54 protein-coding genes and 2 pseudogenes (1 of these 56 running past the window's edge) are annotated in these 56,435 nt (G+C 68.9%); 23 read left to right on the forward strand and 33 right to left on the reverse strand.

Going from position 1 to position 56,435, the window contains the following annotated elements:
- Positions 1-312 precede the first annotated feature (312 nt).
- Both ASG88_RS18340 and ASG88_RS18345 read left to right on the forward strand, forming a co-directional pair.
- On the forward strand, positions 313-1,641 hold the full coding sequence (locus ASG88_RS18340; RefSeq protein ID WP_056888901.1) for a DUF4365 domain-containing protein: 1,329 nt from the start codon (positions 313-315) through the stop codon (positions 1,639-1,641).
- A complete protein-coding gene (locus ASG88_RS18345) occupies positions 1,638-3,068 on the forward strand; it encodes an argonaute/piwi family protein (RefSeq protein ID WP_056888902.1) in 1,431 nt (476 codons plus the stop codon). Before ASG88_RS18340 ends, ASG88_RS18345 begins: the two co-directional genes overlap by 4 nt.
- 844 nt (positions 3,069-3,912) lie before the next feature.
- Here the strand turns inward: ASG88_RS18345 and ASG88_RS18350 are convergent.
- Complete coding sequence (locus tag ASG88_RS18350) at positions 3,913-4,539, reverse strand: TetR/AcrR family transcriptional regulator (RefSeq protein ID WP_234411075.1); 627 nt, start codon at positions 4,537-4,539, stop codon at positions 3,913-3,915.
- 123 nt (positions 4,540-4,662) lie between these two features.
- Between ASG88_RS18350 and ASG88_RS18355 the strand changes: the two genes are divergently transcribed.
- The gene (locus ASG88_RS18355) at positions 4,663-5,739 is read left to right on the forward strand and encodes a BtrH N-terminal domain-containing protein (protein ID WP_056888904.1); all 1,077 of its coding nucleotides are present in this window, start codon (positions 4,663-4,665) and stop codon (positions 5,737-5,739) included.
- Entirely contained in the window at positions 5,739-6,410 is a 672-nt protein-coding gene (locus tag ASG88_RS18360) for a transglutaminase-like domain-containing protein (RefSeq protein ID WP_056888905.1), read from the forward strand. Before ASG88_RS18355 ends, ASG88_RS18360 begins: the two co-directional genes overlap by 1 nt.
- A gap of 12 nt (positions 6,411-6,422) precedes the next feature.
- Here the strand turns inward: ASG88_RS18360 and ASG88_RS18365 are convergent, their stop codons facing one another.
- Positions 6,423-7,127 (reverse strand): lysophospholipid acyltransferase family protein, encoded by a 705-nt coding sequence (locus ASG88_RS18365; RefSeq protein ID WP_234411074.1) that lies wholly within the window; start codon positions 7,125-7,127, stop codon positions 6,423-6,425.
- Between the two features lie 100 nt (positions 7,128-7,227).
- Here ASG88_RS18365 and ASG88_RS18370 point away from each other — a divergent pair, with 100 nt between their 5' ends.
- Positions 7,228-7,797, forward strand: coding sequence for a PaaI family thioesterase (locus ASG88_RS18370; protein ID WP_082600807.1), 570 nt, complete (start codon positions 7,228-7,230; stop codon positions 7,795-7,797).
- A gap of 1 nt (position 7,798) precedes the next feature.
- Here the strand turns inward: ASG88_RS18370 and ASG88_RS18375 are convergent, their stop codons facing one another.
- Positions 7,799-8,476, reverse strand: a complete 678-nt coding sequence (locus ASG88_RS18375) for a TetR/AcrR family transcriptional regulator (protein WP_056888906.1) — start codon at positions 8,474-8,476, stop codon at positions 7,799-7,801.
- A gap of 131 nt (positions 8,477-8,607) precedes the next feature.
- Between ASG88_RS18375 and ASG88_RS18380 the strand changes: the two genes are divergently transcribed.
- A complete protein-coding gene (locus ASG88_RS18380; protein WP_056888907.1) occupies positions 8,608-9,753 on the forward strand; it encodes an acyl-CoA dehydrogenase family protein in 1,146 nt (381 codons plus the stop codon).
- 657 nt (positions 9,754-10,410) lie between these two features.
- A complete protein-coding gene (locus ASG88_RS18385; RefSeq protein WP_056888908.1) occupies positions 10,411-12,105 on the forward strand; it encodes a GMC oxidoreductase in 1,695 nt (564 codons plus the stop codon).
- A gap of 84 nt (positions 12,106-12,189) precedes the next feature.
- On the opposite strand, the gene ASG88_RS18390 is transcribed toward ASG88_RS18385, so the two are convergent.
- The 7 genes and pseudogenes from ASG88_RS18390 to ASG88_RS18420 form a co-directional block, all read right to left on the reverse strand.
- Positions 12,190-13,008: an SDR family oxidoreductase gene (locus ASG88_RS18390; protein ID WP_234411073.1), complete on the reverse strand. Its 819-nt coding sequence runs from the start codon at positions 13,006-13,008 to the stop codon at positions 12,190-12,192.
- Positions 13,009-13,031: 23 nt separating this feature from the next.
- Entirely contained in the window at positions 13,032-14,540 is a 1,509-nt protein-coding gene (locus ASG88_RS18395; protein ID WP_056888910.1) for an aldehyde dehydrogenase family protein, read from the reverse strand.
- Positions 14,537-15,310, reverse strand: a pseudogene (locus tag ASG88_RS18400) (ABC transporter ATP-binding protein); the annotation flags it as partial. The gene ASG88_RS18395 and the pseudogene ASG88_RS18400, both read right to left, overlap by 4 nt.
- 611 nt (positions 15,311-15,921) lie before the next feature.
- The gene (locus ASG88_RS18405) at positions 15,922-17,550 is read right to left on the reverse strand and encodes a long-chain fatty acid--CoA ligase (protein WP_056888911.1); all 1,629 of its coding nucleotides are present in this window, start codon (positions 17,548-17,550) and stop codon (positions 15,922-15,924) included.
- 83 nt (positions 17,551-17,633) lie between these two features.
- Entirely contained in the window at positions 17,634-18,836 is a 1,203-nt protein-coding gene (locus ASG88_RS18410) for an NAD(P)/FAD-dependent oxidoreductase (protein ID WP_056888912.1), read from the reverse strand.
- Positions 18,833-20,233 (reverse strand): cytochrome P450, encoded by a 1,401-nt coding sequence (locus tag ASG88_RS18415; RefSeq protein WP_056888913.1) that lies wholly within the window; start codon positions 20,231-20,233, stop codon positions 18,833-18,835. Before ASG88_RS18415 ends, ASG88_RS18410 begins: the two co-directional genes overlap by 4 nt.
- 22 nt (positions 20,234-20,255) lie before the next feature.
- Entirely contained in the window at positions 20,256-20,576 is a 321-nt protein-coding gene (locus ASG88_RS18420; RefSeq protein WP_056888914.1) for a 2Fe-2S iron-sulfur cluster-binding protein, read from the reverse strand.
- A 104-nt stretch (positions 20,577-20,680) separates the two neighbouring features.
- Here ASG88_RS18420 and ASG88_RS18425 point away from each other — a divergent pair, with 104 nt between their 5' ends.
- Both ASG88_RS18425 and ASG88_RS23935 read left to right on the forward strand, forming a co-directional pair.
- Entirely contained in the window at positions 20,681-21,700 is a 1,020-nt protein-coding gene (locus ASG88_RS18425) for a helix-turn-helix domain-containing protein (RefSeq protein WP_056888915.1), read from the forward strand.
- 136 nt (positions 21,701-21,836) lie between these two features.
- Positions 21,837-22,158: pseudogene (locus tag ASG88_RS23935) on the forward strand (transposase); the annotation flags it as partial.
- Positions 22,159-22,500: 342 nt separating this feature from the next.
- On the opposite strand, the gene ASG88_RS18435 reads toward ASG88_RS23935, so the two are convergent.
- From ASG88_RS18435 to ASG88_RS18475, 9 genes are read right to left on the reverse strand one after another with little or no spacing between them, the layout of a single operon-like run.
- Positions 22,501-23,400, reverse strand: coding sequence for a phosphatase PAP2 family protein (locus ASG88_RS18435; RefSeq protein ID WP_056888917.1), 900 nt, complete (start codon positions 23,398-23,400; stop codon positions 22,501-22,503).
- A complete protein-coding gene (locus ASG88_RS23185) occupies positions 23,397-23,882 on the reverse strand; it encodes a hypothetical protein (RefSeq protein ID WP_056888918.1) in 486 nt (161 codons plus the stop codon). Before ASG88_RS23185 ends, ASG88_RS18435 begins: the two co-directional genes overlap by 4 nt.
- Positions 23,882-25,018 (reverse strand): glycosyltransferase, encoded by a 1,137-nt coding sequence (locus ASG88_RS18445; RefSeq protein ID WP_082600716.1) that lies wholly within the window; start codon positions 25,016-25,018, stop codon positions 23,882-23,884. The genes ASG88_RS23185 and ASG88_RS18445 overlap by 1 nt, the downstream gene beginning before the upstream one ends.
- Positions 25,015-26,403, reverse strand: coding sequence for a cytochrome P450 (locus ASG88_RS18450; protein ID WP_056888920.1), 1,389 nt, complete (start codon positions 26,401-26,403; stop codon positions 25,015-25,017). The genes ASG88_RS18445 and ASG88_RS18450 overlap by 4 nt, the downstream gene beginning before the upstream one ends.
- Positions 26,400-26,735 (reverse strand): hypothetical protein, encoded by a 336-nt coding sequence (locus tag ASG88_RS18455; RefSeq protein ID WP_056888921.1) that lies wholly within the window; start codon positions 26,733-26,735, stop codon positions 26,400-26,402. Before ASG88_RS18455 ends, ASG88_RS18450 begins: the two co-directional genes overlap by 4 nt.
- Positions 26,735-27,082, reverse strand: a complete 348-nt coding sequence (locus ASG88_RS18460; RefSeq protein WP_056888922.1) for a lycopene cyclase domain-containing protein — start codon at positions 27,080-27,082, stop codon at positions 26,735-26,737. The genes ASG88_RS18455 and ASG88_RS18460 overlap by 1 nt, the downstream gene beginning before the upstream one ends.
- Positions 27,082-28,701 carry a phytoene desaturase family protein gene (gene crtI, locus ASG88_RS23620; RefSeq protein ID WP_200956497.1) on the reverse strand — a complete coding sequence of 540 codons (1,620 nt, stop codon included), beginning with the start codon at positions 28,699-28,701 and terminating at the stop codon, positions 27,082-27,084. Before crtI ends, ASG88_RS18460 begins: the two co-directional genes overlap by 1 nt.
- The gene (locus tag ASG88_RS23625) at positions 28,698-29,585 is read right to left on the reverse strand and encodes a phytoene/squalene synthase family protein (protein WP_056888923.1); all 888 of its coding nucleotides are present in this window, start codon (positions 29,583-29,585) and stop codon (positions 28,698-28,700) included. The genes crtI and ASG88_RS23625 overlap by 4 nt, the downstream gene beginning before the upstream one ends.
- Positions 29,582-30,622: a polyprenyl synthetase family protein gene (locus tag ASG88_RS18475; RefSeq protein ID WP_056888924.1), complete on the reverse strand. Its 1,041-nt coding sequence runs from the start codon at positions 30,620-30,622 to the stop codon at positions 29,582-29,584. The genes ASG88_RS23625 and ASG88_RS18475 overlap by 4 nt, the downstream gene beginning before the upstream one ends.
- Positions 30,623-30,704: 82 nt before the next feature.
- Between ASG88_RS18475 and ASG88_RS18480 the strand changes: the two genes are divergently transcribed.
- Positions 30,705-31,571 carry a DICT sensory domain-containing protein gene (locus ASG88_RS18480; RefSeq protein WP_056888925.1) on the forward strand — a complete coding sequence of 289 codons (867 nt, stop codon included), beginning with the start codon at positions 30,705-30,707 and terminating at the stop codon, positions 31,569-31,571.
- 206 nt (positions 31,572-31,777) lie between these two features.
- Here the strand turns inward: ASG88_RS18480 and ASG88_RS18485 are convergent, their stop codons facing one another.
- The 3 genes from ASG88_RS18485 to ASG88_RS18495 all read right to left on the reverse strand — a co-directional run bounded on the left by ASG88_RS18485 (position 31,778) and on the right by ASG88_RS18495 (position 35,933).
- Positions 31,778-33,379 (reverse strand): MFS transporter, encoded by a 1,602-nt coding sequence (locus tag ASG88_RS18485; protein ID WP_235534920.1) that lies wholly within the window; start codon positions 33,377-33,379, stop codon positions 31,778-31,780.
- On the reverse strand, positions 33,372-34,055 hold the full coding sequence (locus ASG88_RS22750; protein ID WP_235534921.1) for a TetR/AcrR family transcriptional regulator: 684 nt from the start codon (positions 34,053-34,055) through the stop codon (positions 33,372-33,374). The genes ASG88_RS18485 and ASG88_RS22750 overlap by 8 nt, the downstream gene beginning before the upstream one ends.
- 1,395 nt (positions 34,056-35,450) lie before the next feature.
- Positions 35,451-35,933, reverse strand: a complete 483-nt coding sequence (locus ASG88_RS18495) for a MarR family winged helix-turn-helix transcriptional regulator (RefSeq protein WP_056888927.1) — start codon at positions 35,931-35,933, stop codon at positions 35,451-35,453.
- Between the two features lie 184 nt (positions 35,934-36,117).
- Between ASG88_RS18495 and ASG88_RS18500 the strand changes: the two genes are divergently transcribed.
- Positions 36,118-36,720, forward strand: a complete 603-nt coding sequence (locus ASG88_RS18500) for a TetR/AcrR family transcriptional regulator (protein WP_200956498.1) — start codon at positions 36,118-36,120, stop codon at positions 36,718-36,720.
- A gap of 33 nt (positions 36,721-36,753) precedes the next feature.
- The gene (locus tag ASG88_RS18505; protein WP_056888929.1) at positions 36,754-39,093 is read left to right on the forward strand and encodes an MMPL family transporter; all 2,340 of its coding nucleotides are present in this window, start codon (positions 36,754-36,756) and stop codon (positions 39,091-39,093) included.
- 134 nt (positions 39,094-39,227) lie between these two features.
- Here ASG88_RS18505 and ASG88_RS18510 read toward each other — a convergent pair whose 3' ends face one another.
- Complete coding sequence (locus tag ASG88_RS18510; RefSeq protein ID WP_082600721.1) at positions 39,228-39,731, reverse strand: GbsR/MarR family transcriptional regulator; 504 nt, start codon at positions 39,729-39,731, stop codon at positions 39,228-39,230.
- Between the two features lie 1,287 nt (positions 39,732-41,018).
- On the opposite strand from ASG88_RS18510, the gene ASG88_RS18520 reads away from it, so the two are divergent.
- From ASG88_RS18520 to ASG88_RS18530, 3 genes are all read left to right on the forward strand, one after another.
- A complete protein-coding gene (locus tag ASG88_RS18520; RefSeq protein WP_056889263.1) occupies positions 41,019-41,618 on the forward strand; it encodes a TetR family transcriptional regulator in 600 nt (199 codons plus the stop codon).
- Between the two features lie 207 nt (positions 41,619-41,825).
- Positions 41,826-42,284, forward strand: a complete 459-nt coding sequence (locus tag ASG88_RS18525; protein WP_162259868.1) for a MarR family winged helix-turn-helix transcriptional regulator — start codon at positions 41,826-41,828, stop codon at positions 42,282-42,284.
- Positions 42,281-43,972 (forward strand): MDR family MFS transporter, encoded by a 1,692-nt coding sequence (locus ASG88_RS18530; RefSeq protein WP_056888932.1) that lies wholly within the window; start codon positions 42,281-42,283, stop codon positions 43,970-43,972. The genes ASG88_RS18525 and ASG88_RS18530 overlap by 4 nt, the downstream gene beginning before the upstream one ends.
- On the opposite strand, the gene ASG88_RS18535 is transcribed toward ASG88_RS18530, so the two are convergent.
- The gene (locus ASG88_RS18535; RefSeq protein WP_056888933.1) at positions 43,969-44,460 is read right to left on the reverse strand and encodes a peroxiredoxin; all 492 of its coding nucleotides are present in this window, start codon (positions 44,458-44,460) and stop codon (positions 43,969-43,971) included. The genes ASG88_RS18530 and ASG88_RS18535 overlap by 4 nt on opposite strands.
- Positions 44,461-44,513: 53 nt before the next feature.
- Positions 44,514-44,999 (reverse strand): DoxX family protein, encoded by a 486-nt coding sequence (locus ASG88_RS18540; RefSeq protein ID WP_235534922.1) that lies wholly within the window; start codon positions 44,997-44,999, stop codon positions 44,514-44,516.
- Positions 45,000-45,151: 152 nt separating this feature from the next.
- On the opposite strand from ASG88_RS18540, the gene ASG88_RS18545 reads away from it, so the two are divergent.
- The 4 genes from ASG88_RS18545 (at position 45,152) to ASG88_RS18560 (ending at position 47,651) form a co-directional block, all read left to right on the forward strand.
- Positions 45,152-45,523, forward strand: a complete 372-nt coding sequence (locus ASG88_RS18545) for a winged helix-turn-helix transcriptional regulator (protein ID WP_200956499.1) — start codon at positions 45,152-45,154, stop codon at positions 45,521-45,523.
- Positions 45,524-45,840: 317 nt separating this feature from the next.
- On the forward strand, positions 45,841-46,410 hold the full coding sequence (locus ASG88_RS18550) for a TetR/AcrR family transcriptional regulator (RefSeq protein WP_056888934.1): 570 nt from the start codon (positions 45,841-45,843) through the stop codon (positions 46,408-46,410).
- Positions 46,403-46,888, forward strand: coding sequence for a PaaI family thioesterase (locus ASG88_RS18555; protein ID WP_056888935.1), 486 nt, complete (start codon positions 46,403-46,405; stop codon positions 46,886-46,888). The genes ASG88_RS18550 and ASG88_RS18555 overlap by 8 nt, the downstream gene beginning before the upstream one ends.
- Positions 46,889-47,012: 124 nt before the next feature.
- Positions 47,013-47,651, forward strand: a complete 639-nt coding sequence (locus ASG88_RS18560) for a maleylpyruvate isomerase family mycothiol-dependent enzyme (RefSeq protein ID WP_082600727.1) — start codon at positions 47,013-47,015, stop codon at positions 47,649-47,651.
- Between the two features lie 401 nt (positions 47,652-48,052).
- Here the strand turns inward: ASG88_RS18560 and ASG88_RS18565 are convergent, their stop codons facing one another.
- Entirely contained in the window at positions 48,053-48,457 is a 405-nt protein-coding gene (locus ASG88_RS18565) for a winged helix-turn-helix transcriptional regulator (RefSeq protein ID WP_056888937.1), read from the reverse strand.
- Positions 48,458-48,535: 78 nt separating this feature from the next.
- On the opposite strand from ASG88_RS18565, the gene ASG88_RS18570 reads away from it, so the two are divergent.
- From ASG88_RS18570 to ASG88_RS18580, 3 genes are all read left to right on the forward strand, one after another.
- Complete coding sequence (locus ASG88_RS18570) at positions 48,536-48,952, forward strand: DoxX family protein (RefSeq protein ID WP_056888938.1); 417 nt, start codon at positions 48,536-48,538, stop codon at positions 48,950-48,952.
- Positions 48,949-49,440 (forward strand): luciferase family protein, encoded by a 492-nt coding sequence (locus ASG88_RS18575; RefSeq protein WP_056888939.1) that lies wholly within the window; start codon positions 48,949-48,951, stop codon positions 49,438-49,440. Before ASG88_RS18570 ends, ASG88_RS18575 begins: the two co-directional genes overlap by 4 nt.
- 113 nt (positions 49,441-49,553) lie before the next feature.
- Positions 49,554-50,012: a VOC family protein gene (locus tag ASG88_RS18580; RefSeq protein ID WP_056888940.1), complete on the forward strand. Its 459-nt coding sequence runs from the start codon at positions 49,554-49,556 to the stop codon at positions 50,010-50,012.
- A gap of 634 nt (positions 50,013-50,646) precedes the next feature.
- Here ASG88_RS18580 and ASG88_RS18585 read toward each other — a convergent pair.
- Positions 50,647-51,369 (reverse strand): GAF and ANTAR domain-containing protein, encoded by a 723-nt coding sequence (locus ASG88_RS18585; RefSeq protein WP_157559821.1) that lies wholly within the window; start codon positions 51,367-51,369, stop codon positions 50,647-50,649.
- 152 nt (positions 51,370-51,521) lie between these two features.
- On the opposite strand from ASG88_RS18585, the gene ASG88_RS18590 reads away from it, so the two are divergent.
- Positions 51,522-51,944 (forward strand): four-helix bundle copper-binding protein, encoded by a 423-nt coding sequence (locus ASG88_RS18590; protein WP_056888942.1) that lies wholly within the window; start codon positions 51,522-51,524, stop codon positions 51,942-51,944.
- 137 nt (positions 51,945-52,081) lie between these two features.
- On the opposite strand, the gene ASG88_RS18595 is transcribed toward ASG88_RS18590, so the two are convergent.
- The 6 genes from ASG88_RS18595 to ASG88_RS18625 all read right to left on the reverse strand — a co-directional run.
- Positions 52,082-52,999, reverse strand: coding sequence for an NAD(P)H-hydrate dehydratase (locus ASG88_RS18595; protein ID WP_056888943.1), 918 nt, complete (start codon positions 52,997-52,999; stop codon positions 52,082-52,084).
- A complete protein-coding gene (locus ASG88_RS18600; protein WP_056888944.1) occupies positions 52,992-53,756 on the reverse strand; it encodes a histidine phosphatase family protein in 765 nt (254 codons plus the stop codon). The genes ASG88_RS18595 and ASG88_RS18600 overlap by 8 nt, the downstream gene beginning before the upstream one ends.
- The gene (locus ASG88_RS18605) at positions 53,753-54,238 is read right to left on the reverse strand and encodes a DUF4383 domain-containing protein (protein ID WP_082600731.1); all 486 of its coding nucleotides are present in this window, start codon (positions 54,236-54,238) and stop codon (positions 53,753-53,755) included. Before ASG88_RS18605 ends, ASG88_RS18600 begins: the two co-directional genes overlap by 4 nt.
- Positions 54,239-55,016: 778 nt before the next feature.
- Complete coding sequence (locus tag ASG88_RS18615; RefSeq protein WP_082600733.1) at positions 55,017-55,613, reverse strand: DUF3618 domain-containing protein; 597 nt, start codon at positions 55,611-55,613, stop codon at positions 55,017-55,019.
- On the reverse strand, positions 55,589-55,942 hold the full coding sequence (locus ASG88_RS18620; protein ID WP_200956500.1) for a phage holin family protein: 354 nt from the start codon (positions 55,940-55,942) through the stop codon (positions 55,589-55,591). The genes ASG88_RS18615 and ASG88_RS18620 overlap by 25 nt, the downstream gene beginning before the upstream one ends.
- Positions 55,943-56,034: 92 nt before the next feature.
- Positions 56,035-56,435, reverse strand: partial view of a hypothetical protein gene (locus ASG88_RS18625; protein WP_056888948.1) — the 3' portion only. 322 nt of this gene lie beyond the right edge of the window; the window shows 401 of its 723 coding nt (coding positions 323-723); its start codon lies beyond the right edge, outside the window — the gene reads right to left on this strand; it ends in the stop codon at positions 56,035-56,037.

Here is a 56,435-nt window from a genome sequence, read left to right on the forward strand (position 1 = left end):
TCAGCCCAGTCCTCCACTGTCATCACCCTCCACAGGGTCATGCAGGGGGTCCGTTTTCAACCGTCGATTAGGGGTCAGTTTTCACGCGTCGTCGACACTGGGCAGAGGGCGCTGGGACACGCCGCTGACTCGAGGTGGAGCGTGACAACGACGATGCCTACCGGTCCTCTCGAAAGGCGTGGGCCTCATCAAATCCGGACGCCCGCAGGTAGCACCGCCTCTGAACCGCGCCTGCCTCGTACTGTCGGTGGCGACTCGTACCCTCAAAGAGCCGAGGCTCTCCAGATTCCTCGGCAGAAGCGAGGTGACCGGGTGGGAAGCGGTAAGCAGGTCAGCCGCAGCGCGCACATCGGCGATGCTGGTATTGCCCTTATCCACCAGCGGGTCAGCGCCATGGATCACGTCTGGCACGAGCGCACAGTCGACGCCGGGATCGATGGCACGATCGAGCTGCGCGACCCTGCGACGGGCGAAGTCAGCAACTGCCACCTCCAGGTGCAAAGCAAGGCCAGCGACAACGACTTCCCCGGTGAAACCGCCGACCGGTTCCACTACGACTGCGACGAGCGCGACCTGGACTACTGGATGAAGTCTTCAATGCCCGTCCTGCTGGTCTGCTCACACCCCAAGCGGGGCGAAGCCTGGTGGGCGCACATCCAGTCCTACTTCGCGGATCCCGCCCGTCGCGCCAGCGGACGTGTGGACTTCAACAAGATCACCATGTCCCTTGAAGGGGACGTCTCCGACCGGCTGTTCGCGGTTGCGGATCCTCACGGGCGCGCGCACACGCCCGTCGCTGATCTGCGTGATGAAACCCTGGAGTCGAACCTGCTGCCTGTGACGATGCCCGACGTGTTCTGGGCATACGACGCCGCGGTCACACTCCCCCGGAAGGTCTACGACCTACAGCGCGAGAGCAGCCTCGACATCCGAGACGACTTCACCCTCTTCGGCGGCCGGCTGCTGACGTGGAGCCCCGTCGAGGACACCGCGCTGGCGGGCGCGGTGAACGGTGACCCGACGATCGAGGCCACCGGCGAACTGCTCGACGGCAGCCCGGACAGCGAGCGAATACTGGTGCGCTTACTCAACAACGCCTTCCGGCAAGACCTCCGCGATGACTGCGCCTTCCACGGCAAGCGCCACATGCTCTACTTCCGCGCCACCGACGACCTGTCGCCACGGAGCTGGAACACCAGCGGCACCCATTGGCGCTCCGTCTTCAAGCCGCACGCCAAGAAGACCAACCCATCGCAGGTCAACTACTACAAGCACGCCGGCCTCAAGTGGCAGTTCCTCAACCTCGACGACGAGTGGTTCTGCGCCCTGACGCCCGACTACTACTACTCGATCGACGGCTACCGCGAGTCACGGTTCACAGCCCAGTACCTGAGCGGCATCAAGCGGCTCGAACGTAACCCCGCTGTGCTCGGCGAGACCCGCATGTGGGCCGCCATCCTCGCCGGTCGCGAGGGCGGCCATGACAGCTTGTTCAGCCAGAACGAGCGCATCCTCGACTTCGGCAAACTCGTCACCTTCGATACCGACCGCGGCATCGACGAGGCGAAGTGGAAGCGAGCGGCAGAGGCGTCGGACCCGACCGATCCTCTGGCTGACGGGGAGCTGGCGGAGACGGCATGAAACTCACGTTCATCGAAGAACCGGACCTGGAATTCGGCAACGGCAGCCGCCACATCGACCCACGTAGCGGCATCAACAACTACGGTCCGGCCGACCTGAGCCATACCGGAGTCCGGACGATCCAGATCGGCATCGTCGGCACCAAGGAGGCCATCGATGGGGTCAAGGCATGGCTCGACCGCTGCCGCGAACCAATTGCACCCAAAGAAAGCCCGCTATCGCACCTCTACTTGCCGTTTCCTGGGTTCCATACCAGCGTCGGCTTCCGCTCGACGATCATCTGGAACGGGCGGCTGGAGCGCACACTCGACAAACGAGCCCTGGAGAACATCGCAACGCTGAGTCCGCTGCAGGCTGTGCAGAAGGGCGTCGAACTGTACGAGGCCGAGCTGAGAACGCTCGATGAGGAACCCAACTGCGACGTGATCATCGTCTGCCGTCCCGACGATCTGCCGGAACGCGAGGAGCCGAAGACCAACCCTGACCGACCGTGGGAGCAACCAAGAGCTGCGTCTATCGGCTTCGACTTCCACGAACTGCTGAAGGCACGCTCGCTGAGCGGTAGTCGTCCCATCCAAATTATCCGACGCGAGACCTGGGACCCGACCTACAAGCCGAAGGGCCGCGACAGGCGACGCCAGCAGGACGAGGCAACCAAGGCCTGGAACCTGCACACGGCGCTGTACTACAAGGCCGGCGGCGTGCCATGGCGGATGACCCGCCATGTCCGGGACCTCACGACCTGCTACGTCGGCGTCGCCTTCTACCGGAGCACCGACAACGAAACACTGCAGACGAGCGTGGCGCAGGTTTTCAACGAGCGCGGCGACGGCGTGATCGTCCGTGGCGCCCAGGCCACTCAGTCGAAGGACGACCGACAGCCACACCTCACCGGCGACGACGCCAAGGACCTCCTTGAGCAGTCGCTGGCCCGTTACCGCATCGAGCACAAGACGGCACCCGCACGCGTCATGCTGCACAAGACCTCTTCGTTCACGCCTGAAGAGTTGGAGGGCTTCCGGGCTGCCGCCGAGGCGGAGCGCCTGGCCATGCTCGAACTCGTCTGGATCCCACGCGAGGACTCCCCCCGGCTGTTTCGGCAAGGCGAGCAGACGACCCTACGAGGCACGCTCCTGTCGCTCACTGACACCCGGCACCTGCTCTACACCCGTGGGAGCGTTCCGTTCTACCGGACTTACCCAGGGATGTACGTGCCGTCGGCACTCCCCTTCCGCCTTGTCGACGTGCAGTCGAGCGCGGCCGAGATCGCGACTGAGCTGCTCGCGCTCTCCAAGATGAACTGGAACGCCACCCAACTCGACGGACGGGTGCCCATCACGCTGCGCACAGCTGACTCGATCGGCCGGATCCTGAAGCACCTCGGCCCGAATGAACGCCCGGCGCCGCGATACGCCTACTACATGTGACTTGGCTCGGTGGGTGTAGCTGGGTTTGAGCTCGTCGCTTCTTCGGATCGCATCGGCCAGCACAAGACGGCCAAGCATCGAGAGGTGCCCGCTCCGAGCCGCCGGCGAAGTGCGCGCCGCCCTCCGCGAGTTCACGCACAGCCTCAACACCCCAGACAGCGTTAACGTCCTCGCAGCTCGGCCCCGCCTCGCCGAGGCACCCGCGACGTCCCCAACGCGCCCAACGGCACCGAGGCGGTAGATTGAGGCCGAGGACGTCTTCGTAGTTGAACGCCCCTGAAGGGCCGACAATCGCTCGGCTGTTACAAACGGGATACAAATCGCCTGAACGAATCGGAGTTTGCGCAGGTCAGCATGGGTCACTTACTCAGTACTACGACCTGTAGTCACTTCTAGAGCTCGAGCTCACGCCGTTCGAGCAAGAGGGCTCCGGCTATGCCGGGGCCCTCGTTGCATCTCGGTATCGCGACGCGGGCACTTCCGCCCGTCGCAGGCAGCGATCCGTTGCAAATCGCTTGATAACCGGGCTACTCCGCGCATCGTCCGCCATCCGGGTAGCGCGCTTCCCGAGGCTTGTCGTGGTGCGCCTGGGCGCTGCCATGGCTCTCAATCACGACAGATCCCGGGGCACCCCAGAACCTCCACCAGGCCCGGGGCGATTCACTTGCAGAGCTGATCCCCGAGGGACTGCTGGCGGGCCGCCGCACCACCGGAGAACAGCCTCAGCCGCGCACTAGGCGAAACCGCGGCAGCAGCGAGTCCCCGGGCCACCCTGGACGCGACCGTGCCATTCACCAGCTACTGGTCCTCGGGGTCGCCGGCGATCTCGCAACCTGAGCAACCGTCACGTCGCGATTCCCTGCTCCGGCGTGATGGGAAGCCCGAGGCACCTGAGTCCCACCTCAGTGATCTTCCGGGCGGTGTCCGCCCGGGACCTGGTCGGTAGGGCGAGGTGGCTCACGGTGAGCCGCACCAGGGCTTCGGCGGCGTCGGACACCTCATCCGCCCGCAAACCGGCCACGTGGGAGGTGAGCCACCGGGCCAGGGAGCCGGAGGCGAGCTCCAACAGCTGCGCAGACGTGGTGAGGAGGGGGAGGATGCCCGTCGCGGGTGGTGGGGAATCGCGGTTGGAGATCAGGACCGCTCTGAGCAGGGGACTGTTCTCGGCTTCCTCCAGCACGAAGCCCACCGACGCCGCGAGGCCGCTTGAAGCGTCGGAGCCGTGATGCGCGAGCACGTTCTCGATGCCCTCGATGAAGCGCGCCGCCTCCCTCAGGACGACGGCTTCCCCCAAACCGGGCTTGTCGCCGAACTCCTTGTACAGCAGTGCGCGCGAGACGCCGACCGCCTCGGCGATCTCGCCCATGCGCACCCGCTCCCAGCCCCGCTCAGCGATCAGGTCGTGGGCAGTCTCGAGCACCGCTGCACGAACGTGCTCGCGGTAGCGCTCTCGCATGGAGGGGGACGACACGGTGGACAGAGTATCGACAATGTCCGACTGCGGACACGCGTCAGATGGGCCGCGTCATGACATTCTCAGCGCGGTGCCTTAGGTTTGAACAAAAATCACTAGTTGTCTTCAGGAAGAAGCCGCATGGTCAACTCGAGCGACACTGAAGTGGTCAAGTACCCGCACCGACGCGGCGGGCACTGCGGCTCCGGGGCCATGCGGGACCTCCTGGAGTGGGCCGGACTCGGTTGGGAGGGCCCCCCTGACGAGGGCCTCGTCTTTGCCCTGAGCGGCGCCTTGGATCTCTCCTACGTCAGGGACGCGGCACTCATGCCGCCGGTATACCTCGTGGGGCGGGGAGGCGACCTGGAGACGGACCTCCCGACGCGGCTGGGCGCCGAGGTCTCCGTGCATGCGACGGATGACCCGCAGGAGGGCTGGGCGTGGGTGCGCGACGCCGTACGAGACGGCCGTCCCGCCTTGGTGTGGGCCGACATCGCGGAGCTTCCCTACCTCCGCGTACGCCTGCAGATGAGCCGCCACGACATCGTCGTCATCGGTTACGACGACGAGCAGCAGGTCGCGCACGTCGTCGACAACGACCGGGACGAGGTGCAGCTCGTGCCCTACTCGGCGCTGGCCCGAGCCCGGTCCTCCCAGGGGTTCCCGGTCCCGACGCGTCACACCTACTTCGACATCGCCTGGCCCGACCGGCTGCCCGACCTGTCCGAGATCGCGCAGGCGGCGTTCGCCCAGGCGGCGGCTGCGATGACCACCTCCACCGGCAGCTCTATCGTCACCGGGAGGGACTCGGCGGTCGGGGCCACCGGGCTGGCCGCCGTCGACCTCTTCGCCGAGGACCTCGCTGACTGGCCGGGAGTCTTCCCGGACGATGTCCTGGACCTGGTCCTCCAAGGACTCAGCGCCTTCGTCGAGAAGGCCGGCACCGGCGGCGGGCTGTTCCGCCGACTGCTGTCCAGCGGCGCCGCCGACATCGCGCGCCTGACCGGGGACGCGCGGGCGAGCGAGGTTGCCGCCGCCGCGCACCTGTGCGCGGAGACATGGTCCCTGGTCGCGTCGCTGGCCCGTCAGGACGGCCCAGCACGAGGACGGGTGGAGCAGGCAGCTCGCTCGGCCGCCGTACTCCCCTCGCTCGAGCGGGACCTCGTCACCGCCCTCGAGATCGCGGGGGCGCGCCAGGACCTCCGGACCGGCGCCTGATGAGGGGCGAGCTCGACCCACGGGAGGCCCTCGACCCGAGCCGGTTCGTCGACAGCAACCACCCCGACGTCCGCGACTTCACCGAGTCTGTCGTGCGGGGTGTCCGCGATCCGCGAGAGCGGATCGCGCTGCTGTTCGCGGTGGTCCGCGACCGGCTCCGATACGACCCCTACAGCGTCACCGCCGAGCCCCGGGACTACCACGCCAGCGCGATCCTCGACGGTGGCCCTACGTGGTGCGTGCCCAAGGCGGTGCTGCTCACCGCGAGCCTGCGCGCTGCGGGAATCCCGGCCGTACTCGGGTTCTCGGATGTGCGCAATCACCTCAACAGCGCGTCTCTGCTGGAGCTGATGGGGACCGATCTGTTCGTGTTTCACGGGTGGAGCGCGGTGTACGTCGACCAGCTGTGGCGCAAGGGGTCGCCGGCCTTCAACTCCGAGCTGTGCCGTCGCTTTGGCGTACCTCCGTTGGAGTTCGACGGGTCGCGGGATGCGTTGCTCCACGCAGCCGACGGCGCCGGCCGACGTCATATGGAGTATGTCCGCGAAAGAGGCATGTTCGTGGACCTGCCGTTCGACGAGCTCATGGCGACGCTGTTGCACACTTACGGTTCCGCCATGGTTCGCGGCTCCGACACCCCGCGCCCCCAGGATCCCCGCTTCCGGGCGTGAACGCCCAGTTCATTACGGCGGTGTGTCTGCTCCGCGCAGCTCGCACACCATCGAGGTGAGGGTGTCCTCGAGCCGTCGACGACCCACCTCGATGGCACGGGCCGGCTCCAGGTCCCGCAGGTCGTCCAGCGGGATCGGCGGTCCGACGAGCACGCTCACACGTCGTCGCCACCCCCAGCGCAACTGCCCACTGTAGGCGGGCAGGATCTCCTGTGCCCCCCACTGGGCCACCGGCACGAGCGGTACCGATGCCTCCAGAGCGATCCGCACCGCCCCCGACTTCATCGTCATCGGCAGACCGTCCTCCCGCTTGGTGATGGAACCCTCGGGGTACACCAGGAGGAGCCGCCCGTCGCGCGCCGCGCTCACAGCGTTGTCGTACCCCGCGCGTCCCGCGACGCGGTCGACCTCGACGTGGCCGGCAGCACGGAACCACCTGCCCACGACCGGCCCGCTGAAGAGGCTGTCCTTGGCCAGGAACCGCGGCACCCGCCCCTCGGCCAGCACCATCTCCGCGACCAGCAACGGGTCGAGGTGCGAGACGTGGTTGGCGGCCAGCACCGCTCCGCCCACCCGGGGGATGCCCGCGACCCCGCGCCAGTCCGGGCGACGCAGCACCACCAGGACTGGCTTGCAGACCGCCACCGCCAGCCACCAGGCGAGGCCACGTCGGTCGTTATGGATCGGGCGGCGCTGGACGGTCGAGGTCGTTCGCATCTCAGCCATTGTAGACATCAATGGCCGTTTCGTCTCTCGTGAGGACAAACATGCAAGGATGTTTCGATGCACTGTGGTCCTGGAGCCCGAGGAGCCCCCGATGAGTGATGCGCTGGTAGGCGACCACGACACCGAGCCCCCTACCCCGGGCCGCGAGATGCGTCTCGACGGGGGCACGGCGTCGACGCTGGATGCATGGATCCGGTCCATGTCGCGGCCCGCGCCGACGGCGGTGGGCCGCCTGCCCTCGCACTCCCCCACCTGCGCGGGATGCGGCAAAGAGAACCCCGCCGGCCTCGCCCTGGAGGTCGACGCCACCGAGCACGGCGTGAGCGCCGTGCACCGCTTCGACCATCGCCAGGAGGGGGCACCGGGGATCACCCACGGCGGTCTGGTCGCCGCCGCCTTCGACGACCTGTTTGGGTTCCTCCTCTACCGCGTCGGCGAGCTCGCCGTGACGAGGTCGCTGACCGTGGAGTACCTCCGTCCGGTGCTGCTGGGGGTGGATTACGAGTTCACCGCGCATGTCCGGGACCGGGCGGGACGGCGGCTCCACGTGAACGCTGCAGCCGCGGACGCAGGCGGCCGGCAGGTCGCGACAGCGCACGCGACGTTCGTCATCGTTGACGTCGAGCACTTTGAACAGGGCAGTCCCGCGAAGCGCTCGTGACTCACTCGCCAATGAAGGGCTCCAGCTCGACCGCCGGGTCGAGGTGGATGCCGTGGGCGGCCAGGGCGTCCTGAAGAACCAGGGTGACGTGGCGCGAGAGACGCCGCACCATCAGGTCCAGGGTTTCGTCGCGCTGGTCGAGCCACCAGATGACTGTGGCGTCGACCATGCCCATCACGCCAACCAGGATGCCCTCAGGGAACGACTCGTCCCCCGATTTGGTGTACCCCCGTGCCGCTGCGGCGATCTCGTCCAGCAGACGCGAACGACCCATCCGAGCGCGGTGCAGGGTCCGACTCTGCCCTCGAGCCGCCAGGAAGCGGTAGAGATGGGGGTGGGCGTCGGCCCAGGTCGCGCAGGCGTGCACCAGCCCCTCGACGACCTGTGCGGGCGTTCCCCGCCGAGCGAGGTGCGGGCGGACCCGCTGGATGAGGTCCTGCGCGGCGAGGCGGACCACTTCGTTATCGAGGTCCTCGCGGCTGGCGAAGTAGCGGTAGACGTGCGGCCTCGGGATCCCAGCCCGCTCGGCGATCAGTGCCGTGCCGGCGTCCGCGCCCCTCTCGTCGACGACCTGCAGAGCAGCGTTGGCCACGTGGCGCCGCCGGCGGTCGCGGACCTCATCATCGCGGGAAGACCGGCGCCGCACCGTGGAATCCACCCATCGCCCTTCCTCGACCACAGCCGCAGCCTATGCCCGGGGGCGCCGACGACCGGCGCTGACCGAGCGGCGCACAAAGGAACACCTTGTACCCAGCACCCGCATCATGGTCGAATGAGTACACCCTGTACCCGCTCCGCTGGAGGCTCCCCATGACCACTCGCCGCTCCCCTTGGATGGACGACGACCTCGACGACGTCCGTGACCTTGCGCGCACGTTCTGCGAGAAGGAGGTCAAGCCGCACATCGAGACCTTCATCGCCGACAAGCACGTCGACAGGCAACTGTGGAACCGCGCTGGTGACGTCGGTCTGCTCTGCCTGTCGATCCCCGAGGAGTACGGCGGCGGCGGTGGCACTTTCGCCCACGAGGCCATCTTGATCGAGGAGCAGGCACGGGTCGGCGACAGCTCTTGGGGGGCGTCTCTGCACAACGGGATCGTCGCCCACTACCTGGTCGGCTACGGCACGGAGGAGCAGAAGCAGCAGTGGCTGCCCAAGATGGCGTCCGGCGAGGTCGTCGGCGCGATTGCGATGACCGAGCCCGGGACCGGCTCGGACCTGCAGAACATCAGGACCAAGGCGGTGCGCGAGGGTGATGAGTACGTCGTCAGCGGCTCAAAGACTTTCATCACCAACGGCTCGCAGGCCGACCTGGTGCTCACCGTGGTCAAGACCGATCCGGACGACAGCGCCGCCGGCATCTCACTGATGCTCGTCCCCGCCAACGCGGAGGGCTTCTCCCGCGGGCGGGTGCTCGACAAGATCGGGATGAAGGGACAGGACACCTCGGAGCTCTTCTTCGACAACGTCCGCGTCCCGGTCACCAACCTGCTGGGCCTCACCGAGGGCCAGGGCTTCGTGCAGCTCATGCAGCAGCTTCCCCAGGAGCGGCTGCTCGTCGCGGTCTCCAACGTCGCTGCGATGGAGTTCTGCCTGGCCGAGACACTGGCCTACGTGCGCGACCGAAGCGCCTTCGGACGGCCGATCTGGGGGTTCCAGAACACCAAGTTCAAGATGGCAGAGGTCGCCACAGAGGCTCGCGTGGCACGGTCCTTCGTGGACGAGTGCATCCAGCTCCACGTCGGCGAGGGTCTGGATATCCCAACCGCCGCCATGGCGAAGCTGTGGTGCTCCGAACGAGCGCAGCGCGTCGCCGACACCTGCCTCCAGCTGCACGGAGGCTACGGGTACATGAACGAGTACCCCATCGCCCGGATCTGGGCCGACATGCGCGTCTCGCAGATCTACGCCGGCACCTCCGAGATCATGAAGGAGATCATCAGCCGGTCCCTGTGAGGACTGACCCCGCTCCGGCGGCACCGCCGGAGCGGGAGCCGGCGGGCCGGGTGTTGTGCGCCGAGCCCCGCCGGGAGCCTCCGCGTTGGGCGAGAGCACAAGACGCCCACTCCACCGACGTGACAGCCTCGACAGTCATCGTCTGAAAGGAGTGACATGAGCCAGCGAGTCGACTTCGTCTACCGCGTGTTCCTCCTCGCCGAGAGCCCGAGAACCAAGATGCACCGCATCGAACGGCTCGATGACGTCGGTTTCGCCATGTTCATCAAGATGCACCACGCCCTGATCGACAGTCACGCCGAGATGACGCTGCACAGTTGGTCAGCTCGCGGCCGTCAGTTACTCCTCGCTGCTCCTGGCTTCGATGGTGACCCCCGTGGGTCTCGCATCCGTCGGCGCTCTGCTGCCCGATCCCTTCAGTTTCAACCTGGTCGTCAGCGGCGTCTCCAGCCCGACGGAGGACTCCTTCTTCCGCGGCAGCCGTCTCGGGGGGATGAACCCGGCATCGCCGCAGCTCGACGCCGCCCACCCTCAACCTCACCCTGCTCTCGTACGCCGGAAGCAGCTGACTGCCTGCACGCAGATCCGTCAGATCGGCGGAACTGCCGGTCCGCTGCGCCGCTCGCGTCGAACCCCTCACCGAAGGATCCACATCCCATGACCTCGACCCACTACGACGTGCTGATCATCGGCTCCGGCTTCGGCGGCTCGGTAACCGCCATGCGTTTGGCGGAGAAGGGATACCGCGTCGGGGTGCTCGAAGCGGGCAAGCGCTACGACACCGACGACCTGCCCGCCTCGTCCTGGGACACCCGTCGGTTCGTCTGGGCGCCACGGCTCGGCTGCTTCGGCATTCAGCGTATCCACCTGCTGCGCGACGTCGTCATCTTGGCGGGCGCCGGGGTCGGCGGAGGGTCGCTCAACTACGCGAACACCCTTTACCAACCCCCTGCCCCGTTCTTCAACGATCCACAGTGGGCGCATATCACCGACTGGCACGCCGAGCTGGACCCGCACTACCGGACGGCACGGCAGATGCTGGGTGTCACGCAGAACCCCCACGTGACGCCTTCGGACGAGGTGCTGCGCGAGGTCGCGCGCGACATGGGTGTGGAGCACACCTTCACGCTCACCCCCGTAGGCGTCTTCTTCGGAGAGCCCGGCAAAGAGGTGCCCGACCCGTTCTTCGGCGGGGCGGGGCCGCGCCGCACCGGCTGCACCCAGTGCGGGTCGTGCATGACCGGGTGCCGGGTCGGGGCGAAGAACACCCTGGACAAGAACTACCTGTACTTCGCGGAGAAGCTCGGGGCTGAAGTACGCCCCCTGACCACCGTGGTCGACGTGCGCCCGCGCAGGGGAAGCGGGTACGTCGTCGACGCCGTCCGCACCGGCAGGTCCGTACGCCGGCGCCGCAACCGGCAGTCATTCACGGCCAACCAGGTCGTCTTCGCAGCGGGCACCTACAACACCCAAAAGCTGCTCCACCGACTCAAGGCCACTGGCTCCCTGCCGTACATCTCCGACCGGCTAGGCACGCTGACCCGCACCAACTCCGAATCAATCCTCGGGGCGAAGTCCCGCGATCGATCCAGCGACTTCACGCGTGGCGTGGCCATCACATCCTCGATCCACCCCGACGAGTTCACCCACATCGAGCCGGTGCGCTACGGGAAGGGCAGCAATGCCATGTCCCTGCTCCAGACCGCCCTCACCGATGGGGACGGCCGCGGCCCCCGGTGGTGGCGATGGCTACGGACGATCGCGACCCAGCCCTCGCACCTGACCTGGTTCAGTCCGCGACGGTGGTCGGAGCGGACGGTGATCCTGCTGGTGATGCAGACGCTGGACAACTCCATCACGGTGCGGTCGAAGAGGAACCTCCTCGGTCGCCACACGATCACCTCGGGACCCGGCCACGGAGCACCCAACCCCACCTGGATCCCCGTCGGCAACGAGGCCACCCGTCGCGTCGCCGAAAAGATCAACGGCGTGGCCGGCGGATCCACGGGGGAGATCGCCAACATCCCGATGACCGCTCACTTCATCGGCGGGTGCGCCATCGGGGACTCCCCGGAAACGGGGGTCATCGACCCCTACCACCGCCTCTACGGCCACGACGGGATCTTCGTCGTCGACGGCTCCAGCATCTCGGCGAACCTGGGCGTCAACCCCTCGCTGACGATCACCGCACAGGCCGAGCGGGCCGCCTCCTTGTGGCCCAACAAGGGCCAGCCGGACGAACGTCCCCCGCTGGGCGCCGACTACCAGCAGATCTCCGCCATCGAGCCGGAGCGGCCGGCCTTCACCCACCCGGAAGCGTCCGTCGCCGAGGGCGGCCAGCACCAGAGGTAAGCCCCAGACTGGAGACGACCGCGAGCGGCGTGGCGCTCGCGGTCGTCCCGGATGGCTCCGTGGCGCGAGATTACGCCGGTGGCATCAGCTGCGACCGACCCGCTCCAAGTAGGCCTGACGCGCCGCGGTGTCCACGCGGTCGAGGAAGACCGTGTCGGTCCCGAGCATCGCCCCGAGCTGGGTCGCGATCCGCTCGGGAACGAACTTCATCGCCGCCACCATCGTCCCGGCGATACGCGTGACTCGCACGAAAGGCCGCGGGCGCTCGATGAGATCCGCCGTGGCGCGCGCGATCTCCTGCGGCTCCGCGTTGCGCATGCCCTTGGCTCCGCTCGTCCCCGAGACCAGCTCGGTGTTGGTGAAGGTCGGACGCACCGTGGACAGGGCGACACCCGACCTGCGGTACTCCTGCCTGGCGGCCTCGGTGAACCCGATGACCGCGAACTTGGTCCCGCAGTACGTCGCCAGCCCCGGGACCGGAAGCTCCCCGGCCAGTGAAGCCGTGTTGATGATGTGACCATGTCGCCGGGGCAGCATTCGCTGCAGGGCGATCTTGGTGCCGAAGATGACGCCCAGAACGTTGATCTCCACCTGCCGGCGGGTGACCTCGTCTGTCTCCTCGTGCACGTGCCCCGTCGGCATGACGCCCGCGTTGTTGATGAAGACGTCGATCGGCCCCAGTGCCTCCTCGGTCACGTCGAGAAAGGACGCGATGGAGGCAGGGTCGGTGACGTCCAGGCGCACCGCGACGTCGAGGTCGAGCTCCTCGGCGGCCACCTTGAGCTGGAGCTCGTCGATGTCCCCGATGGCGACCCGATGACCGCGCCTGATGAGCTCCTCCGCGGTGTGATAGCCGATCCCCCGGGCGCCCCCGGTGATGGCGACCACTCGTCGCTTGTTCATTGTCGTCATGGTTCCTCTTCCTTTCAGAGGCCGAGTCGCTGCCGCAAGCCACGACCGGCGGCCAGGCGCAGCACTCGGCCGGCGATCGCCGTACGCCGGGCGGAATACGGGTACCAGGTGAGCTCTTTGGTGGCCAGCGGAATCCGCGGCTCAGTGATCGCTTGGACGCGGCAGTACTTCCGCAGACCCTGCGCGCCACCCAGGCGTGCACCCAGGCCTGAGGACTTCCAGCCGCTGTGAGGTAGCCCCACGGCGAACAGGTTGCTGAAGACGTCGTTGACGTTGACCGCACCTACCTCGAGCTGGTCGGCGATGCGCCGGCCGCGGGAAACGTCTCGTGTCCACACGGTGGCCGAGAGCCCGTACTCGGAATCGTTGGCCAGGGCCACCGCCTCGGCCTCGTCGGCCACCCGCATGACCGGCAGCGTTGGCCCGAACGTCTCCTCGGTCATACAGACCATGCTGTGGTCGACGTCGACGAGCAGCGTGGGAGCGAAGAAGTTGCCCTCGTCGCCCCGCGCCCCGCCGACCAGCACGCGCGCACCGGACTCCTGGGCCTCCCGCACATGCCGCTCGACCGTGTCCACCTGCGTCCGGGTCACCATGGCGCCGACGTCGTCGCGGGCTCGAGAGCCCTGCTTCAGCGCTCCGAGGGCCGCTTCCACCTTCTCCACGAACCGGTCGTAGACCGCGTCCACCACGTAGACCCGCTCGACCGAAATGCAGACCTGACCGGAGTTGAAGATGCCGCCCCAGACGATCCCGTGCGCCGCCCGATCCAGGTCGGCGTCCTCAAGCACGATGGCAGCGTCCTTGCCTCCCAACTCCAGGCTGACCGGCTTGAGCAGCTGAGCACAGCGAGTGGCCACCCGACGACCCGTCGCCGTCGAGCCCGTGAACTGGACGAAGTCGACAGCCTCGACCACCGCTTCTCCGGTCTCCCCCGCCCCGGCAACGTGCCGCAGGACCGGCGGGGCGCCGATCTCGTGCCACCCCTCGATGACGCGCGCGCAGGTCAGCGGGGTCATCTCCGACGACTTCGTCAGCACCGCACACCCCGCTGCGAGCGCGGGCGCTGCGTCCATCAGGAAGAGGGTGATCGGGAAGTTCCACGGGATGATCAGTCCGACCAAGGGGTAGGGCCGATAGCTGCGGGTCAGCCGCTTCGGGAGGCTGAGTAGTCCTCCTGCCCCCACTCGTTCGGGGGCGAGGAACTCCTTCGCATGGTCGGCGTAGAAGGAGATGAACTCGCACGAGCCGGTTGTCTCCACCAGCGCGTCCGGGCGGACCTTGCCGGTCTCTGAGACGAGCAGGTCAGTGAGCTCAACGGTGTGGTCGAGGATCCAGCCCCGCCACTTGCGCAGCCAAGTGGCTCGCGCAGCGGGACCCATGTCGCGCCACGCGACCTGTGCCTCGCGCAGCTCCTCGGCGGCGGCGCGCACGCGGTCGCGGTCGACGATCGGGATCGATCGGAGTGCTTCGCCGTCGGCGGGACGACGGATCTCCAGGGTGGGTGCGGACGGGGCGTTCATGAGACTTCCTCGAGGTCGGTGACGGTGCCCGGCAGGGCCTGGTTTGCTGCGCCGTCAGACGACGGCCGCCGTGGGAAGCGGTCGGCCTTCGGCAGCGTGCGCGGGACAGCGGTCGCGATGTCGCTAGCGAAGGAGTACGGAGGCGGGGTGATCCCGTGTTCGCGACACCAGCCACCAGGCTCACGCTGGCTACGCCGCGGGATGCCGTTGGACGGCTCCTGCTGTCGCGGGATCGGGAGAAGCGGGGGCAGCTCCTGGCCGCGCTCGGCCTCGAGCTCGTCGGCGTCCTTCTCCTCGGACATGCCGATCGGGCCGACCCGCTGGGCGTTGAGGAACTGGCGGACCACCGGCTCCTCCGACGACGGCAGCATCTCGCGCGGGCCGAACACGGCCAGGTGCCGGTGGTAGAGCAGCCCGATGTTGTCGGGCACTTTGCGCGCGGTGTTGCCGTCGTGGGTCACGATCAGGAACGTCGCGTCGATCTGCGCGTTGAGGTCGATGATCAGCTGGTTGAGGAACGAAGTACGGACCGGGTCGAGGCCGGAGTCGGGCTCGTCGAAGAGCACGATCTCGGGGTCCAGCACCAGGGCGCGGGCCAGGCCGGCGCGCTTGCGCATGCCGCCGGAGATCTCACCGGGCAGCTTGTCCTCGGCACCGAGCAGACCGACGAGGTCCATTTTCTCCATGACGATGTCGCGGATCTGGGACTCGGACTTCTTGGCGTGCTCGCGCAGCGGGACCGCGACGTTGTCGTAGAGGCAGTGTGCGCCGCACGAAGTCGTCCACCTTCTGGTTGCACCCGAGGAGCAGGAGTGCCTCGTGATCGGCGTAGAGGAAGACGCCCCGCTTGTCGGGGTGCACGATGTCCATGGTGCGCCGTGCCTGGTGGTGCAGGATGCGAAACTAGCCAGTCCAGGTCTGCTCGACTCAACAATGACGCGCAGGTCTCCGACGGGACTGTTGGAAAGCGCGAGTTCCGCGTCGGGGGGTAGTTGTCGACTTGTGGAAGCCCACATCCACGCCTGACGTCCGCCCGGACGCACCACGAGCGGCGGCCGCAGCCCGGCGTCTGCCGCCAGGTGTCGGCACGATTCCTCGAGCGACTCCACAGCGTCCTGCTCCTCGCCCGCAGCCAGGACGAACGCGGTGTGGTAGCCGCTCACGGGGTATCCGCCTAGCTCCGATGAGAGCCACTGGCTGTCCAGGACCTCACCGTCCAGCACCCGGGAGACCGTTTCGATCCAGCGAGCGTTCCGCCCGATCTCAACGCGACGGCGTGCCTCGTGGTAGACCCGGCTGGTTTCGTTGATGGAGCGATCGATCCAGTCGGACGCCGGACAAGCGACCTGCTCCAGTCTGCGCCTCACGTCCATCAATGAGCTCAGACCTCAACGACCGTGAGGACGCCGGCGGCGTGCTGGGCACGGAGCACCTTCTTGTCGAACTTGCCAACCGACGTCTTGGGCACCTCGGACACGAAGCACCAACGCTCGGGCAGCCACCACTTGGCAACCTTGCCCTCCAGGAAGTCTCTCAGCTGCGAAGGGGCCACCTTGGCGCCCTCCCGAACCACGATCACGGCGAGAGGGCGCTCCTGCCACTTCTCGTCCGGCACGCCGATGACCGTCGCCTCCAGCACGTCGGGGTGACCGGCGAGCAGCAACTCGAGCTCCACCGAGGAGATCCACTCGCCGCCCGACTTGATGACGTCCTTCGCGCGGTCGGTCAGGGTGACGAAGCTGCGATCGTCCATGCGACCGACGTCTCCCGTCCGCAACCACCCGTCGTCGAACTTCTCCGCGTCCTCATCGCCGACGTACGCCCCGGTGATCCACGGGCCACGCACCTGGATCTCCCCGACCGACTCACCGTCGTGCGGCACCTCGTTGCCCTCGTCGTCCACCAGCCGCAGCTCGACCCCGGCGACCGGCCGGCCCTGCGAGGCCCGCAGCGCCCAGTGCTCCTCACCGCTCACCGACGCCGGAGGCCGTGCGATGGCAGCCAGCGGTGAGGTTTCCGTCATCCCCCAAGCCTGCACGATCTGCACGCCGTACTTCGCCTGGAAGACCTGCATCAGGTGCAGCGGCACAGCCGACCCTCCGCATGCCACCAGCCCCAACGAGGAGATATCGTGCCCGGGGTTGGCCTCGAGGTAGTTGAGCACGTCGCTCCAGATCGTCGGCACGGCACCGGCGACCGTGGGGCACTCACTGGAGATAAGGCGGACCAACGGCTCTGCCTGGAGGAACCGGTCGGGCATGACCAGGTCGGCTCCGGCCATCAGAGCTGCGTAGACCAGCCCCCAGGCGTTGGCGTGGAACATCGGGACGATGGCCAAGATCGCATCGTCACCGCCGACGCTCAGCCCGTCGGCGGCGCACGCCGCCATCGAGTGGAGGTACGTCGACCGGTGGCTGTACGCAACGCCCTTCGGGTTGCCCGTCGTGCCCGAGGTGTAGCACATCGCCGCGGCCGAGAACTCGTCGACCTCCGGCCAGTCGAATGTCTCCGGCTGGCCGGCGATGAAGTCCTCGTAGGCCACCACGGTGACGCCGTCACGCTGCAGCGGCGCGAGGTCGACGCCGCCCGTCACCACCACCGTGCGCACTTGGGCGAGCTGGGGCAGGACCGCCGCCAGGAGGGTGGCCAGAGTGCCGTCTACGAGCACCACCCGGTCGTCGGCATGGTTGGCGATGTAGACCAACTGCTCCGGGGCCAGGCGAGGATTGAGAGTGTGCAGGACCGCGCCCATCGAGGGCACCGCACAGTAGGCCTCGACATGCTCCTGGTTATTCCACATGAGGGTCGCGACCCGCTCGTCGCCCGTCACGCCACGGGCGCGCAGGGCGTGAGCCAGTTGCGCCGACCGGCGACCCACGTCCGCGAACGTGCCGACCTTGACCGAGCCGTCCGGCTGGAGCGTACGGACACGAGCGGTAGCGTGCACGCGCGAACCGTGCCGCAGGATTGCGGCGGTCGTGAGGGGGATGTTCATCATGGTGCTCTGCATCGAGGTTCCTTCGGGGTAGTGGCGCGATTCGGAGCCTGGGACACGACAGCTGGCCCGCGTCGGGTGGGCCAACAGGCGGGACATCAGGATGCGCGGGCGGCCTTGAGCTGGGCCCGGTCGACGTCGAGCCCCCGACTGATCGCCTTCCTGGCCTCCATGAAGTCCCGCGGTCGATTCACGCAGTCCGCGGCCAGCAGCCGGCCCTGCTGGAGGTAGTAGCAGGTGAAGTCGCGATCATCTGTGGGGTCGCCACTCAGAACGAGCTCGTCGTAACCGGTGTTCAACCCCGCTATCTGCAGCTTGAGGTCGTACTGGTCGGACCAGAACCACGGCAGCGCTGCGATAGGGCGCTCCTTACCGCACAGCGTCGCGGCTGCCGTCTTGGCCTGTTCCCCGGCACTGGGCACAGACTCCAGCCTGACCAGTCGGCTGTAACGAGCCATGCGGTGGCTGGCACAGTCACCGGCGGCGACGATTCGAGGGTCGCTGGTGCAAGCCAGGTCGTCAATCACGATTCCGTCCTCGACTAGCAGGCCAGCATCGGCGGCCAACTCGGTGTTGGGAACCAGGCCCACACCGACGATCACGAGGTCGGCAAGGATCCGCTCTCCACCCGCCAGAATCACTTCACGGACGCGGTCGTCGCCGGCCATGGCGTCGACAAGGGCGCCCGTCCGGACAACCACACCGGCATCGCGGTGAACGCGCTCGTAGAACGCCGAGACCTCAGGTGCCGTGACCCGCTCGAGCACGCGCTCAGCGGCCTCCAGCACCGTCACCTCCAGACCGAGTGCCCGCAGGGACGCGGCTGTCTCCAAGCCGATGTATCCACCGCCGACGATCACGGCGTGGCGACCCGGGGCCGCCCAAGCCCGGATCGACGCGACGTCCGCGAAGGTCCGGAGGTAGAAGATCCCCGGCAGATCGATGCCGGACACGGACAGGCTGCGCGCCCGGCCCCCCGTGCACAGGGCGAGACCGGCGTACGCCATCGTCGTGCCGTCGCTCAGCACCACCTGTTGCGCCGCACGATCGATCTGCGTGACCGTCCCCTGCACGAGGCGGATGTCGCGCTTGTCGTAGAACTCCGCCTTGCGGATGGCGAGCTCTTCCAGGCTGCTCTTGCCAGCGAGGTAGGCCTTGGAGAGAGGAGGACGTTGATAGGGCAGCGCCGGCTCGTCACCGACCACGACGATCTCTCCTGCCCAACCCTCCTGCCGGAGTCCGGCCGCCACCTGGACACCGGCATGGCTGGCACCGACGACCAGCGCCCTCCCCTCGGTCACGCGTCGGTCTTCGGCGTCAGCTGGACCATCAGCCTGCTGATGCCGCGCACGAAGTTGGACTGGACGTACTCCGGTTCGTCGACGACCTCGATCTTGTCGAAGCGCGGCAGCAGCTCCTCCCACAGGATTCGCAGCTGCATCTCCGCCAGTCGGTTGCCCATGCACCGGTGGACACCGAAACCGAAGGAGATGTGGTTGCGAGCGTTGCGTCGGTCGATGATCAGGTCGTCCGGCCGGTCGAACACGCGCTCGTCGCGGTTGCCCGAGGCATACCACATCACGAGCTTGTCTCCCTTGCGGATGAACTGTCCGTTGAGCATCGTGTCCTTCTTGGCCACGCGGCGCATGTAGGCCAAGGGTGTCTGCCAGCGGATGATCTCCGAGACCATGTTCGGGATGAGGTCGGGGTTGGCCTTGAGCTTCTCGAACTGGTCGGGGAACCGGTTCAGTGCAAGGACACCGCCGCTCATGGAGTTCCGCGTGGTGTCGTTGCCGCCGACGATGAGCAGGGTGAGGTTGCCCAGGAACTCCATCGGACGATCGATCAGGTCCTTGGTGTCCTCGTTGCTCTGCAGCATCGTGATCAGGTCGAAGCCCGGCTCCTCGCCGGCCGCGAGCCGCGCCTCTTTGTCGCGCCACAGGGCACTCAGCCCTCGCGCTGCGTCGACGAACCCGCGGAACACCTCATCGTTGTCCGAAGGACCGCCGTTGGCCTGCTCCATAGAGCTAGCCAAGTCTGACCACTCGACGAGCTTTCGGCGCTCCTCGTAGGGGAAGTCCAGCAAGGTTGCCAACATGCGCGCAGTGAGCTCGATCGAGACGCGGTCGACCCAGTTGAAGGGCTCACCGATCGGGAGATCGTCTAGCACCTCTTGGACGCGCGAGCGGATCAGCCCCTCCATCTCCCGCAGATTCTTGGGAGCCACGACGCCCTGGACGGCAGCGCGCTGGCGGTCGTGCTTGGGCGGGTCCATCGCAATGAACATGGCGACATCCATGAACCGCGGGGGCTCGCCGATGATAATGAAGGGCTCCGCCGAGAAGGTCTCATGGTCCTTGTCGACTGCGACGATATCGGCGTGCCGGGTGACCGACCAGAAGGGACCGAAAGGGCTCTTGGCCTGAAAGTGCACGGGGGCCTCGTTGCGCACCCGCTCGAAGTACTCCTGCCACCTGCCCTGCCGGTACAGGAACGGGTTGCTCAGGTCGATATCGGCGAGGGCGACCTCCTCCACGGGGGGGATGGGCTCCTCTACGAAGATCTTTTGTCCATTGGTCCGTGTCACGAAACGACGGGTCTTGTCGTATAGGTGCGCCCCACGGATCTGTATCTGCATAGGGACGACGGACTGAACTCGCTCAGTCACGGCGTCGGTCACGGTAGTCAGGGTCGTCATGACGCGGTCTTCCTCTCGTCGGTCACATCTGGAATTCGGGGAGTCGAACGACGAGGCCGTCCCAGTTCTCGCTCACGCGCATCTGGCACGCCAGACGAGACGCCGGATCGCGCTCGGGGTTCATGGCGAGCATCTCCTCCTCGACCGGACCTGAACGGCCGACCTCGGCGACCCACTGGTCATCGACAATCACGTGGCACGTGCCACACGCGGCCTCTCCGCCGCAGTCGCCGTCGACCCCGGGCACCATGTTGTCGACCGCGATCTGCATGAGGGACGCACCCTCCTCGAGGGGTGCCTCGTGCTTCTCCCCGTCATGGGACATGAAGGTGACAACTGACATAGAACATCTCCTTGCTTGAACGTGTTTCAAGTGTTTGTGCTCCGTTGCTGCTGTGGCTATGGTCACCCGAGTCAATATGTTGTGATTTGGGCTCAGGAGGCAGAGTGAAGGCTCACGAGCCAGGGGTGCCGCCGCTCGCGTTCGTGCAGCTCTTGAATAGCGACGCCCTCGAGCCCGACGCCGTGGCCCACTTCCGTCGGATCATCGACCTCCATGACACCTCCGAACTGGAGCTGGTCCGGCACGACCGACAGGTGCCAATTCGGTGGTTTCGCGAGGTTTACCCCGACCTCGACCCCGAAGGCGCCACCCATCTAGGACTCGCGTTCGCCGAGAGTGCCCAGCTGACCTCATTCGGCCCCTTAAGCCTTCCCTTGGTTAGCGCTGGATCCGTGGCCGAGGTCTTCGAACTGCTCGGGTACCTGCCCGTCATCTCCGGGGCCCTTCGTCCCCACTTCCACCAGGGCCAGCGCAGCCTGACGGTAGGCCTCAGCGGCCACACCGACGACCCCGATCTCGACTGCCTGGTCATCACCTACGGTGGCGCGGCTTTGCTCCGACTGCTCGACATGCTGGCCGGCACGCTGCCAGGCGTAACATTGCACCTGGCCTGGAAGGCCCCCCAGTTTCCGGAGGGCCACATAGATCTCCTGACCGGACGTCTGGCTTTCGACGCGCACGCATCCTTCATCGACGTGCCCGCCGAGACGCTTCAGGCCCGCTGCCGATTCCCAGACCCGCTTGCTTACCGCCTGGCCATCGCCGAGCTGAGCCGCACCCTTGAGCGGAACACCAGTGCCACCAGTGTCACGGAGAGCGTGAGGCGACTGCTCGAGGAGGATCCCGGGCGTAGCAGCAGCCAGGAGGTCGCAGCACTCCTCGGCGTCTCCACCAGCACCATGAAGAGACGACTTGACGACGAGGGGACGACCTTCCGGGAGGTTCGACAATCCCTACTACGCGAGAGGGCCATCGTCCGCCTGCTCGACCACTCCCTGACGATCAGTCAGACCGCCGTCGATCTCGGCTACAGCGACCTGGCGAACTTCTCTCACGCCTTCAGGCGCTGGACCGGGCAGTCGCCAAGCGAGTTCCGCAAAGTGGGTCGACGCGGACCGGGGTGAGGTTGCAGTTGAGTCCTCAATAGTGGGGTATCGCGGTCGACGTGATCGTTGCCCCGCATGTCGCCGGGACGTAGACGCGGCCACCGCGTGATTCTTCGGGTGAGCCGTCTACAGCACTCTGGAGAGGATCATCACGATGACCGCTCCGCCAATTCTCACCCTGCCCAGCTGCTCGACAACGGCCTGTCGGCCGCGTCGCAGGATCTGATCTGGGACCTGCTCAACACGGTGATCAACGCGTTGATGTCAGCCGAGGCCGACGCGGTCTGTGGCGCCGAGTACGTCCGTGACTCGCCGGAGCGGGTTACCTTTCCCACAGCTACCGGCACGGGGATACCCGGGCCGGCACCATCGACGTCGCGATCCCCAGACTCCGCCCGGGGACCTACTCCCCCGAGTGGCTGCTCGAGCGTCGCAAGCAGGCCGAGGCGGCGCTGATCAACGTGGTCGCGACCTGCTAACTGAACCGCCTGGAGTTTCCGGTCTCCGGACATCCCGGGGCGGTTCAAACCGAGTCGCGCCAGCGTCCTGCACGCGGTCATCGACGCCATGCTTGCCCGAAGGGACGGGCAGATCCCCACCGAGATCACGGACTTCGACACCCTCTTCGAGCGTATCGACGACCTCTCGAACGCGCTACTCCTAACGTTGGTACACCCGCCTGATCGCATCGCTGGAACGCGGACCCCGCCCCGGGTCAACGCGGTCGAGGTCGTCTGTGTCCGATGACGAAGGCTGCATGCGGCAGCGGCCCATCGCCTTGGTCTGCGATTTTAAGCCTGCAGCTTCCCTTTGCGACATCATCCTTGCGCATACCGGCCGGACGCACCCGCTCGACACGTAGGCAGACGTCTCGCGAAGGTCGCACGAAGCGACGCGACCACGGTGACGGCCAACCCCGCCGTCAGCCAACCCGCAAATACGTCGGCGACGTAGTGCTCGCCGGTGTAGACGAGCGTGACTGCCATCGCCAAGGCATACGCCAGCAACAGCAAACGCCACCGCGGGCCGACCGACGGCCACAGAAACAGGGCGACGAGCAGGGCGGCGCCGGCGTGCAGCGACGGCATCGCGGCGACCGGGTTGCTGCCGTCCTGGGCGGAGGCGACCAGCGTCCCGACGAGATCGAGGTGGACGGGCTCCCAGCCGAGGTTCGAGATGCGCTCGACCGGGCCGATCGCCCCCTGCTCCGACGCCATCCAGGGCGGCGCGGCGGGGTAGGCGACGTAGCCCGTCACCCCGACGGCGGTGAACGCGAGGACCCTCGCCACCCAGACGGCGAAGCGCTCGCGCAGGCGGAACCACAGGACCGCCGTGAGCAGCGGGATGGCGACGAAGTGTGTGACGTAGACCAGCGCGGCGGCGACGTCGTACCAGTGCGGCGACCCGTCGACGAGGCGCGCCTGGAGCCAGACGGTCGGGACTTCGCCGAAGACGGCCCGGTCCGCGTCGGCCGGCCCGGTGACGTGCAGGCCGAAGCCGAGCCGGTTGGTCGCGGCGCCCGCGCTCAGCGGCGCGCTGATCCACTGCGCGACCCAGTAGACGAGCAGGATCGCGCCGAGCGGCGCCCAGGCGATGAGCAGCTGGGCCACCGGCCCGTGCCGGGGGTTCGAGGGCCGCAGCAGCGACGGCGGCCGCGTTGCGGTGGCCGTGCCGCCGGAGGAGCGGGCCGACCCGGGGGCGGTGTCGCGGGACGTCATGCGTACCGCCGCTCGAGCAGCGACTGGATGCGGAACCGGTTGTAGCGCTGGATGAGGATGAACGGCAGGTTGACCAGCACGCCGTACGTGACGAGGAGGCCCGCGGCGAGCGGCGGGTTCCACAGCACGAAGAGCGGCCCGCACGCCATGCACCACCAGTGGGTGAGCTCGGCCCGTCGCGTCTCGCGCGCGAAGAGCCGCAGCCCGGGTCCGTCGTACGACGGCAGCTCGCGCTTGCTGAGGCCGCCGGTGAAGAGGGCCCCCGCCTCGGGGAGCCGGTCCTTCCAGCGGTGGATCCGCAGGCGGCGTCGGTACCAGCGGCCCCCGTCCTCGAACCCTCGCTCCCGCAGCAGCCAACCGTCGCTCTCCAGGCGCTCGTCGCGCAACCGGTGGGCGGCGTAGCCGGTCGCGGCGTGGAACGTCCCCCACGCCACGATGTCGACGAGGATCGTCACGCCCTGCGGGATCAGCAGCCTCAGCATCAGGCGCCTCCCTCGACCGAGCGGTGCCGCAGGTCGACCGCCCGGCCCCGCCACCTCACCGAGCGGCGCAGCGCCGTCTGAGCGGCCGAGCGCGCGAAGACGAGGTCGAACGCGAGCAGGGGCACGGGGAACACCGCCCACGTCCACCACCGGAACGAGCCCACCCGCGCGAGCAGGGACCGCAGCTGCCCCGCGGCCACGACCCAGGCCACGGCCCAGACGAGCGGGTGCCCGTAGGACAAGGCGGCACCCCACCCGGTGACCGCCTCGACGAGCGCGAGGAGCGCGCCGACGGCGACGGCGTGGTGGGCGCTGATCCACAGCACCGTGCCGAGGGTCGGGCCGGGCGCAGCGGCGGAGGCGCCCGAGGCGATGTTCTTGGTCCAGCCGCTGACGAGCTGGCCGAGCCCGCCCGGGTAGCTGCGCATCCGGAGCCGGTCGCCGCCGACCCAGCACCGGACGGGGAGCCCGGCGCGGTGGTAGGCCACCGCGAGCTCGACGTCGTCGAGGATCGCCGACCGGACCGAGCCGTGACCGCCGGCCCGCTCGTAGTCCGCCCGCGAGGTCAGCAGGCACGGCCCGAACGCCATCGGCCGGCGTCCCCCGTCACGCGTGAAAGCGCCGCTGGCCAGCACCGCGACCACGTTGAAGTACGCCGACACCTGCTCGTGCGGCCGCTCGACGGCGTGGAACGGCTGCACGGACACCAGGCCGCCGTGCCGGTCGTGCAGGTCCACCAAACCGGCCAGCGCGTCCGGCGCCAGCACCGTGTCCGCGTCGAGGAACAGCAGCAGGTCGGACGTCGTCGCCTCCGCACCCACGTGGCATGCCCACGCCTTGCCGGTCCACCCGGGCGGCGGCGTCCCGGCGGCCAGGACTCGCGCTCCGGCGGCTCGTGCCACCGACGCCGTGGCGTCGCGGGAGTCGTCGTCCACCACGACCACGTCCACGCCCAGCCCGTGCAAGGAATCCAGCACCGCCGGGAGCGTCGCCTCCTCGTCGCGCGCCGGCACGACGACGGCGAGCGAGGGGACCGACCGAGTGGCTCCCCCGACGATGGTCCGGAGGTCGGCGGCGAGCCACGCTGCGGCACCGCCCGCGAGCAGGAGCACGACGACGAGCACGAGGTCTGTCATGCCGGTACCCGGAGGCGGGTGACGACGAGCGGCATGCCACCGCGGGGATGGACGGCGACCTGCGCGGCCGCCTGCGGGCGGGACCAGTCCGGTGTCACGTCGATCCGGTACGACGGCAGCAGCCGGCTGAGGACGAGGACCATCTCCCCCAGGGCGAACTCGCGTCCGATGCAGAGCCGGGGTCCCTGCCCGAACGGCAGGTAGCCCGAGCGGACCGCGCCCTCGCCGAGGAACCGCTCCGGCCGGAAGGCCAGCGGGTCGGGCCACGTGTCGGTGCGCCGGTGCAGGAGCCAGGGGCTGATGATGACGAGCGTGCCGGCCGGGACCTCACAACCGGCGACCACGTCGGGCTGCTGCGAGCGGCGGGAGAGCGCCCAGGCGGGCGGGTAGAGGCGTAGCGCCTCGTCGACGACGGCCCGGGTCCACGGCAGCCTGTCCCGGTGGCCGACGAGCGGCACCGGTCCCGGGTGTGAGGCCAGCTCGGTGCGCACCCGGTCCTGGGCGGGCTGGTCCTCGGCGAGCAGCATCAGCGTCCAGGCGAGCGCCGCGGCCACCGTCTCGTGCCCGGCGATCACCATGGTCACCAGCTCGTCGCGGATCTCGTCGTCACGCAGGCCGCTGTCGAGCAGCAGGCCGAGGAGGTCGTCGCCGTACGAGTCCCCGGAGTGGCCACGCACCCGCCGCTCGGCAATGATCTGCGCGGAGATGACGTCGAGCCGGCGCCGCGTCGCGCGCAGCCGGACCTTCAGCGGTGTCGGCACCCGGTCGGGGATCGGCAGGATCGCCCGGCCGGCGCGGACGACCAGCTCGGCCGCCTCGCTCGTGGCGTCCAGCAGCTCCTGGGCGTGCCCGGTGAGGTCAGCGGAGAAGAGCGCGCGACCGACGGCGTCGAGCCCGATCCGGTGCGTCAGCGCCGCCACGTCGACGACCGCGCCGTCCTGCACCGAGCTCCGCGACAGCCCGGCGGCGATGGCGCCGTCGGCGGCAGCGCGCACCTGGTCTCCCACCGCCTCCAGCCGCTGGTGGTGGAACGCGGGGGCAGCGAGCCGGCGGTGCTCGATCCAGGTCGGCTCGGCGGAGGCGAGGAGGCCGGGGCCGGTGACCCGGGCCAGCGCGGCGTACTGCACGGTCTGCTTGCCCCAGTGCCGCGCCGACGTCTGGAGCACGTGCCGGGCGGCGTCCGGGTCGTTGACGAGCAGCGCGGGTGGACCCGGCACCGGGAAGGAGACGAGGTCGCCGTGGCGCTCCGCGACCTCGACGAGGAAGGACAGCGGGTGCGCCCGCACCGACCGGAACGCCCGCGCCATGTCGAGGCTGCTCGGGCCCGGGACGCCGATGTCGGTGGGCTGCATCGCGTCGAGGCGGGTCCGGAGCGCGGCGCTCACGCGCTCTCCTCGCCGTTGCGTCTGCCGAGCCACACCCAGACGACGGTAGTGCTCAGCACCAGGGCGAAGCCGAAGCCGAGGTCCTCGACCGGCGCGAAGACGAGCCGGCCGTCACCCACGAACCGCACGTCGCCGCTGCCGAGGATCGCGTCGCCATCGTAGCGGACGATGCGGCGGCCGGTGAGCCAGCCGTTGGTCAGCAGCTGGAAGAACACGATGATGCCGTACGCGGACCACCAGCTCGCCGTGCTCGTCACCCGGGTGCGCGCGACCCAGCGGTCCAGCGCGATCGTCGCCAGCACCGCCACCACCGTGAGCGCCGTGTAGGTCATCACACCTCCTCGCGGCGTCGAGCGCTCCGGGGCGTGTTGCCGCGGACCACCTTCACCGCCTCGTACGTCAGCACCGTCACGACCGGGATGACGACGAAGAAACCCACCTCCTCGAGGGGAATGCCCGCGACCCGCCACGGCAGCGTCTGGGCCGGGTCGAAGTGCCAGTGACGGGCGTGCGTGGCGTAGAGGTCCCAAAGCAGGAACGGCGACCCGGCGGCCAGCACGGTCAGGAGCAGCCGGCCCGGCTGCCGCAGCACCCGCAGCCGGAACGCCGGCACCAGCGGCAGCGTGCCGGCCAGGCAGAACGCCAGCATCGCGACGTACGACCAGCGCTCGAGGCCCATCAGGACGGCACCGGCAGCGCCGACCGGTCGCCCGTCAGCCGCTTGAGGACGAGCTCGGCGCTGATCAGGCACATCGGCAGCCCCACCCCGGGGACGGTGCTCGCTCCGGCGTAGAGCAGCCCGTCCACCTTGGCGGAGGCGTTGCCGGGGCGGAGGAACGCGCTCTGACGCAGCGTGTGCTCGAGGCCGAGCGCGCCACCCCGCCAGGCGTTGTAGCGCCGCTCGAAGTCCGCCGGCCCGACGGTGTGCCGCACCAGGACGCGCCCCCGCAGGTCGCTGACCCCGGCCCACGTCGCCACCTGGTCGATCGCCGCGTCCACGGCGCGTTCGACAGCCTCCGACCCCCGCCCGTCGTCGCCCCCGCTGCCGATCTCCACGTCGGCGGGCACCGGCACGAGGACGAAGAGGTTCTCGCACCCCTCCGGCGACACGGTGCGGTCGGTCGCCGACGGCTTGCAGACGTAGATCGACGCGGGCTCCGGGACCCTGGCGTCCGGTCCGAAGATGTCGCCGAAGTTGCTGTCCCAGTCGGACACGAAGAACAACGAGTGGTGCGCGAGCTCGGGGAGCCGGCCCTCGATGCCGAGCATCGCCAGCACGGCGCCGGGGCCCGCTGACCGGTGCCGCCACGCCGGCTCGGGGTGGGTCTGCAGCGCGGCGGGGAGGAGCGCGGTCTCGAGGTGGTGCAGGTCCGCGGCACCGACGACCACGTCGGCCGGGAGCGTACGGCGACCGCCGCCGGCCACCTCGTGCTCGACCCCCGTCACCCGTGCACGGCTGCCCCGGGCGCCCCCCTCGGTGAGGATGGCCGTGACGGGGGTGCCGGTGCGCAGGCGGGCGCCGTGCCGCTCTGCCAGCGCAACGATGACCTCGATCAGCCTCGTGAACCCGCCCTGCGGGTAGAGCACTCGGTCACCGAGGTCGAGGTGGCTCATCAGGTGGTACATGCTCGGCGTCCGGCTCGGCGACGACCCGAGGAACACCGCGGGGTAGCCCAGCACCTGGCGGAGCCGGTTGTCGGAGAACCGGGCGGCCACGTGGCTGCCCAGCGACCGGGTCAGCAGCCGCCCGAGCTTCGGGCTCCGCCGCACCACGTCGGGACGCAGGAAGGCCGCGGGCGAGTCGAAGCTGTTGTAGAGGAAGCGGCGCAGGGCGACGTCGTAGGTGTCCTTGGCCGAGCGCAGGTAGGCGTCGAAGCGTTCCCCGGCGCCCGGCTCAAGCGACTCGAACACCGCCCGGTTGTGGGCGCGGTCGGGACGGATGTCGACCGGGTCGGGGTGCCCCTCGAAGAACACGCGGTAGCTCGGGTCGAGCACGGTGAGGTCGAGCTCGGCGGCCGCCGTGGTGCCGAGCAGGTCGAAGAAGTGCTCGAAGACCTCGGGCATGAGGTACCACGAGGCGCCCGTGTCGAAGCGGAACCCGTCCCGCTCGACGCTGCCGACGCGACCGCCCAGCTCGTCGTTCTGCTCGAGGAGGTCGACGCTGTGCCCACGCGACGCGAGCAGCGCGGCGGTGGCCAGCCCGGCGATGCCGCCGCCGACGACCACCACGCGACGGCTGCCGCGCTCGGGCTCCGTCGTACCCCCGAGCAGTCGGTGGTGGGGCAGGAGCGACGTCACGACCGGCCGCCGTACAGCGCGCCGGCGGCGATCCGGACCTTGACCGCGTCCGGGACCCGCACCCGCTGACGCCGGATCTCGGCGGCGGGCGTCGCGCGCAGCCGCGCGGCGAGCTCGGCGAACGTCGCGTGGGCCGCTGCCGCCGCGCGGCGGCTGCTCGGCGGCAGGTCGGGCACGACCAGGGCCGCCGCCGCGAGGTCGGCGTCGATGTCGATGAGGATGCGGTCGCGGTCGGCGTCGCAGAAGCGGTCGACGACGAGGCCCGGGAAGTAGGCACGACCCAGGAGGTCGTAGTCCTCGGCGAGGTCGCGCAGGAAGTTGAGCTTCTGGAAGGCGGCACCGAGCCGCCGGGCCCCCGGGGCGAGCCGGTCGTGCTCGGCGTCCCGCTCGGGCCCCGCGGGCCGGTCGGCGAGGAAGGCGCGCAGGCACATGAGGCCCACCACCTCGGCCGAGCCGTAGACGTAGCGGTCGAAGGTCTCCGGCGTGTGGGTCGAGGTCTCGAGGTCCATCTGCATCGACGCGAAGAACGGGTCGATCATGTCGTCGGTGATGCCGCAGGCGATGGCCGTCCGGGCGAACGCGTGCACGACGAGGTTGGCGCTGTACCCGGTCCGCAGGGCGTGGCGGACGTCCTCGTGGAGCCAGCCGAGCATCCGGGCGCGGGACTCGACGCCGAGGGACAGGTCCGGGTTGTCGACAATCTCGTCGGCGATCCGGACCAGGGCGTAGATGTTGCGCACCCGGCCCCGGACCGGGCCCGCGAGCAGGCGGGACGCGAGCCCGAACGAGCTGGAGTAGGAGCTGATGACGAGCGCGGCACTGGCCTCGGACACGCGGTCGTAGAGGCGCTGCACGGGTCGGGTCTTGACGAGGAAGAGGCTCATGCCGCCACCTCCGCGCCGGCGGCGAAGGCCGCCGGGTGCACTTCGACCACATCGAGCAGGGCGACCGGGATTCCGAGCCGGACGAGCACGTCCCGGGCGGCGGCGAGGTGGGCCTCGACCAACCCCTCGACGTAGTGGCGTGACCCCGACCGCACCAGGAGGTCGCGGACCTCGTCGAGCTCGCGGTCGTCCAGCTCGCGACCGACGTGGCCGAGGATCTGCCCCCACTCCGGCGTCGACCGCGCGTGGACCAGGAGCGGGGTCTGCTTGCGCGTGCGCAGGTCGCTCGTCGCGCTCTTGCCCGTCCGGCCTGGGTCGCCGAAGACCCCCAGGAGGTCGTCCACGAGCTGGAAGGCGATCCCGAGCGAGCGGCCCGCGTCCCCGAGGTCGGCGACCGTGCTGTCGTCGGCGCCGGCGAGGAGCGCACCGGCCTGGAGGGGCAGCTCGAAGGAGTACGCCCCGGTCTTCTGCTCGGCCATGGCCAGGCTGCCGCCGAGCGACGACGGCGCGGTGCCGATCGACAGCTCCACGTCCGCGAGCTCGCCGGCAGCCGTGGTGTGCAGGGCCGCGTCGAAGAGGTCGAGCAACCGCCCGACGACCGCGGTCGGTGCCCCGCAGGTGGCCACCGCACGGATCGCCGCGGCGAGGGCCAGGTCGCCGGCCAGGATGCCGGCCGTCCGACCCAGGTCGACCGCGTCCTCGGGCGACGCGCCGCTCTCCAGGGCCAGCGCGCGGAAGGTGCCGCTCACGTTCGGACGTCCCCGTCGCACGTCGTCGCCGTCGATGACATCGTCGTGGATGACGAAGGCGGTGTGGAGCAGCTCGACCGCCGCCCCGACCTCCAGGGCTGCCGCGGTACGGCGCCCACCGAGGGCGTCGTGCGCCGCGACCACCAGGGCAGGCCGGAACCGCTTGCCACCTTCCGTCGCCAGGGCCAGCGCGGCCCAGAGTCGGGCGTGCTGCGCCGTGACGGCGGCGCGCGCGGCACCGGCGTCCAGCAGCCGACTCAGGGCGTCATCCGTCGTGCGTGGGGTCACCGCGTCCTCCTGAACCTCGACCGTGTTCCCACAAACTATGCAATACTTCAAAAAATATCTAGGCAACGTGCGGAGGTTTCGAGTGACCAGCCCGGACCACACGCACCTGTTGACCATCAGCGACCTGTCGGACCGCACCGGTGTCCCACCCGCGACGCTGCGCAGCTGGGAGCTCCGCTACGGGTTCCCACGTCCCGCACGATTACCCGGTGGACACCGTCGGTACACGGAGCAGGACGTCGCCGCCGTGCTCGAGGTCCTCCGACACCGCACCGCCGGGCTCGCTCTCGGGGCCGCCGTACGGCGCGTCGGGACGGACGGCCCCCCATCGCTCGCCCTGCGGTCGCGGTCGGTGTACGCCGAGCTCCGCCGCCGCCACCCCGAGCTCATCCCGCAGCGGTTGTCCAAGGCGACCCTGGTCGCGCTGAGCCATGCCATCGAGGACGAGTGCTGCGCCCGCGCGGAGGAACCGGTGCTCTTCGGCGGGTTCCAGCGCGCGATGTTCCTCGAGCAGGCGCGCGCCCGCTGGACCGAGCTCGCCCGCACCGCGCGCGCCGCCGTCGTCTTCGCTGCCCTCGCCGAGCCCTCACTGTCACGCCCCGGCGCCCTCACCGAGGTGGCGCTGCCCCGGGAGGCGCCGCTCAACCGCGAGTGGTTGCTGGTGTGCGACGCCGACGACCTCCCGGCGTGCATGGCCGCGGTCGAGCGACCCGGCCAGGACACGACGCGCGACGCGCAGCGACGCTTCGACGTCGTCTGGACGGTCGATGCGCAGGCCGTACGGCACGCCGGCCGGGTCGCGACCGCGCTGGCCGACGAGTACCGCCCGGACTGGCGCGCGAGCCGGCTGCCGCTGCTGGCGGACGAGCCCCCTCCCGCGTCGGCCGACCTGCACCGAGCCTCGCAGTTGCTGAACCGGATGATGGGCTACCTCGACGCCAGTCATTGAGCTCCGAGGCGCCAAACGGCAGGAGACTGCTGGACGCACCACGCGGGTGCCGGAACCAGCGAGCGGTCAGCGACACGCGCTCAGCGACGGGACTCGGCTACCGCCGGCCGACGAGGCTGGTACGGATAACTCAGCCGTGGACTCATTAATTCACGCGGCCGCCAACCTCTCGGGCTGACGACCGCCTCACGAGTGAGTGGGCTGCCTCAACCGACGTGGACGCCCTCGGGGCCGTCGGTGGCGAGCTCCTGATGCTTCACGTCGAGGAAGATCCAGATCACCGCGGATGCCGCGAGCATCAGGATCGAGCCGACCAGGAAAGCCTGGGTCGAGCCCTCAGTAAAGATCTGTTGCTGGACGATGATTTGCATCCGCTGCATGACCTCCGCTGACGGGGCCTCGCCGCCCGCAGCGGCGCCGGCCTGGGCCAGCTCGGCGCCCCGGTCGGTGAACGTCTGTGTGGCGACCGTGGCCAGCACTGAGAGGCCGAGGGCGCCGCCGACCTGCTGCATCGTGTTGAGCACCCCGGACCCGATGCCGGACTCCTCGGAGCGGAGGTGGTGGACCGCCGTCAGGGTGACTGGCACGAACGTCAGGCCCATGCCGACCGCCATCAAGACGGTGTACGGCAGGATGTTGGCGACATAAGTCCCCGTCACGTCGCTCACCGGGAACTGGGTGTCGAATGGGATCCGGGAGAAGCCGAACAGGGCGCCCGCGGCGAGCAGCGTGCCGACTCCCGAGATGTAGCGGGGGTCGATCCGGTTCACCAGGTTGGAGGCCAGACCGGCCCCGAACACGATGCCCACCGTGAACGGCAGGAACGCGACACCGGTCTTGAGCGGGCTGTAGCCCATGACGTTCTGCAGGTACTGGCTCAGGAAGTAGAACATCGCGAACATCGCCGCGGGCGCGAGGAACATCGCCACGAAGCTGGACGCCCGGGTTCGGTTGGTGAAGATCCGGAACGGGAGCAGCGGGTGCGCCACCCGGCTCTCGACCAGCCCGAAGACGACCAGCAGCGCCACGCCGACCACCAGGCTGGCGACGGTGATCGCGTCGCTCCACCCCTCGGTGCCGGCGCGGGACAGGCCGTAGACGATGCCGACCAGCGCCAGGGTGCCAGTGACGGCGCCGGGCAGGTCGAGCTCGCCCGGGTGCGACTCGGACTCGTTGAGGAAGCGCGGCGCCAGGGCGGCGGCACCGAGGCCGATCGGCACGTTGATCAAGAAGGTGAGGCGCCAGCCGTCAACGACCATGCCGAAGAGCTCCGGCGACGTGCCGGTCAGCCAGCCACCGAGGATCAGACCGACGGCCGCACCCGCGCCGGACATCGCGGCATACACCGCGAAGGCCCGGTTGCGGGCGGGGCCTGCGGGGAACGTAGTGGTGATCAGCGCCAGGGCGGCCGGGGAGGCGAGCGCGGCACCGAGGCCCTGCAGGCCACGGGCGGCGAGCAGCAGCGGCTCGTTGGTCGCGAGCCCGCCGAGCAGGGAGGCGACCGCGAAGATGCCGAGGCCGATCATGAACACCTTGCGGCGGCCGTAGAGGTCACCGAGGCGGCCGCCAAGCAGCAGCAGGCTGCCGAACGCCAGGGCGTAGCCGGTGACGATCCACGTCAAGTTGGCGTTGCTGATGTTGAGGTCGACCTGGATGTAGGGCAGCGCGATGTTCGCGATGGTGGCATCGAGGACGACCATCAGTTGGGCGATCGAGATGAGGACCAGAGCCCAGCCGAGGTGGAGCTCGCGCTGTGGGGCGGCCATGCGGGCCGCGTCGGGTGGGGTGGCGCGGTCGATGTCAGTCAAGACGGTTCCTTGTCTTCGCGGGGGTGTGGGTTTGCGGGCGGCAGGCCGGGATGATGATCTGGTCGATCAGGGCGGTGATCAGGTCGGGGGTGGCGTGCTCGCCCATCAGAAAGATTCGGTGCAGGACCATCCCGGCCAGCGCCGGTGTCACCAGGTCGATGTCCAGGTCGGCGCGGATCTCGCCGCGGGCCTGTGCTCGCTCGTAGACGAGTCGACCCATGGCCACCTTGGGTCCGATGAAGTCGCGCCGAAATCGCTCGGCGAACTCGTCGTCGAGGTTGAGCGCGGTGATGATGCTGGCCAGCATCCCGAGCGGCTTCGCGTCGGTGAGGCCGCCAGCCCCGCAGCTCATCTCGATGAGGTCCTGGCGGAAGCTACCGGTGTCAGGCGAGGTGGCCGGGCCCTTGTGGAGCATGACGGCCTCAATCACCAGCTCAGCCTTCGAGTGCCACCGGCGGTAGAGGGTGGCCTTGGAGGCCTTCGCGCGAGACGCGACGGCGTCCATGGTGAGACGGTCGTAGCCGACCTCGGCTAGCACGTCGAGCGTCGCGAGCAGGATCTCCTGCTCGCGCTCACCTTCGATGCGGGGCCGGACGGCCGCCTCTTGTGGTGTCACGCGGGGTGTCTCCTGATGCTCGGTCGAAACGGAACAGTTTCGTTTCAGCCACAACTGCAAGCAGGTCAGCGGAATTCCCGCGAACGAGAAAGATCTCGCGGGCCCATCTAGTCCACAGTCCGAGAATGACCTCAAACCTTGCGACCACACCGACCGAGCTACCCAGGTGATCGCTGCTAAGGCCCGCACCCGTACCCCGGGCGAGTACGAGCGTCTCCCGCGCTGCCCGCCCAGCACCGGCTGATGGTCGAGACCCTGATCGAGGCCGGACTGCGGTGCGGCGAGCTGATCGCGCTCGAGCCCCCCGATCGACGTCCTCCGCCGCACGCTGGCCGTCGAGGAGACCATCGTGAGGTCTCCAAGGAGCACTCCCCCACAGGGCGCCTCGCGTCCTGGCCCGACACCCGAGCCCTCGCGTTGCTGTCCCCGAGGCCGACGCCTTGTATCCGATAATGCCAGTGACTACTTCTCCGCCGGCCGGACGCGGTGACTTGACCGCCTGTGGTGACGATGTGTGTGGACCTCGCTCTGGTGATCGGTGCCGCGTCCTCCCTCTCGCTCGCGCTACCGGACATCGCCGAGAGCACCGGGCCACGCAGACCGAGCTGACGTGGGTGGTGAACGTCTAAGCCCCTGGCCTCTGCGGCGTTGCTGCTATCGGTCGGGATCGCAGCCGACCGGTGGGGACGTCAACATAGGTTGCGAGCCTACCCTTGTTCGCTGTCGCATCGCTGGCGTCCGGGCTGGTGGAGCAGCCGGGGACCCCCCATTGCGCTGCGAGGCCTGGCAGGTATCGGCGCCTCCGCGGTGATGCCGGCGACTCTCTCGGCCCTGGTCGATGCCTTCCCCGACGCGCGGCGACCGCAGGCCGTCGCGATCCGGGCAAGGCGTCTCGGGAGCAGGCACCATGGTGGGAATCCTGATCTCGGGCATCCTGTTGGAGCACTTCTGGTGGGGGGCCTATTCATCAGCGCGTCGGCGCCAGTGAGTCCTTCGCGAGAGCGGGTGGGAGTTGCCGATCCACCGTTGAGGCTGAGCCGATCGGTTCTGAGGCCGGCCTTCCGTCCGACTCCCGTGAGTTTCTTGCCTGGCGAGGTAATCCTCGAGCACGCGACAGCCCCGACGTACGTCTCGTCGTAGCCGCAGCTCAGCCGCCAACCTGACTCGGGGAGCCGGCGTTTCGCACACCCGTTCTCGTACACGTTGGCGCCCACGTACCAGCAGCTTCCACCGGCAAGGAGGCCACCGACGAGCCACCACACGAGGTAGCGAATCACGTCGAGGAAGGTTCCGGCCAGGTAGTGCCATCCGAGTCCCGTGGAGGTCCGCAGAACGCACAGCCCTCTCCCGGACTGGCCGGGCAAGACGGTAGGTCCGGCGGCGGCCAAGTGCGTAACGAAGACGCGGGGCTGACACTACGCCGAGCTACATAGGAATGAAACGGGCAATCGTGACTCAGGCAAGTTCCGAGACAAGATCAATGATGTGACGCAGCAGCGGGACCGCGATCGACTGCTCCTCGGCGGTGAGGGATGTCCAGGCCACCGCCAACCGGTCGGCAACCAGGCCGCGCTTGGCGGCCAGGAGCTGCTCCCCGCGCTCGGTGAGCGTGAGTACGCGTCGGCGTCGATCATCCGCGGCTGGGATGCGGCGCAGCAGGCCGGCCGCTTCCAGCCCGGCGGCCTGTTGGGTCACCGTGGGTTGGCTCAGCAGCGTGTATGCCGAGATGGCGGCGATGCCCTCGCGACCGCAAGCCTGCACGGCGTCCAGCAGCACCAACTGCGGCACGGTGACGTCGTCGAAAAGCGGCTGAAGTCGGCCCCTGGTCCGCCGAGCGACTGCGAGCAGGGCCAACACCGCATCGGCGAACTGTTCCCCGTCAGTCGTCGTCTGGTTCCGTGCGCGGTCGACGCCGACCGCTTCGCCATCAGCACCCATACGCGCTCCCCTAGGTCGATGCCGCCGACTAACTGGACCGGCCGCCGAAGGCGGATCAGCAGTCGCGTGTGCCGTCACGCTACCGGCCGCCGGCGGCGGCTACCGCTCACCAAGGCGTCAGGCGAATGCCTGCGTGCTCACTGGGCAATGTTGCTCAATGGGCAGGCCCCGTCATACTGAGGGAGTGGATCGTGGGCTGCGGGACCTCAAGCGGGAGGCGACGGCACAGGCGCTGGCCGAGGCGGCCTTCGAGCTGACCCGTGAGCGCGGGCTGTTCGGGTTTGTCACTGCGGACGTCGTGGAGCGGGCGGGCTACTCCCGGCGCACCTTCGCGAACCACTTCTCCTGCAAGGAGGAGGCAGTCGCCGCGGTCGCGTTCGGGGGTGTCGACGACGCCAGCGCGATCCTCGCCGACCTGCCAGAAGACCTGCCACTGCTCGACGCCCTGTTATCCGTCATGAGGGATCAGTTCACCGCGGACACCCTGGTGAGGATGCGCGAGCTGATGGCCATGGCACGGCAGTACCCAACCCTCGAGCCCTACGTCCTCAGCGTTCAGCAACGCATGCGCCACACCGCCCAAGAACTCCTGGGATCCGCAGCCGGGGACCGCTATCCCGCCATCTACGTGCCACTGCTGTTCGGCGCCGTCTACGGCGCCGTGATGGCCGCCCTGGAGGGAACTCTCGACGTGCACCTAGACGGCGAGAACGACGCCACCCCGGCATCGATGGACTACGGCTCGTTCCTCGATCTCACCTTCGACTACCTGCGCCACGGCCTCTAGCCACCGCCTCGCCCACCAGGAGACCCAGAACCCATGTCCACATTCTTGTACCGGCTCGGACGAACCGCATTCGGCCGGCCGTGGCTGTTCATTGCCGGTTGGGTGGCGGTCCTCGCCGCGGTCGTCGGTGCCGTGGCCTTCAACGGGGTGAACGTCAGCTCCGAGATGAAGATCGAGGGCACCGAGGCCCAGACCGTGCTCGACCGCGTGGCCGATGAGCTTCCCGCGGCGTCGGGAGGCCAGGCCAGCGTCGTGTTCACTGTGCCGGACGGTGAGCGCCTCGACACCCCGGAGCGTCTTGCGGTGATCAGCGGCACCGTCAGCGACGTCTATGACCTGGAGAAGGTCGTCAACCCCCTGGACGCCGCTCTGGGTACCGGGGAGCAGGGCGGACCGGGCACTGATCAGGAAGGTGCACCGGCCGATCCCCCAGCCGGGACGGACCAGGGACAGGCGCCTCCCTACCAGCCGCTGGTGGTGGACGGGGCCCCGGTGCCCGGCGTGCTGGTGTCCTCGGACGGGCAGGTCGCGCTGTTCCAGTTCCAGTTCACCGTCGCCTCGACCTCATTGACCGATGACGACGTCACCTCGGTGGTCGAGGTGGTCGAGCGTGCCGAGCAGGGAACGGGCATCACCGTGCTCCCGAGCGACTCGCTCAAGGCCATCGAAATCCCGGTCGGTATCGGTGAGGTGATCGGTCTCGCCGTCGCCGCTCTCGTGCTGGTGCTCACCCTGGGTTCGCTGATCGCGGCCGGTCTGCCCCTGATCACCGCGCTGGTCGGCGTCGGCATCGGCGTGGGCGGGGCGTACGCGCTCTCCACGGCCGTCGAGATGAACTCCGCCACCCCCGTCCTCGGTCTCATGGTCGGCCTCGCCGTCGGCATCGACTATGCGCTGTTCGTCGTCAACCGGCAGCGACGGTTGATTCTCGATCGGGGACTCAGCGCGCAGGAGGCAGCGGGCAGAGCGGTCGGCACCGCGGGCAGTGCCGTGTTCTTCGCCGGCCTGACCGTCCTCATCGCGCTGACCGCTTTGACCGTGATCGGCATCGCCATGCTGTCCACGATGGCACTGGTCGCGGCGTCCACGGTCGCCCTGGCCGTGCTCATCGCCCTGACTCTGCTGCCCGCGCTGCTGGGGCTGGTCGGGGAGCGGATCTGCTCCGACAAGGCCCGATCCCGGCGCCGCGCCAAGGTGGAGGCGGAGTCCCACAGCGTCGCCGACCACTGGGTCAAGGGCGTGATCAGGTTCCGGTGGCCCGTCATCGCAGGAGTGGTCGCGATCCTGGGCGTGATGGCGATCCCCGCGGCCAGCATGAACCTGGGCATCCCCACCGGCGAGACCGCGAACCAGGACACCGCCGCCCGGCAGAGCTACGAGGCCGTCTCCCAGGGCTTCGGTGAGGGATTCAACGGCCCCCTTCTGGTCACCGCAGAGCCCACCGGCACCGCAGACCGCGTCACACCCGAGCTGACCGCCAAGCTCCTCGCCGAGTTCCAGAGCCGAGACGACATCGTGCTGGCCGCCCCGGTCGGCGTCAACGAGGCCGGCGACCTGGCCGTGTTCAGCGTCATCCCCATCTCCGGGCCCAGCGACGAGGCCACCAGCGACCTCGTGAAGTCGCTGCGCGAGCCCGACAACGCCATCGCCCAGGACAACCAGGTGCAGTTAGGCGTCACCGGGTTCACCGCCATCGGCATCGACATGTCCGACAAGCTCGCCGACGTCCTACCGCTCTACCTCGCCATCATTATCGTGCTGTCCGTACTGATCCTGATGCTGGTCTTCCGCTCGATCGTCGTCCCACTCAAGGCCACCGCCGGGTTCCTGCTCAGCATCCTGGCCACCTTCGGTGCCACCACCGCCGTCTTCCAGTGGGGCTGGCTCAGCAGCCTCTTCGGGTTCGACACCGGCGGCCCGCTGATGAGCTTCATGCCGATCATCGTGACCGGCATCCTCTACGGGCTCGCCATGGACTACGAGGTCTTCCTGGTCTCCTCCATGCGCGAAGCCCACATCCACGGCCAGCCAGCCCGCCAGAGCGTCGTGCATGGCTTCGACCAGGCCAGCCGCGTCGTGGTAGCAGCCGCGATCATCATGGTCGCGGTCTTCTCCGGCTTCATCTTCAGCCACGACATCATGATCAAGCAGATCGGCTTCGCCCTCGCCGCCGGCATCCTCATCGACGCCTTCATCGTCCGGCTGACGCTCGTCCCGGCTCTCATGGCCGTCTTCGACGAGCGAGCGTGGTGGCTGCCCCGCTGGCTCGACCGCCTGCTGCCCGACCTCGACATCGAGGGCGACAAGCTGCTGACCATGCTCAACCAGCAGGCCGAGGCCACCGACCGACAGGGCATCGAGGTCCGCAACTGACCCGACTGGGGCATCCAGAGCCGAAGGCTTTCGCGGCCCTCATTGGAGGCCCCACCACACCGACCCGGACCGCCGGCAGGGCCCGAACGCGATCGACCACCAATCCCTGACGGCGCTTCGACCACCGAGGATCGCTATCCAGGATCTCGGCGGTGCTCGGCCCAGCGCTCGAGCGTGCCCTCCGTCTCGCCGCGCAGGAACGCGATGAACTCCGTCGCCTCGGCCAATCGGTGGCCACCGCCGTTCGCGCCGAGCTCGACGGCCGCGGACTCCACCACGGACTCCCACTGCTTGAGAACCGGGATCCGGGCGGCCACGATCATGCCGCACACGTCGCCCTCGCAGACCCGGTAGAACTCGGCCCTCCTCCCGGGTTCGCGCTCCTTGACCACCATTCGTGTCGCGGTGAGATGCCGCACGGCCCCCGAGATTGCGGCCGGACTGACCCGAAGCCCGTCCGCGAGCGCGGCGGCGGAGTAGCGGTCAGCGTCGTCGGCGAGCATGTAGGCCAACACCCTGGCGGGCATCCGTGGGATCCCGGCTTCGTTCAGGATCAGGGCAATGCGCTCGACAACGCGAAGCAGCCCCTCGCTCTCGTCCTGCCAGCGGCTCGGCATCATCTGCTCAGCATCGCTCATCGCGCCAGGCCCATCCGGCTGTCCCGGTTGGGATACCGATCGCGGCCCGCCGGGGCCTGTGCCGGGCCGTCGATATCGTCCCCGCACCCGGGAATGCCCGTGTCTGGCGCGGTCGCCGACGCCGGGCGTCCGGACGCGGCCGGAGCATGCGACCTCCACGTCACCTGAGCTGCTACGTGTCCAGCTCCCCCACCGGACCAATCCCGCCCCCCGTGCGGTTTCCCCGGGCACTACAGCCACCCCGAGCAGATTGGCCGCAATCCAGCGTGCTGGCGTCGGCGTCCCGCCGCAGACACGTCCGACCCGCGAGGTCCCAGCCATCGAACGGCCCGGGACTTGGGGCAGCCGTCAGAGAACCGCCTGCAAACCGCAGATCCTGGAGGCGTTCGTGCTGTCGGGGTCTGTTTCAAGGTCGGTGCCAGCCCCGGCGCCTCCAGGTCCGGGACCGGGCGGAACGGGCAGGCCCGTCGTCGAGCTGCGCTGCATTGCGTTCGCGGAGGTACTCCTCAAGGTCGCCCAGCCCGCGGGCGATGTCTCGACGCAGCCTGCGTTCGGCCAAGAACCGCAGGCGGGGCGCAGGATGGTCGCGAACCCACTCCGTATACATGAACTGCCCCATGCACCAGCATGCACCGAACGCGACGCTGCCAGCCACCAGCGTCCACCACACGACTGCCAAGACATCCCACAGGGCGCTCCCCAGCTGTTGCCATGCCGGGCCGTACGGATTCCCGTATGTCACCTCACCCACCTCCAGCCGTGGCGGCCGAACCCGGGGGATCGCGATCACCCGTAGGTAGCGGTCTGCGCCAGCCTACGCCGAAAAACATAGGAGGAAAAGGGTAGAAGCAGAGGGGCCAGCCGCCCACGGCGCTACGCCTTCCCGGCAGTGGCACGCTGTTGGATACCGATGGCGTTTCATCGCCCGGCGTTGCCGCGTCTGGCTGAGCGAGTTCGGGAGACCACCAAGAATTGGCGCACTCAGCAGTGTCGTCTCCGCTTTGAGTCGACGTTGCCCCGACGTCGTGGTGACCACGTATGCAGCCTCGTTGCCCTTCGAGCACCATCGTCCGACACTGTCATCAGGACCGCACCGGCCTCGACGAGGTGACGCGGTCGCTGACCAGCGACACACAAGCTGGACTTCATGAGGAGTGCCACGCCCCGGCGTGTCGCGTCTACTCTCCGAGCCGCCAGCCCTTCGACGGCGGCCCTTCGGACGGAACAACTAGGCAGGTGAGGTGTGGAGCAACCTTCTGGTGAACGGCGCCAGTGGCAGCGTCGGCCGTGAGCCCCGTCCCCGCACGACCAGGCCGCCGGCCGGGGCACAGTTCGACACGCGAGGAGATAGCTCGAGCAGCCCGCGAGCAGTTCGCCGCTGGAGGCTACGATCGCGTCACGCTGCGGGCGATCGCAGCACAGGCGGGCGTGGATGCCGCCCTCGTGGCGTATTTCTTCGGCTCGAAACGAAAGCTGTTCGACGAAGTCGTCAACCCTTCTTCTGATTCGCCCGCGCTCATGGCTCGGCTCCTGGACGGGGACCCGAGGCGCGTCGGCGAGCGCTTGGCAAGACTGGTGATCGAGGCACTCGATGAGACGGACCGGCGAGAGCGCATCCTCGGAACACTCCGCACCGCCGCGGTCGAAGCCGACACCGCTCGCATAGTTGGCGACAAGTTCACCACTGGGCTGCTGGAACCGGTCGTGTCCCAGCTCGGGGTTGGGCAGGCACCCTTGCGCGCCGCGCTCGTGATGTCGCAGATCCTTGGCCTCGCCGTGGCTCGCCACGTCGTCGGCCTCGAGGATCTGACCTCTGCAAGCCAGGACGAGCTGGTGGCCGCGCTTGCTCCCACATTGCAGCGCTACGTGGTCGGCGACATCTCCTGACTGGCGTCCGGCTGTCCCCAAACATCGCCCACTTGCGATCTGCGTCGGGTGGGACTGCTGAGCCGCTACACCTGGAGCAGTAGCGCTTATCCCGGCGCCGCTCCGGCTCTGGCCACGCGAGACATCCACGGGTGGGTGCGCTCGCCGTCGCCAAGCCGTTATGGTTGGTACATGCAATCAGTTGGATCGGAGACCGACCTGGCCTCGGTGGAGTCCATCGAGCAGGAGCTGACCTTGCTGGTGCGTCGTGCCCAGAAGGTGCACCTGCGCGGCGGCCCGACAGAGCAGGTCGTGGAGAGGGCCGCCTACGGGATCCTCGCGTGGCTCCATGACACCGGCCCGCTGCGGTCCAGTGAGCTCGCAGCGCACTTCCACCTGGACGCCTCGACGATCAGCCGACAGGTCGCGGCCCTGGAGCAGGCCGGCCTTGTCACGCGCGAACCGGACGCCGATGACCGGCGCGCTCTCCGGCTGCGGCTCACCGATCGAGGCCGAGGCGTGTTGACGACGACGCGGGCGGAACGGCGCGGCGTCGTCCGGGAGCTGCTGCGGTCGTGGTCGCCCGAGGATCTGGCGCGCTTCGCGTCCCTGCTGGCGGCGTTCAACGCTGGTCTCGACGAGCATCTGACCGGGGATCCGCACACCGCGGAAGGGGGCCAGCGATGAGTACGGCGTCCTCCCCCGGAGCCGGTGTCCCGGGGGCACCCGGCGAGCAGGTGATGCCGGACCTGACGCACCGGCAGATCCTCACCGTCCTGGTGGGGCTCATGTTGGGCATGCTGGTCGCCGCACTGTCCCAGACGATCGTGGCCACCGCGCTGCCCACCATCGTCGGTGAGCTCGGCGGTCAGGACCAGCTGGCCTGGGTCGTCTCGGCCACCTTGTTGACCTCGACCGCCTCCACTCCCATCTGGGGCAAGCTGTCGGACCTGTACGGCCGCAAGATCATGTTCCAGTCTGCGATCGGGATCTTCCTGGTCTCCTCACTCGCCGCCGGGTTCGCCCAGGACATGGGGCAGCTGGTGGGGTCGCGGGCCGTGATGGGACTCGGCGTGGGCGGGCTGATGGCACTGTCCCAGGCGATCATCGGCGACGTCGTCAGTCCCCGCGAACGCGGCCGCTATCAGGGCTACATCGGCTCGGTCTTCGGCCTGGCCACCGTCGCCGGGCCCCTGCTGGGTGGCTTCCTGGTCGAGCACCTCTCGTGGCGGTGGACCTTCTGGGTCGGGATCCCCATCGGCATCGTGGCCCTGGTGGTGACCGAACGGGTGCTGAAGCTGCCGTTCCCGCGCCGCCGGCGCGCCATCGACTGGCTGGGGGCGTTCTTCATCGTCGCCGGGATCAGCGCGCTGCTGCTGATGCTCTCGCTCGGCGGCAAGGAGTTCGCCTGGAACTCGGCCTGGACCTACGGGTTGACCGCGGTGGCGCTGGTCATGCTGGCGCTCGCGGTCTGGCAGGAGCGCCGGGCGGCCGAACCGATCATGCCGCCGCGGCTGTTCGCCAACCACACCTTCGTCATCACCAGTCTGGCCGGCTTCGTCGTCGGGGTCGCCATGTTCGGCGCCATCATCTTCTTGCCGCAGTACCTGCAGATCGTCAAGGGTGAGTCCCCCACCGCCTCCGGCCTGCTGACCCTTCCGCTGATGGTCGGCCTGCTGGCCACCTCCATCGGGTCGGGGCGGCTGATCACCCGCACCGGCCGCTACAAGATCTTCCCCGTCGTCGGCCTGCTGGTCGCCGCCGTCGGCCTGACGCTGATGAGCCGGCTGTCAGTGGACACCTCGCTGTGGCTGGCCGGAGTGTTCATGTTCATCACCGGCGCCGGCATCGGCATGGTGATGCAGGTCCTCGTGCTGGCGACCCAGAATGCGGTGCCCCATGACGACCTCGGCGTCGCCACCTCCGGAGCCACCTTCTTCCGCTCCCTGGGCGGCGCGATGGGAGTCGCCGTCTTCGGCGCACTGCTCACCCACCGGCTCCGCGACACCATCCCCGCGCAGCTGAAGGCGGCCGGGGTGAGCGCCGACCAGATGCCCGCCGGGTCGGCCACCCAGGGCAGCCCCGAACAGATCGCGGCGCTGCCCGAGCCCATCCATCTCGCGGTCACCACCGGGTTCGCCGAGGCGCTGCAGACCACGTTCCTCGCCGCCGTACCGTTCGCGATCCTGGGCTTCGTCATCCTGCTGTTCCTGCGCGAGACCCCGTTGCGAGAGACCCGGGGACACAGCTCCGGCGAGGATCTCGCCGCCGCGTTCGAGACCTCCGTCGACCCCGACGCACATCTCACCGACGAGGAAGACGACCCACGGCCGGAGAACCCCCCGCCCCCGGGGAGGCCACCCCACCGTCGCTAGGCAGGCCCGGTCCCCCCGGCGTCCGTGCCCCCGTCGGCTGCGAGGATGCGCAGCGCCTCGTCGGCATGGGCCTCCATCCGCAGCTCACTACGGACCACTCCCCGCACCCGCTGGTCGGAGCCAATCACGAAGGTGCTCCGCCGCGGCGGCAACCCGGGAAGATTCCGCTGCGCACCGTATTCGGAAGCCACGGTCCCGTCGGCGTCGGAGAGCAACCGGTACGCCAGCTCATGCTCGGCGTCGAACTGACGCTGACGAGCCACGGAGTCGCGGCTGATCCCGATCCTGGTCGCACCGGCCGCCTCGAACTCCGCAGCCAGGTCACGGAAATGGCAGCTTTCCGCGGTGCAGCCTCGACGCATCGCCATCGGGTAGAAGAACAGCACCACCGGCCCGCCCGAGAGCAGCCGACTCAACCGGACCGGAGTCTCATGTTGGTCGGGCAGTTCGAAGTCCGGGGCAAGGTCATCGGCTCGCAGCCCAGTCATCGACGACTCCCCGGTCCGGGCGCTTCGGTTCGGGTCGTGGTGCAACGGCGGGCTCAGTCGAGGTCGAACAGCGGGTCGGTCAGCGTGAGGCCCAGGTCCGGGCCGGCCCAGCCGAACAGGACCAGCACCATCAGCGCCGCCCCGGCCAGCGCCAGGTCCTTGAGGAACTGGGTCTGTTCCATCATCCGCTGCTGAGGATCTTCGACGCCCCAGGGGCCGTGCATGATCACGGCCGTGGGAACCAGGAAGACCACCAGGAACAGGGCGCCCAGGTCGCCCCATACACCCAGCAGGACCATCAGTGCGCCGGCCACGATCAGCAGCCCCGTCCCGAAGACCGCTGCCGGGGCGAGCGCCTGGGGAACCCCGCGAGAGGCGGTGTACTGGGCCATCATCTTGGTCTGGGTCAGGTGTCCGAATCCCGACATCAAGAACAAGGCGGCGAACAGGATGCGCCCCACCAACACGAGTACGTCCACGGTCAGCCACCAGACCTTCCACGTCGAGGTGCGGAGCCGGACTGAGGCCGCCCGCTCCAACGGCTTCATCCTAGGCCGAAAACTTACGTATCGTAAGTACCCTTCGTAAGTGAATGTTGAAGGGGGTGTGCCCAGCGGCGACGTGACCCCGGCGGGCGGTGGTGTCCGACCGAAAGGTTCCTCGCGACGAATCGAGACGTCATGATGGACGGGTGACCGAGCAGAGCAGCACTTCCGGACAATGGCCGCCCGGCCACTGCCTCGGCCTGCAGCAAGCACTGGAGCTCATCGGTGGTAGATGGACGGGCAGCATCCTGCTCGCAGTGCTCTCGGGATCTCGGCGGTTCAGCGACATCCGCGTCGCCGTTCCTGGCGTCTCGGATCGGCTGCTGTGCGACCGGCTGCGCCGGCTCGAGGCCGAGGGCCTCCTCGAGCGACGCACCACCACGGAATCGGGCCTGGTCGGCTATGCCCCGACCGAGGCGGCGCAGGCGCTCGTGCCAGCGCTCCACGCGATCTCGGACTGGACCACGCGGTGGAGGGATGGCACCGGGCACCAATCCGACGCCGGCTACGACCGATGAATCCAGTGCAGCCCTATAGGTGCACCTAGGGTGGGGCGGCGCCGCTCAGGTCGTTACCGACCGCTAGGACGACTCGTCCCAGCAGAATCCGGCCCACTCCATGAGGAGTCACGCAACCTGCCCGTGCCGCAGTGGCCCGCCATCCGATGCGGATAGTCCGTAAGAACTCTCACCATGGCTTCAGCTGCCTCGCGAACCGCTATCACCGTGCAGCGGCGATCGATAGCCGCCTTACATACATTCGTGCATGCATGTAAGGTCTGAGTGTGCCCACCCAAGCCAGGCGACAGGAGGAACGCTCCGCAGCCACTCGTCGTGTGCTGCTGGAGGCCACCGTGGCGTGCTTGGTCGAGCTGGGCTACACCGGCACCACCAGTGCCGCGGTGGCCGAGAAGGCCGGCTTGTCACGAGGCGCACAGCTGCACCACTTCGGGACCCGAGACCAGCTGGTGGTCGCGGCGGTTGAGCATCTGGCGCAGAAGCGCCTGCGGCGGGTGCGCGAGGCGTTGGCCGACCTGTCCCCGGCCACGACTCAAGGGGCGAACCGGCCTCGGAGTCGGATCGAGCCGCAAGAGGCTGCGCTCGGGCTGCTGGCAGAGGCGCTTTCGGGCCCGCTGTACGCCGCCACCCTGGAACTGTGGGTGGCCGCACGCTCACATCCCGATCTGCGAGCCCAGTTGATCCCAGCCGAGGAGCGCGTCAACGACGAGCTTGCGCAGATCTGTCGCACCTACCTTACCGACGACCCGGTCAAGATCCGACTCACCCTCGACCTCCTCCTCGGCAGGGGGGTCAGCGGCCTGCTCACCTCCCACCCAGGCCACCGCCAAGAACAGGTCCTTTCCGCCTGGGCCCAACTCCTGAGAGGCCGTCCATCCCATGACTGACCTGCCATCGATGCTTGCCACGTGGGCTGAGAAGTTCCGCCCGCACCGGGAAGGAGTCGACCTGCCGCCCCACCACGAGGAGTGCCTTGGCTGCGGACCCGACAACCCGCACGGCCATCACCTCCAGGTTCGCCGCCAGGGCGACGGCGTCGTGGCCGACCACACCTTCGACAACCGGCATGTCGGCGCTCCCGGCATCGCCCACGGCGGCGCAGTCGCCACGGTCATCGACGACCTTTACGGATTCCTGCTCTACCTCGTCGGGACACCAGCCGTCACGCGCCAGTTGACGGTCGAGTATCGAGCTCCAGTGATGATCGGCGTCCCCTACCGACTGCAGGCACAAGTGCAGCGCCACGAGGGGCGCAAGTTGTTCCTCGTCGCCAGCATCGCCGGGCCTGATGGGTCCGTAGTAGGAACATCAACGGCGGTGTTCGTAGCGGTGGGCATCGATCACTTCACCCGGGAACGGCAATGACCGCAAGTGTCGAAGGGCGAACCAAGCGCTCGCCCCCCTCGACAACGGGCCACGGAAGACGGCGCCTTAGGAATGTCTGGCTGGTCAGCAGACATCGACACCATGGTGAAGGGTGGGAAGTGACATGACCTGGGTCGCGAAGGAACGCCGCTCCTTCGCAGCTAGTTTCCGCGATGCAGATCCCGATGCGCCGACGCTCTGTGACGGGTGGACAACGCGACACCTGCTCGCACATGTGGTCCAGCGCGAGCACGCGATCCTGCGCAACATCTGGGACCAGGTGACCACCAAGTCGCCGGGCGAGGAGCGCTTCATGCGGTCGCTCGTCACCAAGGCCGGCAGCCCCCACGGATATGCCGTCCTGGTCGACACGTTGGAGGCAGGACCATCCCGACACTCGTTGATGGGTCGGTTCGATGAGACCTTGAATCTCCTCGAGTACGTCGTCCACCACGAGGACCTGCGCCGCGGATCCGGTCCGGTGCCGCATCGCACGCTCCACGAGGAGGAGGTCCGGGAGCTCTGGCGCCGTGCAAGGCCGATCCTCACGAGGGCCTACCGGAAGGCGCCCGTCGCTGTCCGGCTCGAACCGGACGACAGCGCGCTCACCGCGATCGGTAATCACTCGAGCGGAGTCGTCCTCTCGGGCGCGCCCCTCGAGCTCGTCCTGCACGCTTTCGGAAGGCGACAGGCTGCGGATATCGGGATTCAGGGCTCAGCCGACGCAACGCGCTCCTTCGCCGAGTGGTCAGCGCAAAAGTGAGGTCCAGACGGTGACGCGGTGGCCCCTTCATCCACCACGACCGTGGACTTGACCGACGCGCGACCGCAGTGACGCCGTGGTCATACCGAATGGTCGTTGGGGTAGCGAACTAGGCCGGGAGAAGGGCCTGGATCTGCCAGAGCGCGGTCTTCCGTACTTCCATCACTTCGCGAACTGGCGAAACGGGTCGACTCCCGGGCACTTACGACCAGCGAACCCATTCCCTTCAGCGGGCTGTTCAACAGCGCTCGGCAAGGTCCTTTGAACACTCATGGGCGATCCGGTGTGAACGAGCCCGCGATACGACGCGCCGGCGGGAGCAACACCTGCAGGCGTCGTGTTCACCGTCCGTGCCAGCGCGAAGTCCCGTCAACGCGCCCATAGTCCAGACAAGTTGACCATCAATTCTCCCTCTGACTGTCGAGCCTGATCGCCATGTGGTGCGGATCCGGGAGGCCACCCCACGTGGCAGCCCACTGGGCTATGGACTCGATCACCGGCGTCAGCGACTGGCCCTTGGGCGTCAGCATGTAGCGCGGCACAGGTCCAGCGGCCGCCGTGACACGCTGCACCACACCCTCGCGCTCCAGCTCGCGAAGCCGTTGGGCGAGCAGCCGGTCCGTGAGCCCCGGAATTCTCGAGCGAATCTCACCAAAGCGCTCTGCTCCGTCGAGCAGTGCGTGGATGATCGGGCCGTTCCAGCGCCGCCCAATCAGCTCGACCGCGCGGTGAAAGACCGGACAGTAGTTCTCTCTCTCTCGTCCACGCTCTCCAACCCCCTTTCGTCGCGCCGGCTCCCAGAACACTTGCCATGCCGTTCCCGGAATGGTAATCCTAGAGTCACTTACAAAGAGTAAGTAAGGACTGGACACCAGGGAGCTCTCATGGACGTTCTGGTTCTCATCGTCCGGATCCTTGTCGCGCTGCTGTTCCTGGGCGCCGGGATAGCTCACTTCAGCCAGCGCGAGATGATGGCCGGCTACGCGGTCAGCAACTGTGTTCCGGCAGCCGGGCTGATGGTGGACATCTCCGGCGCGGTCATCATTCTTGGTGGCCTCATGGTGGCCGTCGGTGTCTGGCCCGACCTGGGGGCCCTACTGCTGGTCGGCTTCCTGGTGCCGACAGCGTCGCTGATGCACGACTTCTGGCGCGAGACCGACCCTGCGAGCAAGGTGAACGAGCAGACCCAGTCTTTCAAGGAGCTGTCCCCCACGGGCGCCGCGCTTGCCCTGTTCGCCTTCTTCGCCTCCCCGGGCGACGAGCTCGACCCGCTGGTGCCCGGCTCGGTGCTCACGCCGTGACCGGCTCGCTGGCAGACCTGGCCGACCTCCCCGCTCGAGGCGGTGTCAGGCCGCGCACCACGCCGAGCAATCCGCACACCCAGCTCGACCAACAGCCTCACGACGATCGGCCGCGCAGCCTGCTGGAGAAGCGGCTCGCTCAGTTGCCGGGGGTGGTCTGGCGCCCCAGCATGATCTCGGTGCCGGGAGCCCGCGCCCTGACCCTGCCGCCGGAGGCCGCGCATGGGCCACCCGAGGCCTTCATGATCGGCACCGAGTTCGCCCACCTGCACCCCGCACCGGACCAGTCCCTGCACCTGGTAGTACCGCCCGATGTTGCTTCCGGCCTGATCCAGGCAGGCTGGGCAGAGCTGCACCCGGTCGCCCGCCGCGGCCTGATCACCTCCGGTGCCGTGATGGTCTACGCACCCCGCGACGAGGAGGAGGTAGAGGTAGTCTCCCAGATCGTGACCGCGTCCTTTGAGTACGCGAGGGACGCCCCGGCCTGACCGGTCATCATGACAGAGGACCGGTGTGCCCGGCATCCGGGCCGGTCGGACCCGCGCCCAGCCGAACGAAGCTGGCTTAGGCCCAGCCCGAACGAAGATCGGAGTCGACCATCATGCGCATCCACGAGCTTGGCCACCTGGTGCTCTACGTCCGGGACCTGGAGCGCTCACGGCGGTTCTACCGAGACGTGCTCGGCTGGGATGAGGTCCGCGGGGAGGTGCCACTGCCGGTCCCCGCGGCGGCGTTCTCCTCCGGCCGTACCCACCACGAGCTGCTGCTCATCGAGGTGGGCTCCGCCGCGGCGGCGATGCCCCCGGGACCCCGGCTGGGCCTGTACCACTTCGGCCTGAAAGTCGGCGACAGCGACGACGAGCTGCGCGAGGTCGTGCAGCACCTCACCGAGCACGGAGTAGACATCAAGGGCGCCAGCGACCACACGATCACCCACTCGCTCTACATCGCCGACCCCGATGGGCACGAGATCGAGCTCTACGTCGACGTGATCCCGACCGAGGAATGGCTCGCCGACCCCTCGTTGGTCTTCGCCCCGATCCGTCCGCTACGCCTCTGACCTTCCCTGAATGCCTGAAGCATCGCGGCACCAGCCGCACACGAGCGCACGTCACCCAGCCTGCGACCGGGTCGCCACGTTTGCCGGGTCAGCCTTGAGCGCTGTGAGTTCCCCGCCCGGCGGCCTTGTCGCTCATTGTCCGCGGCCGGTCGCTGTGCTGTCTCACGTGACCTTGTGACCCCTCGCAGACCCTGTCGTCTCCGAGCGAAAGCTATCGGGCATCAGCGGCCCTGTATCAAGCCGCTTGGCGTCGGAGGTGTTGAAGGGCGTTGTGCATGGCGAGGTCACAGGGGGCGATTCGCCCAGGGACTCCAATAAGCGGCAGAGTTGGCTAGCAATGCCCACTCCGCGGGGCTGCGTCCAGGTCATGACTCGTTACAAGCGTGGTACAAATAGTTCCTCAACTCCGACGTTTGCGCAGGTCAGCATGGGTCAGTCAGTCAGTACTACGACATCTGATTTTCGGTCCTGAGGGGCTCGCCGATCGACCACGATCGACACCCAGAAACAGCCCCTGACCTGCGGAAACGCCGTCGACTGGCCTTCGGGTCGGTCGGCGGCGTTTCCGGTCCCTGGGCGATGGCTTGTGACATTCGTGGTGCATGCAGCTCCGGAGGCCCAGGGGCCGCTCCTGCTACGTCTGACGTCCTGGGAGGACGCCGGTCTCGACCACGGCAGCAGCGACGTCGCGCAGCTTGACGTTCTGCGAAGACGACGTGCGCCGCAGGAGCTCGAAGCTGCGGTGCTGGTCGAGACCGTAGCGCTCCATCAGGATGCCTTGGGCGAGCCCGATCGTGTGCCGCGACGTCAGGGCGGTCTGGAGACCGGTGGCGAGGTGTGCCGAGGACAACGCATTGGCAGCGTGTACGGCGTACACCTGCGCCAGGTCCACCGTCTCCGGCTCTGCGAAGGCCCCGACGTCCGGACTGTAGAAGTTCAACGCCCCCTGCGTGTCCTGCCCCGGGGTGACGAGGCGCACCGCGAGCACCGAGCGCAGGCCGAGACCACCCGCCCCCGGCCCCCATCGCGGCCACCTCGGGTCTACGGTCACGTCCCCGCTGCGGAACCAGCTGACGCACTCGGCCACCTCGACGCACGGCCCCTCCCCCAGCTCGTACTGCAGGAGATCGGCGCTCGTGGCCGTGTGATCGGTGGAGGCCAGCGTCTCGTATCGTCCTTCGGCGGTTGAGATCGTGAGGCTCACGTGGAGAGCTTCCCCGACAAGCTCCAGCGCACGCCGCGCGATGGTGCGCGCCGCCGTGTCCTCGTCCGTCTGGCACTGGAGCTGCGCGGCGATCGCCGCAAACGCGCTGGCATCTGGACTGGGCCCCACGCTGCTCCCCCATCCGACGATCACCGGAACTGGATGCTCTCCGACTCTAACCCGCCCGGGGGCCCCCGGATAGCGTGCGAGACTCAAGGCAGTCGCCGTTGCGCGAGAGCGGTTCGTCTCGCCGATTTCGGGTACCGGGGAGGACCGCGCTCATAGACCCGACTGCTGGAGGACCCATGAGCCCCGAACCACCGTCGCCCGGACTCGGGTTCCTCGCGCCCGACATCGACGTGCAGGCCGCGTGCGTCGCGGCGTGCGTCCGAGCCTCCACGGTCTGCTCCGTGACCGCGGATGCGTGCCTCGACGAGGACGGGGTGGCAGACCTGCGCGTCGTCATCCGGCTGCTCCTCGACTGTGTGGACGTCCTGACCGCCACGTCGACCGTCCTGTCGCGCCACTTCGGTAGCCTGCCTGCCGCCGTCGGCACGCTGCTCTCCGCGTGCGCTGACCTGTCGGCGACCTGTGCGGACGAGGTCGAGCGGTCTGCGCCGATCGAGCACGGTCAGCGGTGCGTCGACGAGTGCCGCCGGGCCGCCGATGCCTGTGACGCCCTGGTGGGGGCCACCATCTCGGCTCGCACGTCAGGACGTCGGCGCTGAGCCGACACGAGACGGGGCGGTCCCGCCACCGACTGCTTGATGGCGGGACCCGCGAGCCGCGTGACCCCGATGCCCCCCGCACACGACTCCCGAGCCCGCAGTACCCGTGCTGTCACCCGGCGATGCGCGGGGCTCGATCAGTCGCCCCCGAGGGACCGCAGGACGAGCGGCAGCTCCCGCGTGATCTCGTCGGCGAGATAGCCGACGCGACCCCACCGGGCGGCGAGCACGTCGCCGGCCGCCGCATGGACGTGCTTGGCCCAGAGCGTGGCCTGCAGTGGAGTCGCGCCACGGCCGATCAGTCCGGCCAGGGCCCCGGACAGCACGTCCCCGCTTCCCGACGTGCCCAGTCCCGTGTCTCCCGTGGACACCTTCCACAGTCCCTCGGCCGCCACCCAGGGGCCGCAGGCGACGACGGCGCCCAGCCGCCCGGAGACGGCGAGCGTGGACTCGGCGACGTCGTCCTCGCTCACCTCGTCCTGGTCCAGGAGGGATGCCAGCTCGTGGGTGTTCGGCGTGAGCACCGCTCGCCCGCGCAACGCGGCCGTCGTCTCACGATCGAGATCGGGCAGGACGGTGACGGCGGCGGCGTCCAGGACGACGGGGACGTCGTCCGGCAGCGCGCGGACGACCTCGCCCATCAGTCGTCGGGTGGCGTCACGGCCGAGCAGGCCTGGTCCCACGAGGACGGCGTCCGCGCGCTCGATCTCGTGCTCGAGCACCGCGACGACGCGCTCCCCCGTGATCACGCCTTGCTCGTCCTGGGGAAGAGGAAGGGTCCCGGACACGGGGAGGGCCACGGCCAACGGCATCGCCACTCCCTCCGCCGTCGCCACGCTCAGCCGGCCCGCGCCCATCCGCAATGCCGCCGTGCCGGCGAGCAGGACCGCACCGGGGGTGGTGCAGGAGCCGCCCACCACCAGCACCTGACCACGGGCGTACTTGGTGCCACCGGGCTCGGGCAGCGGCCACGAGCGCAAGAGGTCGGGGGTGACCAGGCTCGGCGACTCCGGGCTGCCTCTGACGGGCTCGGCGTCGTCCGACCGCTCAGCCATCACCCTGCACCGCCTCGGCGCCCGCGCCCGGCTGCTCGGTCACCGTCACGTCGTCGTCGCGAAGGTGCTCGTCGAGGTTGTACGCGGTCACGTCCCACCCGGTGGCCGAGTCCGGGTTGCCCTGCAGTCGGCAGATCGCCGCGTTCTTGAGCGCGTTGTCGCGCGCCCTGGCGAGCACCTGCTCCTCGTCGAGCCCCTCGGCGACGTAGCAGAAGAGCAGCAGCACGACGTCGTGTCCGCTCACCAACACGCGCCGGTGCCTCTCCGCGCCGGCCAGGTCGGTCAGCACGCCGCGCACACGGAGTGCCACGTCCGCCCAGGACTCTCCCCCCGGCGGGCGGTAGTAGAACTTGCCGAGCCAGTCACGTCTCTCGGCCTCGTCGGGGTACGCCGCCCGGATGCCCGCCGCGGTCAGCTTGTCCGTCACCCCCATGTCGCGGTCACGCAGCCGCTCGTCGACGCGCTCGTCGAGCTCGAGTCCGGCGACCTCGAGGGCGATCTCGGCGGTCTCGCGGGCGCGCCGGTAGGGGCTGGTCCAGAGGACTTCGGGCCGTTCGTCCTCGTCCAGGGCTCGCAACCACCGACCCACCGCAGCGGACTGGTCGCGCCCGATGGCCGACAGGGTGACGTCGGCGTCCCGGGCGGGGACGTCGATGTGCTCGAGATCGTCGCGCTGGGCGGCCTCGGCGGCGACGTTGCCCTCGGACTGGCCGTGGCGGACCAGGATCAGCTGCGTGGGGTGGTCACGCGGCGTCATCGTGCCTCCGGCCGGCGGCCGCGGTCGTCCTGGTCCCGGCCGAGGAGCAGACCCAGGCCGAGCATGCCGGCGCCCAGGAGGAGGTGCAGCCAGTTGTCGGCGCCGTCCAGCGGCACGAAGTTCGCCGTGGAGTCATGACCGACGACCGTCCCGTAGAGCCACAGCACCAGGTAGACCACGCCACTGCCGACCAGGAAGCCGCACGACGACCGGTGCGACCGCGCAGCGACCACACCGATGGCACCGAACGCCAGGTGGACGACGTTGTGGAGCACCGACACCTGGAAGATCCCCAGCAGCTGGGCCCCCGACTCGTGCCCGGCGACGTCGAGCTGGCCGAGGTCGGTCGTGACACCCGGCACGAATCCGAGGACTCCGACGAGCAGGAACACTCCTGCGACACCCGTGGCGGCCCACTGGGCGGGGGTGCGGCCCGTCCGAGCCGTGCTGCCCGGGCGGATTCGACGATCGTAGGTGGACATCTCTCATTCCTCTCGTTCACGTCTGGAATGAGGATCGGTACCCGTCGGGCGACGCCGGATGCGTCCACGTGGGCCGGGAGCGACACGCCACCCACGGAGCGTCCGTAGCGGTCTCCCGACTGCCGCCGTCCTCGGTGGGTACCTCCACGGCGACCAGTTCGACCGGGTCAGCCGCGCCCACCTGGACCGCACGACTCCCGTGCTCTCGACCCCGCACGCCGTACGACGCCTCGACCGGTGGGGCTTCGCCTCCCGCGTCGTCCACCTGGGACCAGCACACGCTGGAGAAGAGCAACGAGCAGCGCGTGGTGACCGCGATGCCTGCCGTGCACGCCCGCGGGCTGCTGGGGAAGATGCTGCCGCCCGTGATGGGCAGCATGGCGGAGCACGTCGTCGACGGCGTGCTCGCGTCGGGTCTACATCAGCCGCGACACGCTGACCGGAGCGCACGTCGACGAGATCGCCCGCCTCTAGCACGACATCGACGCCGCGGTGGTCCACCTCGGGGGGACTCGGGTGCTCGTCAGGACGGTGACCATGGACGGGCCCATGGGCGCCGCTTCGTCGCGCGGGTCCGACCGTCCGTCGTGGTCCCGGTGCACCACGACGACTACGGGGTCTTCCGCTCACCCCTGTCGGACTTCCTGGCCCGGGCCCGGGACCGCGGCCTCCCTGCGGAGGTGCGTGCTCCGCGGCGCGATGAGGTCGTCAGCCTCGACTCATGACGGCACGACGCGGCGGTCCGCCCCCGGGAGGACGGGCCGCCGCGCCCGGGGAGTCAGGTTCCCGACTGCGTGCGCACCTCGTCGGCGCTGGACCTGCCCTCGTCGCGCACACGCTGGGCGCTCTCCGAGGCGGTGTCCTTCACCGTCGACACCGCGTCGCCCGCGGACTCGGCCACCTGGTGGGCCACGTCCTGGGCGGCGGCCTTGGCGTCCTCGACGAGGGGCTGGCCCTTCTCCTTGGCGGTGTCGACCACCTGGGCGGCGACCCGCGCCTCCCGGTCGGACGCCGGGATGAGCGAGGCCAGGACGACGCCCGCGCCGAAGGCCACCAGACCCGCGGCCATCGGAGACCCCTCGACCTTCTGCTGGGTGCCGCTGATCGTGCCCTGGGCCGCATCCTTGACCGACGCGACGGTGCCGTGGGCCGACTCTTGGGTGGAGCCGAGACCGCCGGCGGCGGACGACCGGGCGCCGTGCGCCGAGCCCATGACGCGGTCACGGACGGACCTCATCCGACCACGCGCGGCCTCCTTGCGACGCTCCACGATGGCAGTCGGGCTGACCCGGTCCTGCAGGGCGTCGACGTTGGACGACATCGAGCGACGGGTCTCCTCGATGTCACCACTCAGTTCTTCTGTGCTCTGGCCCATGCCACGTCCTCCTTCAGTGTCTGCTGCGTCTCGGGCAGCTGCGGGTTCATGCTTCGGATTGCCTTGCGTCCGCTCAGGGCCAGCACTGCTCCGACCACGGCCCACAACAGGCCGACGATCAGGAACGCGGCCTCGCGGGGGATCCAGCTGTCCAGCAGGTAGGCGAGCGCTCCGGAGAGGAAGATGAGGGCCAGGAGGCCTGAGGCTCCGGCACCGCCGAGCAGCCCCGCCCCCTTGCCGGCCTTGCCGGCCTCCTCCTTCAGCTCCGTCTTCGCCAGCTCCAGCTCCTGCTTGACCAACGTGGTCAAGTCATGGCTGATGTCGCCCACGATCTCGCCGAGGCTGCGGTCGTCCCCCGGGGCGGACGACCGCCCTGGCGACTCCCCCACCCCGACCTCGGGGTCGAGGCTCGACGAGCCCGTCACGGCGTGTCCAGGAGCGGACGAGCGGCCGTCACCGACGGCGACGGAGGCACGACCGGGGCAGCCGGGTCGAAGACCTCGCCGGTCCCGGTGGCCGGCGCCGGGTAGCCCTCCACCGGGGTGTCGGTCCCGAAGTGCGAGGTACCCGTCGGGACGGGAGTCACGCCGCCCCCGGCGGGCCCCCGGTCACCGGACTCGGCCAGGGTGGCCGCGGCCGCCCCGTCGGCAGTGGCCCGGAACAACCGGCCGGCGACGACGCCGGCGGCCAGCGCGCCGAGGAGGAAGGTGCCGGGCCGGCGTCGGGCGTAGTCCCGTGCCTCGTCGAGCAGCTGCCCGGGCTCCCGGCCCTCGAGGTGGGACCCCAGGGAACGCACGCGCTCGGACACCTCCCGCGCGAGGT

The sequence above is a fragment of the Nocardioides sp. Soil777 genome (assembly GCF_001428425.1).
Classification (GTDB): domain Bacteria; phylum Actinomycetota; class Actinomycetes; order Propionibacteriales; family Nocardioidaceae; genus Nocardioides; species Nocardioides terrigena.

Coding starts and splice junctions, on each gene's coding strand:
- ASG88_RS18580 (WP_056888940.1), top strand. CDS start 49,554: ATGCGCATCCACGAGCTTGGCCACCTGGTGCTCTACGTCCGGGACCTG.
- ASG88_RS18395 (WP_056888910.1), bottom strand. CDS start 14,540: ATGAACGCCCCGTCCGCACCCACCCTGGAGATCCGTCGTCCCGCCGAC.
- ASG88_RS18460 (WP_056888922.1), bottom strand. CDS start 27,082: ATGGGCCTCGAGCGCTGGTCGTACGTCGCGATGCTGGCGTTCTGCCTG.
- ASG88_RS18530 (WP_056888932.1), top strand. CDS start 42,281: ATGAGTACGGCGTCCTCCCCCGGAGCCGGTGTCCCGGGGGCACCCGGC.
- ASG88_RS18385 (WP_056888908.1), top strand. CDS start 10,411: ATGACCTCGACCCACTACGACGTGCTGATCATCGGCTCCGGCTTCGGC.
- ASG88_RS18605 (WP_082600731.1), bottom strand. CDS start 54,238: ATGTCCACCTACGATCGTCGAATCCGCCCGGGCAGCACGGCTCGGACG.
- ASG88_RS18345 (WP_056888902.1), top strand. CDS start 1,638: ATGAAACTCACGTTCATCGAAGAACCGGACCTGGAATTCGGCAACGGC.
- ASG88_RS18365 (WP_234411074.1), bottom strand. CDS start 7,127: ATGCGAACGACCTCGACCGTCCAGCGCCGCCCGATCCATAACGACCGA.
- ASG88_RS18495 (WP_056888927.1), bottom strand. CDS start 35,933: ATGGGTGCTGATGGCGAAGCGGTCGGCGTCGACCGCGCACGGAACCAG.
- ASG88_RS18535 (WP_056888933.1), bottom strand. CDS start 44,460: ATGACTGGGCTGCGAGCCGATGACCTTGCCCCGGACTTCGAACTGCCC.
- ASG88_RS18445 (WP_082600716.1), bottom strand. CDS start 25,018: ATGACAGACCTCGTGCTCGTCGTCGTGCTCCTGCTCGCGGGCGGTGCC.
- ASG88_RS18355 (WP_056888904.1), top strand. CDS start 4,663: ATGGTCAACTCGAGCGACACTGAAGTGGTCAAGTACCCGCACCGACGC.
- ASG88_RS18555 (WP_056888935.1), top strand. CDS start 46,403: ATGACTGACCTGCCATCGATGCTTGCCACGTGGGCTGAGAAGTTCCGC.
- ASG88_RS18510 (WP_082600721.1), bottom strand. CDS start 39,731: ATGAGCGATGCTGAGCAGATGATGCCGAGCCGCTGGCAGGACGAGAGC.
- ASG88_RS23185 (WP_056888918.1), bottom strand. CDS start 23,882: ATGCTGAGGCTGCTGATCCCGCAGGGCGTGACGATCCTCGTCGACATC.
- ASG88_RS18600 (WP_056888944.1), bottom strand. CDS start 53,756: ATGACGCCGCGTGACCACCCCACGCAGCTGATCCTGGTCCGCCACGGC.
- ASG88_RS18590 (WP_056888942.1), top strand. CDS start 51,522: ATGAGCCCCGAACCACCGTCGCCCGGACTCGGGTTCCTCGCGCCCGAC.
- ASG88_RS18390 (WP_234411073.1), bottom strand. CDS start 13,008: ATGAACAAGCGACGAGTGGTCGCCATCACCGGGGGCGCCCGGGGGATC.
- ASG88_RS18570 (WP_056888938.1), top strand. CDS start 48,536: ATGGACGTTCTGGTTCTCATCGTCCGGATCCTTGTCGCGCTGCTGTTC.
- ASG88_RS18405 (WP_056888911.1), bottom strand. CDS start 17,550: ATGCAGAGCACCATGATGAACATCCCCCTCACGACCGCCGCAATCCTG.
- ASG88_RS18505 (WP_056888929.1), top strand. CDS start 36,754: ATGTCCACATTCTTGTACCGGCTCGGACGAACCGCATTCGGCCGGCCG.
- ASG88_RS18595 (WP_056888943.1), bottom strand. CDS start 52,999: ATGGCTGAGCGGTCGGACGACGCCGAGCCCGTCAGAGGCAGCCCGGAG.
- ASG88_RS18435 (WP_056888917.1), bottom strand. CDS start 23,400: ATGACGTCCCGCGACACCGCCCCCGGGTCGGCCCGCTCCTCCGGCGGC.
- ASG88_RS18360 (WP_056888905.1), top strand. CDS start 5,739: ATGAGGGGCGAGCTCGACCCACGGGAGGCCCTCGACCCGAGCCGGTTC.
- ASG88_RS18455 (WP_056888921.1), bottom strand. CDS start 26,735: ATGACCTACACGGCGCTCACGGTGGTGGCGGTGCTGGCGACGATCGCG.
- ASG88_RS18380 (WP_056888907.1), top strand. CDS start 8,608: ATGACCACTCGCCGCTCCCCTTGGATGGACGACGACCTCGACGACGTC.
- ASG88_RS18615 (WP_082600733.1), bottom strand. CDS start 55,613: ATGGGCCAGAGCACAGAAGAACTGAGTGGTGACATCGAGGAGACCCGT.
- ASG88_RS18560 (WP_082600727.1), top strand. CDS start 47,013: ATGACCTGGGTCGCGAAGGAACGCCGCTCCTTCGCAGCTAGTTTCCGC.
- ASG88_RS18420 (WP_056888914.1), bottom strand. CDS start 20,576: ATGTCAGTTGTCACCTTCATGTCCCATGACGGGGAGAAGCACGAGGCA.
- ASG88_RS18370 (WP_082600807.1), top strand. CDS start 7,228: ATGAGTGATGCGCTGGTAGGCGACCACGACACCGAGCCCCCTACCCCG.
- ASG88_RS18415 (WP_056888913.1), bottom strand. CDS start 20,233: ATGACGACCCTGACTACCGTGACCGACGCCGTGACTGAGCGAGTTCAG.
- ASG88_RS23625 (WP_056888923.1), bottom strand. CDS start 29,585: ATGAGCCTCTTCCTCGTCAAGACCCGACCCGTGCAGCGCCTCTACGAC.